The 53,575-nt window shown below is 72.1% G+C and carries 51 protein-coding genes and 1 riboswitch (1 of these 52 cut by a window edge); of the genes, 29 read left to right on the forward strand and 22 right to left on the reverse strand.

Annotation, left to right across the window (positions count from 1 at the left end):
- Window positions 1–32 carry the final stretch of a CBM35 domain-containing protein gene (locus tag ACIRQY_RS31150; RefSeq protein ID WP_403931223.1) on the forward strand. 928 nt of this gene lie to the left of the window's left edge, so the window shows 32 of its 960 coding nt (coding positions 929–960); its start codon lies off the left edge, out of view; the stop codon is at window positions 30–32.
- An 84-nt stretch (window positions 33–116) separates the two neighbouring features.
- Here ACIRQY_RS31150 and ACIRQY_RS31155 read toward each other — a convergent pair whose 3' ends face one another.
- The 3 genes from ACIRQY_RS31155 to ACIRQY_RS31165 all read right to left on the reverse strand — a co-directional run bounded on the left by ACIRQY_RS31155 (window position 117) and on the right by ACIRQY_RS31165 (window position 3,266).
- Complete coding sequence (locus tag ACIRQY_RS31155) at window positions 117–1,037, reverse strand: 1-phosphofructokinase family hexose kinase (RefSeq protein WP_403931224.1); 921 nt, start codon at window positions 1,035–1,037, stop codon at window positions 117–119.
- Window positions 1,038–1,161: 124 nt separating this feature from the next.
- Window positions 1,162–2,316 carry an N-acetylglucosamine-6-phosphate deacetylase gene (gene nagA / locus ACIRQY_RS31160; protein ID WP_403931226.1) on the reverse strand — a complete coding sequence of 385 codons (1,155 nt, stop codon included), beginning with the start codon at window positions 2,314–2,316 and terminating at the stop codon, window positions 1,162–1,164.
- The gene (locus tag ACIRQY_RS31165) at window positions 2,316–3,266 is read right to left on the reverse strand and encodes an ROK family protein (protein ID WP_403931228.1); all 951 of its coding nucleotides are present in this window, start codon (window positions 3,264–3,266) and stop codon (window positions 2,316–2,318) included. Before ACIRQY_RS31165 ends, nagA begins: the two co-directional genes overlap by 1 nt.
- 195 nt (window positions 3,267–3,461) lie before the next feature.
- On the opposite strand from ACIRQY_RS31165, the gene ACIRQY_RS31170 reads away from it, so the two are divergent.
- The 3 genes from ACIRQY_RS31170 to otsB all read left to right on the forward strand — a co-directional run bounded on the left by ACIRQY_RS31170 (window position 3,462) and on the right by otsB (window position 6,296).
- Window positions 3,462–4,769, forward strand: a complete 1,308-nt coding sequence (locus tag ACIRQY_RS31170; protein WP_403931230.1) for an ABC transporter substrate-binding protein — start codon at window positions 3,462–3,464, stop codon at window positions 4,767–4,769.
- A gap of 258 nt (window positions 4,770–5,027) precedes the next feature.
- Window positions 5,028–5,354 carry a DUF3263 domain-containing protein gene (locus ACIRQY_RS31175; RefSeq protein ID WP_403931280.1) on the forward strand — a complete coding sequence of 109 codons (327 nt, stop codon included), beginning with the start codon at window positions 5,028–5,030 and terminating at the stop codon, window positions 5,352–5,354.
- A gap of 96 nt (window positions 5,355–5,450) precedes the next feature.
- Window positions 5,451–6,296 carry a trehalose-phosphatase gene (gene otsB / locus ACIRQY_RS31180; RefSeq protein ID WP_403931232.1) on the forward strand — a complete coding sequence of 282 codons (846 nt, stop codon included), beginning with the start codon at window positions 5,451–5,453 and terminating at the stop codon, window positions 6,294–6,296.
- A gap of 90 nt (window positions 6,297–6,386) precedes the next feature.
- Here otsB and ACIRQY_RS31185 read toward each other — a convergent pair whose 3' ends face one another.
- The 6 genes from ACIRQY_RS31185 to ACIRQY_RS31210 all read right to left on the reverse strand — a co-directional run bounded on the left by ACIRQY_RS31185 (window position 6,387) and on the right by ACIRQY_RS31210 (window position 12,713).
- Entirely contained in the window at window positions 6,387–6,734 is a 348-nt protein-coding gene (locus ACIRQY_RS31185) for a hypothetical protein (RefSeq protein WP_403931234.1), read from the reverse strand.
- Between the two features lie 57 nt (window positions 6,735–6,791).
- Window positions 6,792–7,367: a GNAT family N-acetyltransferase gene (locus tag ACIRQY_RS31190; protein WP_403931236.1), complete on the reverse strand. Its 576-nt coding sequence runs from the start codon at window positions 7,365–7,367 to the stop codon at window positions 6,792–6,794.
- Window positions 7,364–7,879: a hypothetical protein gene (locus ACIRQY_RS31195; protein ID WP_403931237.1), complete on the reverse strand. Its 516-nt coding sequence runs from the start codon at window positions 7,877–7,879 to the stop codon at window positions 7,364–7,366. The genes ACIRQY_RS31190 and ACIRQY_RS31195 overlap by 4 nt, the downstream gene beginning before the upstream one ends.
- Window positions 7,880–7,989: 110 nt before the next feature.
- Window positions 7,990–9,429: a trehalose-6-phosphate synthase gene (locus tag ACIRQY_RS31200; protein ID WP_403931239.1), complete on the reverse strand. Its 1,440-nt coding sequence runs from the start codon at window positions 9,427–9,429 to the stop codon at window positions 7,990–7,992.
- 162 nt (window positions 9,430–9,591) lie between these two features.
- Window positions 9,592–11,139 carry a hypothetical protein gene (locus ACIRQY_RS31205; RefSeq protein WP_403931241.1) on the reverse strand — a complete coding sequence of 516 codons (1,548 nt, stop codon included), beginning with the start codon at window positions 11,137–11,139 and terminating at the stop codon, window positions 9,592–9,594.
- Window positions 11,140–11,771: 632 nt separating this feature from the next.
- Window positions 11,772–12,713, reverse strand: a complete 942-nt coding sequence (locus ACIRQY_RS31210) for a glucosyl-3-phosphoglycerate synthase (protein WP_351794351.1) — start codon at window positions 12,711–12,713, stop codon at window positions 11,772–11,774.
- Between the two features lie 148 nt (window positions 12,714–12,861).
- Window positions 12,862–13,008, forward strand: a riboswitch (SAM riboswitch).
- Here ACIRQY_RS31210 and thrC point away from each other — a divergent pair.
- From thrC to groL, 4 genes are all read left to right on the forward strand, one after another.
- Complete coding sequence (thrC, locus tag ACIRQY_RS31215) at window positions 13,002–14,312, forward strand: threonine synthase (RefSeq protein WP_403931282.1); 1,311 nt, start codon at window positions 13,002–13,004, stop codon at window positions 14,310–14,312. It overlaps the preceding riboswitch by 7 nt.
- 14 nt (window positions 14,313–14,326) lie before the next feature.
- Window positions 14,327–14,605 carry a MoaD/ThiS family protein gene (locus ACIRQY_RS31220; protein WP_351794353.1) on the forward strand — a complete coding sequence of 93 codons (279 nt, stop codon included), beginning with the start codon at window positions 14,327–14,329 and terminating at the stop codon, window positions 14,603–14,605.
- A 385-nt stretch (window positions 14,606–14,990) separates the two neighbouring features.
- Window positions 14,991–15,194, forward strand: a complete 204-nt coding sequence (locus ACIRQY_RS31225; protein ID WP_015035246.1) for a cold-shock protein — start codon at window positions 14,991–14,993, stop codon at window positions 15,192–15,194.
- Window positions 15,195–15,706: 512 nt separating this feature from the next.
- The gene (gene groL, locus ACIRQY_RS31230; protein ID WP_351794356.1) at window positions 15,707–17,329 is read left to right on the forward strand and encodes a chaperonin GroEL; all 1,623 of its coding nucleotides are present in this window, start codon (window positions 15,707–15,709) and stop codon (window positions 17,327–17,329) included.
- 157 nt (window positions 17,330–17,486) lie between these two features.
- Here groL and ACIRQY_RS31235 read toward each other — a convergent pair whose 3' ends face one another.
- The 4 genes from ACIRQY_RS31235 to ACIRQY_RS31250 all read right to left on the reverse strand — a co-directional run bounded on the left by ACIRQY_RS31235 (window position 17,487) and on the right by ACIRQY_RS31250 (window position 22,288).
- Window positions 17,487–19,178, reverse strand: a complete 1,692-nt coding sequence (locus ACIRQY_RS31235; RefSeq protein WP_403931243.1) for a hypothetical protein — start codon at window positions 19,176–19,178, stop codon at window positions 17,487–17,489.
- Entirely contained in the window at window positions 19,168–20,799 is a 1,632-nt protein-coding gene (locus tag ACIRQY_RS31240) for a hypothetical protein (RefSeq protein ID WP_403931245.1), read from the reverse strand. The genes ACIRQY_RS31235 and ACIRQY_RS31240 overlap by 11 nt, the downstream gene beginning before the upstream one ends.
- Before the next feature lie 204 nt (window positions 20,800–21,003).
- On the reverse strand, window positions 21,004–21,327 hold the full coding sequence (locus tag ACIRQY_RS31245) for a deoxyxylulose-5-phosphate synthase (protein ID WP_351794363.1): 324 nt from the start codon (window positions 21,325–21,327) through the stop codon (window positions 21,004–21,006).
- A 166-nt stretch (window positions 21,328–21,493) separates the two neighbouring features.
- Window positions 21,494–22,288, reverse strand: coding sequence for a transporter substrate-binding domain-containing protein (locus ACIRQY_RS31250; RefSeq protein WP_403931247.1), 795 nt, complete (start codon window positions 22,286–22,288; stop codon window positions 21,494–21,496).
- Between the two features lie 267 nt (window positions 22,289–22,555).
- Between ACIRQY_RS31250 and ACIRQY_RS31255 the strand changes: the two genes are divergently transcribed.
- Window positions 22,556–24,055 carry an alpha/beta hydrolase gene (locus ACIRQY_RS31255; protein ID WP_403931248.1) on the forward strand — a complete coding sequence of 500 codons (1,500 nt, stop codon included), beginning with the start codon at window positions 22,556–22,558 and terminating at the stop codon, window positions 24,053–24,055.
- 166 nt (window positions 24,056–24,221) lie between these two features.
- Here the strand turns inward: ACIRQY_RS31255 and ACIRQY_RS31260 are convergent, their stop codons facing one another.
- From ACIRQY_RS31260 to ACIRQY_RS31270, 3 genes are all read right to left on the reverse strand, one after another.
- Window positions 24,222–25,751 (reverse strand): PTS transporter subunit EIIC, encoded by a 1,530-nt coding sequence (locus ACIRQY_RS31260; protein WP_403931250.1) that lies wholly within the window; start codon window positions 25,749–25,751, stop codon window positions 24,222–24,224.
- A 111-nt stretch (window positions 25,752–25,862) separates the two neighbouring features.
- The gene (murQ, locus tag ACIRQY_RS31265) at window positions 25,863–26,801 is read right to left on the reverse strand and encodes an N-acetylmuramic acid 6-phosphate etherase (RefSeq protein WP_351794372.1); all 939 of its coding nucleotides are present in this window, start codon (window positions 26,799–26,801) and stop codon (window positions 25,863–25,865) included.
- A gap of 19 nt (window positions 26,802–26,820) precedes the next feature.
- On the reverse strand, window positions 26,821–27,738 hold the full coding sequence (locus ACIRQY_RS31270) for a MurR/RpiR family transcriptional regulator (protein WP_351794374.1): 918 nt from the start codon (window positions 27,736–27,738) through the stop codon (window positions 26,821–26,823).
- Window positions 27,739–27,946: 208 nt separating this feature from the next.
- Here ACIRQY_RS31270 and ACIRQY_RS31275 point away from each other — a divergent pair, with 208 nt between their 5' ends.
- Window positions 27,947–28,303: a hypothetical protein gene (locus ACIRQY_RS31275; RefSeq protein WP_351794377.1), complete on the forward strand. Its 357-nt coding sequence runs from the start codon at window positions 27,947–27,949 to the stop codon at window positions 28,301–28,303.
- Window positions 28,304–28,672: 369 nt separating this feature from the next.
- A complete protein-coding gene (locus ACIRQY_RS31280; RefSeq protein ID WP_351794380.1) occupies window positions 28,673–28,942 on the forward strand; it encodes a DUF4031 domain-containing protein in 270 nt (89 codons plus the stop codon).
- A 159-nt stretch (window positions 28,943–29,101) separates the two neighbouring features.
- On the opposite strand, the gene cpt is transcribed toward ACIRQY_RS31280, so the two are convergent.
- The gene (gene cpt, locus ACIRQY_RS31285; RefSeq protein ID WP_351794435.1) at window positions 29,102–29,626 is read right to left on the reverse strand and encodes a chloramphenicol phosphotransferase CPT; all 525 of its coding nucleotides are present in this window, start codon (window positions 29,624–29,626) and stop codon (window positions 29,102–29,104) included.
- A gap of 225 nt (window positions 29,627–29,851) precedes the next feature.
- On the opposite strand from cpt, the gene ACIRQY_RS31290 reads away from it, so the two are divergent.
- Genes ACIRQY_RS31290 through ACIRQY_RS31300 form a run of 3 tightly spaced genes read left to right on the forward strand, consistent with a single transcriptional unit; the run spans window position 29,852 to window position 32,438 of the window.
- The gene (locus ACIRQY_RS31290) at window positions 29,852–30,160 is read left to right on the forward strand and encodes a trypco2 family protein (protein ID WP_351794382.1); all 309 of its coding nucleotides are present in this window, start codon (window positions 29,852–29,854) and stop codon (window positions 30,158–30,160) included.
- A gap of 5 nt (window positions 30,161–30,165) precedes the next feature.
- On the forward strand, window positions 30,166–31,713 hold the full coding sequence (locus tag ACIRQY_RS31295) for a hypothetical protein (RefSeq protein WP_403931252.1): 1,548 nt from the start codon (window positions 30,166–30,168) through the stop codon (window positions 31,711–31,713).
- Window positions 31,713–32,438 (forward strand): hypothetical protein, encoded by a 726-nt coding sequence (locus ACIRQY_RS31300; RefSeq protein ID WP_403931253.1) that lies wholly within the window; start codon window positions 31,713–31,715, stop codon window positions 32,436–32,438. Before ACIRQY_RS31295 ends, ACIRQY_RS31300 begins: the two co-directional genes overlap by 1 nt.
- Window positions 32,439–32,477: 39 nt before the next feature.
- Here ACIRQY_RS31300 and ACIRQY_RS31305 read toward each other — a convergent pair whose 3' ends face one another.
- The 4 genes from ACIRQY_RS31305 to tgmA all read right to left on the reverse strand — a co-directional run bounded on the left by ACIRQY_RS31305 (window position 32,478) and on the right by tgmA (window position 36,570).
- The gene (locus ACIRQY_RS31305; RefSeq protein WP_403931284.1) at window positions 32,478–33,740 is read right to left on the reverse strand and encodes a Cmx/CmrA family chloramphenicol efflux MFS transporter; all 1,263 of its coding nucleotides are present in this window, start codon (window positions 33,738–33,740) and stop codon (window positions 32,478–32,480) included.
- Between the two features lie 158 nt (window positions 33,741–33,898).
- Entirely contained in the window at window positions 33,899–35,065 is a 1,167-nt protein-coding gene (gene tgmC / locus ACIRQY_RS31310; protein ID WP_403931255.1) for an ATP-grasp peptide maturase system methyltransferase, read from the reverse strand.
- Window positions 35,058–36,026: an ATP-grasp ribosomal peptide maturase gene (gene tgmB, locus ACIRQY_RS31315; protein WP_403931256.1), complete on the reverse strand. Its 969-nt coding sequence runs from the start codon at window positions 36,024–36,026 to the stop codon at window positions 35,058–35,060. The genes tgmC and tgmB overlap by 8 nt, the downstream gene beginning before the upstream one ends.
- Before the next feature lies 1 nt (window position 36,027).
- On the reverse strand, window positions 36,028–36,570 hold the full coding sequence (gene tgmA / locus ACIRQY_RS31320) for a putative ATP-grasp-modified RiPP (protein WP_403931258.1): 543 nt from the start codon (window positions 36,568–36,570) through the stop codon (window positions 36,028–36,030).
- Between the two features lie 493 nt (window positions 36,571–37,063).
- Between tgmA and ACIRQY_RS31325 the strand changes: the two genes are divergently transcribed.
- From ACIRQY_RS31325 to ACIRQY_RS31335, 3 genes are all read left to right on the forward strand, one after another.
- Window positions 37,064–37,903: an XRE family transcriptional regulator gene (locus ACIRQY_RS31325; RefSeq protein ID WP_403931260.1), complete on the forward strand. Its 840-nt coding sequence runs from the start codon at window positions 37,064–37,066 to the stop codon at window positions 37,901–37,903.
- On the forward strand, window positions 37,890–38,498 hold the full coding sequence (locus ACIRQY_RS31330) for an HD family hydrolase (protein ID WP_403931261.1): 609 nt from the start codon (window positions 37,890–37,892) through the stop codon (window positions 38,496–38,498). Before ACIRQY_RS31325 ends, ACIRQY_RS31330 begins: the two co-directional genes overlap by 14 nt.
- Window positions 38,499–38,834: 336 nt before the next feature.
- On the forward strand, window positions 38,835–39,872 hold the full coding sequence (locus ACIRQY_RS31335; protein WP_403931263.1) for a hypothetical protein: 1,038 nt from the start codon (window positions 38,835–38,837) through the stop codon (window positions 39,870–39,872).
- 45 nt (window positions 39,873–39,917) lie between these two features.
- On the opposite strand, the gene ACIRQY_RS31340 is transcribed toward ACIRQY_RS31335, so the two are convergent.
- Window positions 39,918–40,598, reverse strand: coding sequence for a hypothetical protein (locus ACIRQY_RS31340; protein ID WP_403931265.1), 681 nt, complete (start codon window positions 40,596–40,598; stop codon window positions 39,918–39,920).
- 935 nt (window positions 40,599–41,533) lie between these two features.
- Between ACIRQY_RS31340 and ACIRQY_RS31345 the strand changes: the two genes are divergently transcribed.
- From ACIRQY_RS31345 to ACIRQY_RS31400, 12 genes are all read left to right on the forward strand, one after another.
- Window positions 41,534–42,967 (forward strand): MFS transporter, encoded by a 1,434-nt coding sequence (locus ACIRQY_RS31345; protein WP_403931267.1) that lies wholly within the window; start codon window positions 41,534–41,536, stop codon window positions 42,965–42,967.
- A gap of 181 nt (window positions 42,968–43,148) precedes the next feature.
- Window positions 43,149–44,318: a trans-sulfuration enzyme family protein gene (locus ACIRQY_RS31350; RefSeq protein WP_403931269.1), complete on the forward strand. Its 1,170-nt coding sequence runs from the start codon at window positions 43,149–43,151 to the stop codon at window positions 44,316–44,318.
- A gap of 121 nt (window positions 44,319–44,439) precedes the next feature.
- The gene (locus ACIRQY_RS31355; protein WP_351794405.1) at window positions 44,440–44,979 is read left to right on the forward strand and encodes a MaoC family dehydratase; all 540 of its coding nucleotides are present in this window, start codon (window positions 44,440–44,442) and stop codon (window positions 44,977–44,979) included.
- Between the two features lie 129 nt (window positions 44,980–45,108).
- Window positions 45,109–45,951: an SAM-dependent methyltransferase gene (locus ACIRQY_RS31360; RefSeq protein WP_351794407.1), complete on the forward strand. Its 843-nt coding sequence runs from the start codon at window positions 45,109–45,111 to the stop codon at window positions 45,949–45,951.
- Window positions 45,948–46,991: a class I SAM-dependent methyltransferase gene (locus ACIRQY_RS31365; protein ID WP_351794410.1), complete on the forward strand. Its 1,044-nt coding sequence runs from the start codon at window positions 45,948–45,950 to the stop codon at window positions 46,989–46,991. The genes ACIRQY_RS31360 and ACIRQY_RS31365 overlap by 4 nt, the downstream gene beginning before the upstream one ends.
- Window positions 46,992–47,013: 22 nt before the next feature.
- Window positions 47,014–47,907 (forward strand): diiron oxygenase, encoded by an 894-nt coding sequence (locus ACIRQY_RS31370; RefSeq protein ID WP_403931271.1) that lies wholly within the window; start codon window positions 47,014–47,016, stop codon window positions 47,905–47,907.
- Window positions 47,908–47,946: 39 nt separating this feature from the next.
- Entirely contained in the window at window positions 47,947–48,888 is a 942-nt protein-coding gene (locus ACIRQY_RS31375; RefSeq protein ID WP_351794416.1) for a hypothetical protein, read from the forward strand.
- Between the two features lie 58 nt (window positions 48,889–48,946).
- Complete coding sequence (gene acpS, locus ACIRQY_RS31380) at window positions 48,947–49,339, forward strand: holo-ACP synthase (protein ID WP_366445471.1); 393 nt, start codon at window positions 48,947–48,949, stop codon at window positions 49,337–49,339.
- A 12-nt stretch (window positions 49,340–49,351) separates the two neighbouring features.
- Entirely contained in the window at window positions 49,352–49,603 is a 252-nt protein-coding gene (locus ACIRQY_RS31385) for an acyl carrier protein (protein ID WP_351794422.1), read from the forward strand.
- Window positions 49,600–50,808 carry a methionine adenosyltransferase gene (gene metK, locus ACIRQY_RS31390; protein ID WP_351794424.1) on the forward strand — a complete coding sequence of 403 codons (1,209 nt, stop codon included), beginning with the start codon at window positions 49,600–49,602 and terminating at the stop codon, window positions 50,806–50,808. Before ACIRQY_RS31385 ends, metK begins: the two co-directional genes overlap by 4 nt.
- A gap of 3 nt (window positions 50,809–50,811) precedes the next feature.
- Complete coding sequence (locus ACIRQY_RS31395; RefSeq protein WP_403931274.1) at window positions 50,812–51,795, forward strand: carbohydrate kinase family protein; 984 nt, start codon at window positions 50,812–50,814, stop codon at window positions 51,793–51,795.
- 62 nt (window positions 51,796–51,857) lie between these two features.
- On the forward strand, window positions 51,858–53,575 hold a 1,718-nt coding region (locus tag ACIRQY_RS31400; RefSeq protein WP_403931286.1), incomplete at its 3' end, for a homocysteine S-methyltransferase family protein.

The following is a 53,575-nucleotide window of genomic DNA, read 5'->3' on the forward strand; positions in this document are numbered from 1 at the left end:
ACTGGCTGGAAGTCACCCGCATCCCGGGCTGACCCCCAGGTCCGTGACGGGCACCCCGTGTCCGACCCTGGTGTCCGTGACCGGCACCCGGCCCCGGCACCCGGCCCCGGCGACCGTCAGACCGGCTCGTTCGTGACCGTCACCCGCGCGAGGAGTTCCGTGTAGGCCGGGGCGTCGAATTCGCCTGCCACCGGGGAGAGGACCGTCGCCGCCGACAGGGCCACCGCTCTTCTCAGGCGTTCCGGCCAGGGGGCGCCCTCGGCCAGGGCCGACAGGAGGCCCGCGACCGCCGAGTCGCCCGCGCCGGTGGGATTGCCCTTCACGACGGCGGGCGGGACCGCCCGCCACAGGCCCTCCGGGGTCGCCGCGAGCAGGCCCTCGGGGCCGAGCGAGGCGACGACCGCGCGGGCGCCCCGGCCCCGGGCCTCGTGGGTCGCGCGCAGCGGATCGCGGGAGCCGGTGAGCTGCGCCAGCTCGTCCGCGTTCGGTTTGACCAGGTCGGGGCGGGCCGCGATGCCCCGCCGCAGGGGTTCGCCGCTGGTGTCCAGGAGGACGGGCACCCCGGCGGTGCGGGCCAGCCGGACGAGTTCCGCGTACGCCCCCACGTGGACGCCCGGCGGGAGGCTGCCGCAGAGGGCGACCGCCGCCGCCCCGTCGAGGAGCGCGGTGAAGCGGGTCCGGAAGGCGGCCCATTCGGCGGGGGTGACGGTCGGCCCGGGTTCGTTGAGCTGGGTGGTGTCCCCGGAGGCCGCGTCGACGACGGCGACGGTGCGCCGGGTGGGGCCGCCGGTCTCGACGAGTTCGTCCAGGACCGGGGTCGCGGCGAGCCGGGCCCGCAGGTCGGCGCCGGTGGGGCCGCCCGCGAAACCGGTGGCGACCGTCCGGTGGCCGAGGGCGGCGAGCACCCGGGCCACGTTGAGGCCCTTGCCGCCGGGGCGTTCGATGACCTGGGTGACGCGGTGGGAGGCGTGCGGGGTGAGCGCGGGGACCCGGTACGTCAGGTCCAGCGCCGTGTTGAGGGTGACCGTGAGAATCACCTGACCGACCCCCGTACTCCGTGTGACGTCCTGTGGAACGTACGCTCCGACGGGCACCGATCATGCCAAACGAAAGGCGGCAGGCCCAGACCCCCGGCCCACCGCCCTTCGGTATGACTCCTGATCAGACGGCCGTGGCCGCCGTCGGGTCGACGATCCACTCGCCCTTGCGCATGACGCCCTTGAGCTCGAACTCCGCGTCGAGGACGACGATGTCGGCGTCCTTGCCGGGCTCCAGGGAGCCGACCCGGTCGTACACGCCGAGCAGTCGCGCCGGGTTGGCGGAGATGGCCCGGACGACCGCATCGACGGGGAGCCCGTCGATGGTGGCGGCGCGCTTGAACGCGCGGTCCAGGGTGAGGGTGGACCCGGCGATGGAGCCGCCCTCGACGAGCCGGGCGACGCTGTCCTTGACCTCGACCTCCAGCGGGCCGAGCATGTAGCGGCCGTCGCCGAACCCGGCGGCGTCCATGGCGTCGGTGATGAAGGCGACCCGCCCGGGACCCGCGTGGTGGAAGGCCAGTTCCAGAGCGGCCGGGTGCAGATGGGTGCCGTCGTTGATGAGCTCGACGGTGATCCGCTCGTCCTCCAGGAGGGCGGCGATCGGGCCGGGCGCGCGGTGGCCGAGGGCGGGCATCGCGTTGTAGAGGTGGGTGGCGACGGTGGCGCCCGCGTCGATCGCGGCGACGGTCTGCTCGTAGCTGGCGTCGGTGTGGCCGATCGCGGCGATCACCCCGTGCTCGGCCAGCAGCCGTACGGAGTCCAGGCCGCCGGGAAGCTCGGTGGCGAGGGTGACCATCTTGGCCTGGCCCCGGGCGGCGTCGATCAGCTTGCGGACCTCGGCCGGGTCCGGGTCGCGCAGCAGCGTCTCGTCGTGGGCGCCCTTGCGGCACGGGGAGATGAACGGGCCCTCGAAGTGCAGACCGGCCAGCTCGCCCTGCTCGGCCAGCTCGGAGAGCAGTCCGGCCCGCTGGACGAGGAAGTCCATCTCGCCAGTGACGAAGGAGGCGACGACGGTGGTGGTGCCGTGCAGCCGGTGGGTGTGGATGCCCTTGAGCACCTCGTCGACGGTGCCGGAGGTGAAGGAGGCGCCGCCGCCGCCGTGGTTGTGCATGTCCACGAAGCCGGGGACGAGCCAGTGGCCGCTCAGGTCGACGGTCGGGGCGCCCTCGGGGGAGCTGCCCGCGATGCGGTCGCCGTCGACGATCACGCGTCCGTTCTCGACGATCCCGGTGGGCAGCACGACGTGTGCGCCGGCGAGAACCTTGTGATCGGCCATCAGGCGGAAACCTCCGAGTCGGTGGGGCGCTGTGCGGCGAGAAGGTCCCAGGCGAGGAGGCCCGCGCCCAGACATCCGGCGGTGTCCCCGAGGGCCGCCGGGACGATCGCGGGCAGCTTCTGGAACGTGACTCGCTCCTCCACCGCGGCCCGAAGTGGTGTGAACAAGGTTTCCCCGGCCTCGGCGAGTCCGCCACCGATGATGAGCGTGCGGGGGTCCAGCAGGGTGAGCGCGGTGACCAGACCGTCGGCGAGGGCGTCGACGGCGTCCTGCCAGACCTTGAGGGCCTTGGCGTCGCCGGACTCGACGGCCTTGGCGCAGTCGGCCGCGTCGGCCTCGGGGTCGCCGCTGGCCTTGGCCCACGCCTGGGAGACGGCGGAGGCGGAGGCGTACCGCTCCAGACAGCCGCGCTGGCCGCAGCCGCAGTCGGTGCCGCCGGGGCGGACGACGATGTGGCCGATCTCGCCCGCGTAGCCGTGGGCGCCCGCCTCGATGCGGTCGCCGATCCCGATGGCTCCGGCGATGCCGGTGCCGAGGGGGACGAAGAGGAAGCGGTCGGCGCCGTTGCCCGCGCCGATCCGGCCTTCGGCGAGGCCGCCGGTGCGCACGTCGTGGCCGAGGGCGACGGGGATGCCGTCGAGCCTGCGGCTGAGGAGTTCGCGCATGGGGACGTCGCGCCAGCCGAGGTTGGCGGCGTAGACGGCGACGCCGTTCTCCGCGTCGACGATTCCGGGGACGGCTACTCCGGCGGCTGCGGCGGGCTGTCCGTACCGCTCGGTACCGAGGGCGCGGAGCTCCTCGGCGAAGCCGAGGATCGTCTCCACGACGGCCTCGGGGCCACGGCGGCGGCCGGTGGCGCGGCGGGCTTCGTGGAGCAGCGTGCCGTCCGCCCCGACGAGGGCGGCTTTCATACCGGTGCCGCCCACATCCAGGGCGATGACATGTCTCACGGAGGACAGTTTGGCGCGCGAAGACCCAAAAGGTCTAGTCCACTGCGGAGGATTGTTGCGTACGGATACAAATTCGGGACCGGCCATGGGCTCATGGTCCCGACTGTGTTGCGGAAGTGATACCCGGGTGGTGTAGACCTCATACCCGCTCCAGGGGGAGACTTGCGGCCCTGCTCTGGGCGAACGTGCGGCTCGATGCAGCTCAACGACGAGCAAAAGGTGGACGAATCCGTGCAGCGGCGACGATTCCTTGGACTGACCGCGGCCGCTGCCGCCCTCGGGCTGACCGCCACGGTCGCCGGCTGCGGCGCACTCGGGGGTGGATCCGGCGACGTGACCCTCCGCCTGGTCGCCCCCGAATACGGCTCCGGCGGCAGTGACACCAGCAAGAAGTACTGGGACGGCCTGGTCACCGCCTTCGAGGCCAAGAACCCCGGCGTCAAGGTCGAGGTGCGGATCGAGTCCTGGGACGACATCGACCGCAAGGTCGCCGAGATGGTCAAGGCGGACAAGGCCCCCGACATCGCGCAGATCGGCGCCTACGCCGACTACGCCGCCGCCGGGGAGCTGTACTCCGCCGACGATCTCCTCTCCATCCCCGTCCAGGCCAACTTCCTCCCCCCGCTGGCCGCCGCGGGGGAGTACAAGCGCACCCAGTACGGGCTGCCGTTCGTCGCCTCCACCCGGCCCCTCTTCTACAACAAGGCGCTCTTCGAGGAGGCCGGGGCGAAGCCGCCCACCACCTGGGACGAGCTGGCCGAGGCGGCCGGGAAGCTCAAGGAGAACGGCGTCCGCACCCCCTTCGCGCTGCCCCTCGGACCGGAGGAGGCGCAGCTCGAGGCGATGATGTGGATGGTCAGCGGCGGCGGCGGCTGGACCGACGGCACCGACCACTACGACGTGGACTCCGACGCCAACGTCAAGACCTTTGAATGGCTCAAGAAGGAGCTCGTCGGCAAGGGCCTGACCGGTCCCGTCGCGCCCGGCAAGCTCAACCGCAAGGCCGCGTTCGCCGCGTTCGCGAGCGGCGAGGTCGGGATGCTCAACGGCCACCCCTCGCTCCTGAAGCAGGCGGCCGAGAAGGGCATCGAGGTCGGCCAGGTCGCGCTGCCCGGCAACGACGGCCCGGCGAAGACCGCGATGGGTGTCGCCGACTGGATCATGGGCTTCAAGCAGAACGGGAACCGCAAGGAGATCGGCGACTTCCTCAACTTCGTCTTCAGCGACGAGAACGTGCTGAAGTTCGCCGGGGACCACGGCCTCCTGCCCGTCACCGTCACCGCCTCCACCCGCATGGAGACCGACGCCCAGCACGCCGACCTCCGCGTCTTCCTCAAGACGCTCCCGGGCAGCCAGCTCCCCCCGGTCGGCAAGACCTCCTGGGCGAAGGTCAGCGAGACCGTCAAGCAGAACATCGGCAAGGCGGTGACCCCGTCCGGGAATCCTTCCCAGGTCCTGGCCTCGATCGGCCGGGTGGCGACGGCGGCGGAGAACGCGGAGTAATAGGTTGGTCGTATGACCGAGGAGGAACGGGCCGCGAGGGCGGACGCCACCGGAGACGGGGACGGGCCGCCCGGCGCCGCCGGCGACACGGGCCCGTCGCTCGCCGCCGACGCCGGTACGTGCCCGTCGCCCGCCGACGCGGACGGCGATACGGGCCTGTCAGCCGCCGACCGAGGTGATACGGCTCTGTCGCCCGCCGCTGCCAGGGGCGCGGTCCCGTCGCCCGCCGACCACGCCGGTACGGCTCCGTCGCCCGCCGTGGCGGATGGCGATACGGCACCCTCGCCCGCCGCCGGAGGCGCGGTCCCGACTTCCGCCGCCGCCCGGGGCACGGTCCCGTCGCCCGCCGCCGACGACGCCTCCGGGCTCGGGGCGCGCGAGCGGGCCCTGCTCGCTGTCGAGCGCCGCTCCTGGCCGGGCCCCGGCGCCAAGGAGCGGGCCGTCCGCGAGCGCCTCGGCCTCTCCCCGACCCGCTACTACCAGCTCCTCAACGCCCTCCTCGACGACCCCCGCGCCCTCGCCCACGACCCGGTGACGGTCAACCGGCTGCGCAGGATCAGGGCGGAACGGCAGCAGCGCCGCTGACCGGGTGACCCCCGTGCTCCGGCCGTGCTCCAGCCGTGCTCCGGTCCGGTGGTCCGTCCCGCTGACGCGGACGCCCCGCGTCGGTAGGGTCGGGACATGGTCAGCAGCCTCCCGCACCCGACCACCTCCGCCGGCCGCGACGGTCTGGCCGCGCTCCTCGCGCGGCCCGCGCACGCCGTCGTCGCCCTCGACTTCGACGGCACCCTCGCCGAGATCGTCCCCGACCCGGAACGGGCCCGCGCCCACCCCGGCGCCGTCGCCGCGCTCGCCGCGCTCGCGCCCCGGGTCGCCTCCGTCGCCGTCGTGACCGGCCGCCCCGCCGGGGTCGCCGTCCGGCACGGCGGCTTCGCCGGGGTCCCCGGTCTGGAACACCTCGTCGTCCTCGGCCACTACGGGGCCGAGCGCTGGGACGCGGTCACCGGAACCGTCCACGCCCCCGCCCCGCACCCGGGCGTCGCCTCGGTCCGCGCCGAACTCCCGGGCTTCCTGGACCGGGCCGGTGCCTGGCCGGGGGTCTGGATCGAGGAGAAGGGCCGGGCGGTCGCGGTGCACACCCGGCGCGCCCTCGACCCCGAGAACGCCTTCGAGGCACTCAAGGGACCTCTGGGGGACCTCGCCACCCACCACGGGCTCGTCCTGGAACCGGGCAGGATGGTCCTGGAGCTGCGGCCGCCGGGCATGGACAAGGGGGTCGCGCTCCTGGAGTACGTACGGGAGACCGGCGCCGAGTCGGTGCTCTACGCGGGTGACGACCTGGGGGACCTGCCCGCCTTCGCCGCCGTGGAGAAGCTCCGCTCCGACGGCGTGCCGGGCCTCCTGGTGTGCAGCGGCTCCACGGAAGTAACGGAACTCACCGACCGCGCGGACCTCGCGGTCGAGGGCCCACGGGGGGTGGTGACCCTGCTGGCGTCCCTGGCGGAGGCGATGGGGACGGCGGGGTGACCCCACCGTCGGGCGGGGCGACCGCACGCGCGGCGAGGTGATCGCGCGCGGGGCGGGGTGACCCCACGCGCGGCGAGGTGATCGCGCGCGTCAGGACACCGCGCGGACTCCCGCCTCCGCCAGGGCGACACCGATGGCCGAGCCCAGCAGCAGAGCGGCGACGGCCGCCTTCCTGCTCGTCCCCCGTCCGAGCGGGGTGCCCGGCAGGAGCTTGTGCAGGACGGGCCCTCCGACGAAGATCAGCCCGAAGCCGACGCCGAGGCGCCAGTTCGTCTCGGCCGAGCATGAGGGGTTGGCGCGCGAGCCACAGCCCGCCGGTTCCATGAGGAAGCCCGTGACCAGCAGGAACAGGGCGCTGACATAGAGCGCGCCGTACAGCGCCGTCACACCGGGGCCGACCCGCCGCGTCCTGCCCGTACCATCGCCGCCACTCGCCATGCCGCCCCCGCTGCAACCCGCCGGATCAGGAGGCCGGAGTCTAGGCCACCGGCCGGGTCAGGGGCCTTGGCGGACGCGGACGGGGTGCCCGTCGACGCTCATCGGTCTGATCATCGAGGTGAGGACGGGGGCGCCGGGGGAGGGACGGCTGGTGCCGATCGCCGTGTACCCCCAGGACTCGTAGACCCGCCGGACCTTCCCGTCGCCCGCCGCCGCGTTGACCATGAGGGACACGTACGCCTCACCGCGACCGGCGAGCAGTGCGTCGTGGACGCGCCGGGCGAGTCCGGTGCCCCGGTGGGCAACCGTCACACCGATCTCCTTGAGCGCCAGGACGGGGGAGCCGGTGAACCGGGCGTCGACCTCGCCCGTCCTCGTCCACCACCGGTCGCCCTCCTCCACGGTGTTGCCGTACGCGTAGCCCACCGGCCGGTCCTCGGCGTCGAACGCGAGGACCGCCCCGAACCCCGCCTCCCGGCTGTGCCGCTCCAGGCGCTCGGCGAAGGTCGCCACCGCGTAGTTCGGCAGATGCAGCAGCGGCTCACGCACCCGCGCGTACACCGAGACCAGCGGACCGACGACCTGCCTCACGCCTTCGAACGAGCCGTCGTAGCGGCGGAGTCGGGGGGTCATGCGGGTCCTTCCGGGGGTGTGGAGAGGTGTGTGTCGGACCGGCGGCTCGCTCCCTCCGGCCACAGGACCCGCACCCGGACCCCGGTGCGCTCCGCGTACGCCACCACGTCGGCGGTGCCGCCGAAGCCCCAGGCGGGCATTCCGTCCCACACGGCCAGCAGTTCGTCCGCCAGGCCGACGAGGACCTCGCTGCCCGCCATGTGCGCGGCCGGGTCGGAGTCGGTCATGCCGGTCCGGTGCACCTCCGCCGCCCGGCCCAGCAGCCGGTCGTACACCGGCCAGTGCTCCTCGGGCAGGCTCTCCCGGTACGCGTCGGCCGGGACGACGACCTCCAGCCGTCCGCCGTGCGCGAGCACGTACTCGGCGAACCACGCGTCAGGACCGTCCGCGATACAGGAGACGCCGACCAGCCCGTCAGGCCCGTACGCCCCCACGGCGGCCTCCAGAAGCTCACGGACCCGCCCCTCCACGGAGGCGCTCAGCCCCCGATGCCCGGTGACTCCCACACGCATCGCGTCTCTCCCCCGGCTACCAGCAGGAATGGTGGAACAGCTCGTCTAGGGCGTGTTTCAAAAGTAGCGTCGTCTGCCCGGAGGGCAGGCCTGGCGACGCCTGGTACGTCCTAGCGTTCGGTGAGGGACGTCAGTTGGGAGAGGAACCACTGTTGTGGGGGGAGGGCCGTGGCTGCCGCTCTGAGGTGTTTCGTGTGGGTGGCGCGTTCCTCGGGGGGCATCGTCAGGGCCCGGTGGAGGGCTTCGGCGGTCTCCGTGACGTCGTAGGGGTTCACCGTCAGGGCGTGGTCCCGTAGTTCCTGGTAGGCGCCCGCGCCCGTCGACAGGACCAGGGCGCAGCCCTCCTCCGAGACGAGCGGTATCTCCTTGGCCACCAGGTTCATGCCGTCGCGGACCGGGTTCACCAGGGCCACGTCCGCCAGGCGGTACGCGGCCAGGGAGCGGGTGAAGTCGTCCTCGACGGAGACCAGGACCGGCCGCCAGTCCGCCGTGCCGAACTCCGCGTCGATCTCCTCCGCCAGTTCGGTGACCGAGGCGGTGTAGGCGCGGTAGACCTCCAGGTCCTGCCGTGACGGGTACGCGGACGCCAGGTGGACGACCCGGCCGCGCCACTCGGGGTGGACGGTGAGCAGTTCCCGGTAGGCGAGCAGCCCGCGCAGGATGTTCTTGGACAGCTCCGTGCGGTCGACCCGGACGATGGTCCTGCGGTCGCCGACCTCGGCCCGCAGGGCGGCCAGCCGTTCGTCGACCTCGGGCCGGTGGGCGAGGGCCAGCAGGTCCTCGCCGTCCACGCCCAGCGGGTACGTCCTGATCCAGGTGGTCCGCTTCGGGCCGCCGGTCCTGCGGTGGAGCACCCAGCGGCGGGGGTCGCCGCTCGGGATGAAGGCGTCGGCCGTCCCGGTCTCGTCGTCCATGGAGGCGCACCCCAGGAAGCTGTGCGCCCAGGCCCAGGTGTGGAAGCCGAGTTCGTCGGCGCCGAGCATCCCCCACAGCAGCTCGGCGCGGATGTCGGCGGGCAGCATCCGGAAGTACGAGGGGTCGGCCCACGGCGTGTGGGTGAAGTGGGAGATCCGCAGGTCGGGGCGGAGTTCCCGGAGCAGTCCCGGGACGAGCGCCAGGTGGTAGTCCTGGACGAGGACGGCCGCACCCTCGTCGGCACCGGCCGCCAGGGCTTCCGCGAAGGCGCGGTTGTAGGCGCGGTAGGCGTCCCAGCGGCGGCGGAACCCGGCGTCGAAGACGGGCTCGCGCGGGATGTCGTACAGATGGTGGTGGACGAACCACAGCACCGAGTTCGCGATGCCGTTGTACGCGTCGGTGTAGACGGACGGATCGATGTCCAGCATCCGTACGCCCGGCTCCCCGATCCCCCGCCGGACGGCCTCCCGGTCGCCCTCGCCGAGGGCCGCGCACACCCACAGACTGTCCTGGGCGGACACGGCGCTCAGACCGGAGACCAGGCCGCCGCCGCCCCTGCGGGCGTCGAGTCCGCCGTCCTCGCCGAGCGCGTACGAGACGGGGCCCCGGTTGGATGCCACAAGCACAGTAGCCATGGGGCGAACCTAGCCCGTCCCGTAAACGCTCAAACGTACGGATACGAGACGGGGTGATCCGGCCACGGAGGGTCCTCGGGGGCGGGACGGCCGGACCCGGCTTCCCCGCCCCTCGGCTTCCCCCCTGGGGTTTCCCCCTTCGTCACGTGGGCCCCGGCCTCCTCAGGTGTCGCGTCGGCCGCGCAGGGCCGCCTTCGCCACCAGGCCCGTCGCCGCGAGGGCCAGGCCGAGGGCGCCGAGCAGCCAGAGCCGCTCGCCGTGCCCGCCGGTCGCGGCCATCGAGCCCGTGTTCCCGCGCGGACCCGGGGCCGGGGGCGCCGGGGAGGCGGGTCCGGCCGCCGCCGGGGGCGCCGGGGTGGCGTTCTTGCCGTCCCCGGCGGCCGGCCGGGCCTGGGCCGTCCGGGTGGGGAGCGTCCGTGGCGGGGCCGCCTGGGTGGGGGCCGCCCGTGGCGGGGCCGGGCGGGTCAGCGCCGGGGCCGTCGCGCACGCCGGGTCCACGCTGCCCGGTCCGCAGTTCGAGCGGGGTGTCTCCGACGTGACGCCGGAGCGCAGCCGCCCGTCCCCCTCCGGCCGGTCCTTGATCCGCACCGAGTAGGTGACGGTCGCGGTCCTTCCGGCGGGGAGGGCGCCGGAGAAGGCGGTGCCGTGCTTCGTGTACGTCACCGTGCCCAGGTCCGTACGGGCGTCCCGGCGGTGGTCGGCGTCGTCGAGGACGCCGGTCAGGTCGTCGGAGAACCGGACGGCCGGGAGGTCGGCGGGGCCGGTGTTCCGCGCGGTGACCGTGTAGGTGAGGACGTCCCCGGGCCGGACCTCGCGCGGGCTCGCCGTCCTGGTGATCTCCAGGTCCGGCACCGGTACGGAGAACGCCAGCCCGGCCGGTACGAAGGTGTCGCCCCGGGTGGCGAAGGACAGCTCGGCGGAGGTCGCGCCCTGCGGGACGGCCCCGTCGGGCAGGACGAACTCCTTGGCGTCGACCCCGAGGCTGTCGGCCGGGCGGGGGTCGAGGGCGCCGTCGCTCCCGCCGACGAAGAAGTTGTCGGTGTCCCCGGTACGGCCCTCGGTGACGGTCCGGCCGTCGACGCGGAAGACGTCCCCGGGGGCGTTCCGGTCGCCGCCGAAGGCGACCACGCCCGCCCGCACCGGTCCCGCCCCCCGCCGGAAGCCGTCCACGGTGACCGTGGTGGCGGGGGAGTCGGGCCGCTGGACGACGTGCCCGCCGTACACGGAGACCGTCCGCCGTACGGGGGCGGGTTCCGCGACCGGGCCGGGGAAGCGGTGGACCACGGTCAGGGACCAGCCCGCCGCGCAGCCCTTGCCGCCCGCCGCCCAGACGTTCCCGACCGTCACGCGCGCGTCCGTCCCGGAGACGCCCGCGAAGGCGGCGGTCACGTCCGACTCGCCGGTGTAGAAGTGCGCCCCCGCGCTGTCCGCCGGGTCCGTGACCATGCTGTCGACCCGGACCGGGACCGTCGGGCCCGAGCCGATCCGGAGCACCGGGGCGGTCGTCGCCGGGTCCCCGGGCGAGGGGTCGACGTCCGCGCCCGCGAGGTCGCAGCGCCTCAGGTCGGCCCCGCCGGGACCCCGGTGCGTGCCGTCGTTCCCGCCCCAGAAGAGCCGGGCGTACGCGACCTCCGCGCCCGCCGGGATCCGCACGTGGCCGGAGCTGGAGCCGAAGCCGGGCGAGACTCCCGCCGCGTCGGTCCGCCGCATCACGAAGGCGTTGCCGCCGTCGGGGCCCTGCCCGCGCGCGGCGGCCGCACAGCGGGTCGCGGGGTCGTCGGGGCCGATGGGCTTGATGGGACCAGAACCAGCAGAGGGGGCAGAGGAGGCAGAGGAGGCAGAGAGGGCTGTGGTGGCTGTGGGATTAGTGAGACTCGTGGGGCGGATAGGGCCCGCTGAGGGAGAAGCGTTACGAGTGGCTGGCGAGGCTTCCGGGCCGCCAGAAGCACCCGAGGCCCCAGAAGGGACCAAGACGCCAGAAGCACCCGAGGCCCCAGAAGGGACCAAGACGCCGGAGGCCCCCGTGGCCCCGGAGGTCCCTGTGGCCCCGGAGGCCCCCGAGGCGCCAGGGCCGCCAGGGCCCCCCGGGCCGCCGGGGGCCGCCGCTCCCCCGGACGCGGCCGGGCAGCCCATGACCGTGTTGCCGAGCGTCGTGAAGTCGCCGTACAGCGAGGCCCCGTACCGCTCGCCGAAGGGCTCGACCACATCGGCGGCGGCCCGTCCCGCCGCCGTGGAGGCGAGCGAGCCCGCCGTCAGCCCGATGACCGCGAGCACCCTGCCCAGGTGGTGGTGTCTGAAGCGCATGAAAGCGCAATGTATGCAAAACACATCATCATGGGGCGTTACGCCACGCGACGGCTCGCGTACTCCGTGATTTCCACCATCGGCGGTCGCTCCTCCGTGTCCACCGCGTACGTACGGGGCTCGAAGCCCGCCGCTCCCCGCTCGAACTGCGTCAGCCGGGGCCGCACCAGATGCCCCCGCGAGAGCCGCAGCTGCGCCGTCCGGTAGATCGCCGCCGCCATCCGGCCCAGTGCCTGCCCGTCCTGGTGCCGGTGCTTGCGCACCCCCACGTCCACCTGCGCGAGCGCGTCCAGACCCACCGTGTGCAGGGCGTCCACGAGCAGCCCCAGCTCCACTCCGTAACCGACCGGGAAGGGCAGCCGTTCGAGGAGCGAGCGCCGGGCCGCGTACTCCCCGCCCAGCGGCTGGACGAATCCGGCGAGCGCGGGCCAGTGCAGGTTCAGCAGCGGCCGGGCCACCAGCTCCGTCACCCGGCCGCCCTGCCCGGGGGCGTCGCCCAGCGGGCGGTCGTACATCGCCTTCACGAAGGACACCTCGGGATCGGTGAGCAGCGGGCCCACGATCCCCGTCACGAAGTCCGCCGAGAAGTCCCGCAGGTCCGCGTCCACGAAGCAGACCACGTCCCCGCTCGTCACCATCAGTGACCGCCACAGGACCTCGCCCTTGCCCGGCACGGCCGGTATCCGGGGCAGCACCGCGTCCCGCGCGACGACCCGCGCCCCGGCCGCCGCCGCCACCTCCGCCGTGCGGTCGGTGGAACCCGAGTCGATCACCACCAGCTCGTCCACCAGCGGTACCGCCTCCGACATCAGCTCGCGCCGGATCACGGAGACGATCTCCCCGACCGTCGCCTCCTCGTTCAGCGCGGGCAGCACCACGCTGACCCGTGTCGAGCGCTTGGCGGCGAGGACCTGATCCAGCGGCCGGTCCGCCAGGGACCAGGACCGCCGGTCCAGCCAGCGCTCCACCTCTTCCAGCACGTGATCTCCATCTCGCGGTACGGACGGCCGGTCCAAGCGTCCGGGCCTTCGGTTACAGTCTTGAACAACGCGGATGCCCGATGCACGTCGGGGTGCCGCCCGCGTCGGAGCGCAGGAACGAAGTCCAGCGCGCTTCACAATCGAATACCGCTCATCCAGAGGGGCAGAGGGAAACGGCCCGTTGAAGCCCCGGCAACCCTCCAGTCGGTTCATCTCGTCCTCCATCGAGGTCCCCGGCTCGGGAAGGTGCCAAATCCGTCTCATGGCGAAAAATTCGTCATGGGAAAGATGAGGAGAAAGGGCCTCGCCTCCATGGCTGTACAGACCGTCACCCCCGCGACCACCGTCGATCTCGGTCCCGCTTCAGGGCTCTCCTGTCGGGAATGCGGTGAAGTCTTCGCACTCGGCCCGATCTTCGCCTGCGAGCTGTGTTTCGGACCGCTCGAAGTGGCGTACGACCTGCCTCTCGGTGACCCCGAGGCGCTGCGCAAGCAGATCGAGTCCGGCCCCGCCAACATCTGGCGCTACGCCCCCCTGCTGCCCGTCCCCGCCGACGTCGCCGAGAAGCCCAACCTGAACCCCGGCTGGACCAAGCTCGTCCAGGCCGACAACCTCGCCCGCGAGATCGGCGTCGCCCCCGGCAAGCTCTTCGTCAAGGACGACTCGGGCAACCCGACCCACTCCTTCAAGGACCGGGTCGTCGCCCAGGCCATCGAAGCGGCCCGCGCCTTCGGCTTCACCACCCTCTCCTGCTCCTCCACGGGCAACCTGGCCGGGGCCGTCGGCGCCGCCGCCGCCCGCGCGGGCTTCCGCTCCTGCGTGTTCATCCCGCACGACCTGGAGCAGGGCAAGGTCGTCATGGCCGCCGTGTACGGCGGTGAACTCGTCGCCATCGAGGGCAACTACGACGACGTCAACCGCTTCTGCTCGGAGCTCATCGGCGACCCGCTCGGCGAGGGCTGGGGCTTCGTCAACGTCAACCTCCGCCCGTACTACGGCGAGGGCTCCAAGACGCTGGCGTACGAGATCTGCGAGCAGCTCGGCTGGGTCATCCCCGACCAGCTCGTCATCCCCATCGCCTCCGGCTCCCAGCTCACGAAGATCGACAAGGGTCTCCAGGAGCTGATCAAGCTGGGCCTCGTCGAGGACAGGCCGTACAAGATCTTCGGCGCCCAGGCCGAGGGCTGCTCCCCGGTCTCCGCCGCCTTCAAGGCCGGTCACGACGTGGTCCGCCCGCAGAAGCCGAACACGATCGCCAAGTCGCTCGCCATCGGCAACCCGGCCGACGGCCCCTACGTCCTCGACATCGCCCGCCGCACCGGCGGCGCCGTGGAGGACGTGAACGACGAGCAGGTGGTGGACGCGATCAGGCTCCTCGCCCGCACCGAGGGCGTCTTCGCCGAGACCGCGGGCGGGGTGACCGTCGGCGTCACGCGCAAGCTCGTCGAGAACGGGCTCATCGACCCGAACCTCACCACGGTCGTCCTCAACACCGGTGACGGGCTCAAGACCCTGGACGCGGTGGCCGACACCTCCCAGGCCACCACCACCATCCGCCCGAGCCTGGACGCGTTCCGCGACGCCGGCCTGGCCCTCTGAAAGGCTACGAAGACATGGCTGTGAACGTCCGCATCCCCACCATCCTCCGCACCTACACGGGCGGGCTCTCCGAGGTCCAGGCCGAGGGCGGGACTCTCGCCGAGGTCATCGCGGACCTGGAGAAGAACCACACGGGCATCGCCGCCCGCGTCCTGGACGACCAGGGCAAGCTGCGCCGCTTCGTCAACGTCTACGTGAACGACGACGACGTGCGCTTCGAGCAGGGCCTGGAGACCGCCACCCCGGCGGGCGCGGGCGTCTCGATCATCCCGGCGGTCGCGGGCGGCTGCTGATCCCCATCCCTCTCGAATTGCCCCTTCCGCGACAATAAGCGGAAGGGGCAATTCTATATGGTTGAGCGCGGTAGAGTTGGGGAAGCCCCCTCCGCTGCTCATGCCGGACGCATATGAGAATGCGTCCCTGCGCGACAAGAAGCAGCCAAAGTGTGTGCGCATTGTGTACCTTCTGCGCGCTTTGCCGGGCCCGAGTTGCCCCATAAGCCAGGGGAATATCCCTAATTCTGCTTTCAGTCGCGCCCAGAATTCTCGCTCGAATGACCTGTTGCAGAGGGCAGTTGGACAGATACATTCAGCCGCGGTCGACGCGTTCCGGCGCAGGGTCTGACCCGGGTCCGTGAAGTGCGGGCCCGCGCAAGGGCCAGTAATAGGGGAGTTAGGCATGGCTCAGGGCACCGTCAAGTGGTTCAACGCGGAGAAGGGCTACGGCTTCATCGCGGTCGACGGTGGTGCGGATGTATTCGTCCACTACAGCGCGATCCAGATGGATGGCTACCGCAGTCTCGAAGAAGGACAGCGAGTCGAGTTCGAGATCTCGCAGGGCCAGAAGGGTCCGCAGGCGGACATGGTCAAACTCGCCGTCTGAGCACGGCGCGATCGGCCACTGACGCAACGCCGTCGAGGGGGCCGCATTCCTTCAAGGGATGCGGCCCCCTCGGGCGTTCCCGGGCACCCGCGGGTCCGCGCCGGTCCGCGCCGCCTCCCCGGGTCCGCGCCGGTCCGCGCCGCCTCCCCGGGTCCGCGCCGGTCCGTCCCGCCTCCCCCGGGTCCGTCCCGCTCCCGGGTCCGCGCCGCCTCCCCCGGGTCGGCCGGTTCACCCGCGCGCCCCTTCCGGGTGCCGCGCGCGCACCCCTTCCGCGCCCCTTCCGCACCTCTTCCCCCATGTCCCGATCATCGAGAGTCGCTTGCACTCTCCTAGGTCGAGTGCTAATCATTGGCGTTAGCACTCGGTAGGTGAGAGTGCTTACGAGGATCGGGCAGACGAGGTCGCCGTCCGGGTGGGGCAAGGAACCACGCGGAACCACGGAGGCCGTCCGTCGCGGGCGTCGGCGCGGTCCTGGAGCGTTATCCACCCCATGTCCGGGAGGACCACTTCACATGGCCAAGATCATCGCGTTCGACGAGGAGGCCCGGCGCGGTCTCGAGCGCGGCATGAACCAGCTCGCTGACGCCGTCAAGGTCACCCTCGGCCCCAAGGGCCGCAACGTCGTCCTCGAGAAGAAGTGGGGCGCCCCCACGATCACCAACGATGGTGTCTCCATCGCCAAGGAGATCGAGCTCGAGGACCCGTACGAGAAGATCGGCGCCGAGCTGGTCAAGGAAGTCGCCAAGAAGACGGACGACGTCGCCGGCGACGGTACGACCACCGCCACCGTCCTCGCCCAGGCGCTCGTCCGCGAGGGCCTGCGCAACGTGGCCGCCGGTGCCAACCCGATGGCCCTCAAGCGCGGTATCGAGAAGGCCGTCGAGGCCGTCTCGGGCGCCCTGCTGGAGCAGGCGAAGGATGTCGAGACCAAGGAGCAGATCGCTTCCACGGCCTCCATCTCCGCCGCCGACACCCAGATCGGCGAGCTCATCGCCGAGGCGATGGACAAGGTCGGCAAGGAAGGCGTCATCACCGTCGAGGAGTCCCAGACCTTCGGTCTGGAGCTGGAACTCACCGAGGGCATGCGCTTCGACAAGGGCTACATCTCGGCGTACTTCGCCACCGACATGGAGCGCATGGAGTCGTCCCTCGACGACCCGTACCTCCTGATCGTCAACTCCAAGATCTCCTCCGTGAAGGACCTGCTCCCGCTCCTGGAGAAGGTCATGCAGTCGGGCAAGCCCCTGCTGATCATCGCCGAGGACGTCGAGGGCGAGGCCCTGTCGACCCTGGTCGTCAACAAGATCCGCGGCACCTTCAAGTCCGTCGCGGTCAAGGCTCCGGGCTTCGGCGACCGCCGCAAGGCGATGCTGAACGACATCGCCATCCTCACCGGCGGCACGGTCATCTCCGAGGAGGTCGGCCTCAAGCTGGAGAACGCGGGCCTCGACCTGCTGGGCCGCGCCCGCAAGGTCGTCATCACCAAGGACGAGACCACCATCGTCGACGGTGCCGGTGACAGCGACCAGGTCGCCGGTCGGGTCAACCAGATCCGCGCCGAGATCGAGAACAGCGACTCGGACTACGACCGCGAGAAGCTCCAGGAGCGCCTGGCGAAGCTGGCCGGCGGCGTGGCCGTCATCAAGGCCGGTGCCGCGACCGAGGTCGAGCTCAAGGAGCGCAAGCACCGCATCGAGGACGCCGTTCGCAACGCGAAGGCGGCCGTCGAGGAGGGCATCGTCGCCGGCGGCGGCGTGGCCCTGGTGCAGGCCGATGGCGTCTTCGACAAGCTGGAGCTCTCGGGTGACGAGGCCACCGGTGCCGACATCGTCCGCAAGGCGCTCGACGCCCCGCTGAAGCAGATCGCGGTCAACGCCGGTCTCGAAGGCGGCGTCGTGGCGGAGAAGGTCCGCAACCTGCCCGTCGGTCACGGTCTGAACGCCGCGACCAACGAGTACGTCGACCTCATCGCCGAGGGCATCATCGACCCGGCGAAGGTGACGCGCTCCGCGCTGCAGAACGCCGCGTCGATCGCCGCGCTGTTCCTCACCACCGAGGCCGTCATCGCCGACAAGCCGGAGAAGGCGTCCGCGCCCGCCGGTGGCGGTATGCCGGGCGGCGACATGGACTTCTGATCCTCCGGGATCGGTGGTTCGTCGCTGACGCGAAGAACGGAACGAGGGCGGCACCCCCACTGGGGGTGCCGCCCTCGGGCGTTCCGCCCGCCGCTCGTGGAGCGGCGGGCGTCCGTGTGAGTGGGTGTCAGCGCACCTCAGCGCAGGTCAGCGCAGGTCAGCGCACATCGACGTAGTCGCCGCCGGCGTTCGCCGGGGAGTCGAAGTGCGTGGCGTCGCCGTAGTACCGGATGCGCCAGCTGCCGTCCGCGGTCGCCTTCGCGCGGAGCGAGACCTGGCCGCTGCGGCTGGCCCGGCCGGTGCCGACGGGCTTCCAGGACGTCGAACCCCTGGGCTGGAACTCCAGCTTCACGGTGGCGTTGCCGAGCGTGCGCCAGGCGCCGTCGAGGTAGTGCTGGACGGCCCCGGTGACGGTCACGTCGGCGCCCTTGCGGACGGGCTCGGGTCCGGCGTTCAGACCGACGGTCCGGGTCTCGGCCCGGGCGAGCCGGAACGAGGGGGTGCTGGACTCGGCGAACTCGTCGCTGGTCAGGTGCCGCAGCCGGAACCAGCCGCCACGGCTGTTCAAGGAGATCGTGAACGTGTTCCAGTAGAGGGAGTTCACGCTCGCCGTCGGGCCGACCTTCTTCCAGACCCCGTTGACGGCCTGCTCCAGCTGTACGTACTGCTGGCGGTCTGGGAAGCTGTGCAGCTGGTAGCGGGCGCGGAAGACGCCGGTCACCGTGAGCTTGCCGTTGGCGGTCAGCGAGGTGCTGAGCCGGTCGGTGCGGGATTCCACCGGAACCGCGAGGACCCCGCTGAGCAAGGGGAACATCAGGTACGGGTCAGCGGAGTCGACCCGCCAGTATCCGGCGCCCTCGATGCCCGCCGCAGCGATCAGCCGTACGGAGAACCGGCCGTCCGCGTCGGTGTGCACGGTCTTCCCGTAGGGACGGCCGTACTCGTGGTGGCCGAGGTAGACCCGTACCGGCTGGTTCGCCAGCGGGGCGTTCCCGGTGGCCGGGTCGGTCATCCGGCCGCTGACGGTGACGGGCTCCCCGTTGGCGGCCCGCTTCTTGTCGGCGGTGGCGGTGACCTTCACCTGCCGGGCCTTGAGACTGTCCACCCACCGGTACTCCGAGGTGGTGCCGTGCACCTCGGCGGAGTCCTCGGTGAACGTCGCCGCGAAGCTCTCGTAGGAGCCGCGTGGGATGGGGACCGGAGACCCGGTGAAGGCGCCCGTGCCGTCGGTGACCGCCGTGTGGACGGTGCCGCCGGAGCTTTCCGGGGGCCGGAGGGTGATCGTGCGGCCGCCGAGCGGCACCACGTCGCCGGAGCCGGGCTCCACACCGATCAGGGTGCCCTGGCCGCGCGCGGCGCGGTCCTCCCAGGAGGGGACGCTCACGCCGAACTTCAGTTCCGGGCGCACCCGGAAGTCGAGCCGTCCGGCGTCGGTGCGGGTGATCCTGTTGCCGAGCGAGTCGGTGGCGGTGACATCGATGGCGTACGTGCCGAGCGCGGGCATGACGCCCCCGTCCTCGACCAGCTTGAGCACGGTCCCGGCCGGGGGCGCGTACGCGGCCTCCAGGCTGGGGTCGCTCCACGAGGCCAGTGAGCTCAGGGCGGGGAACTCGGCGAGGACGGTGTCGCCCTGCCGGACGCGGGCCGAGACGGCGGTGATCTTCGCGCCGCGCGCGTCGGTCCACGCGGTCACCTTGAAGGTGCCCCGCTGGGTCTCGTCGGTGACGGCCCGTCCGACGCCGACCGGGGAGCTCACCGGGGTGTCCTCGGCGAGGGCGGGCGCGGTGGTGGCGGCCAGGGCCGCGGCGGTCACCACCGCTGTCAGGGAGAGGCGGAGGTCAGCGCGCATCGATGTACTTCGCCTTCGTCTCGCTGTAGAAGGTGCTGCCGGTGGTCTGGAGGTAGACCGCCCATGAGCCGTCGCCGTAGGCGGTGGCGCGGTAGCTGAACCGGCCGCTGCCGTTGGTCGGGATGTTCTTGGCGACCCAGTACCACTGGTTCTCGCCCTTGGGCTTGAAGACCAGGGTGACCTTCGCGCCGCCGAAGGGCTTCCAGACGCCGCCGGTCTTCTGCTGGAGCGTGCCGGAGACGGTCATCTTGCTGTTCACCGCGGGCCGGGTGGGGCTGATGGCGAAGGCGGAGAACCGGGTGTCGTTGCGGGCGCGCTTCAGGCTCGGTCCGGACTTGGCGACGAGCTGGTTGGTCTCCGCGTGGTGGACGCGGTAGAGGGCGCTCTCGTATCCGGCGTTGGTGATGTCGTAGCTGCAGTACGAGTCGGCGCGCACGGTCCGCAGATTGCGCCAGGTGCGCCCGCTGTCCAGGGACGCCTGGAGCGTCACGTACTGGTAGGCGGGGTCGCAGTAGGAGCCGTTGTTGAGGCGGCCCTTGGCGTTGACGGTCCCGTACTGGTCCAGCGTGATCGTGTACGGGCTGTAGGTGAACTGCTGCGGTACGGCGATGTCGTGGCTGTACGAGGGGCGCCGTCCGCTGCTGTCGGCCCAGTAGGCGGAGGGCCGCAGCGAGGTGTGGACGGCGCGCGTGGCGTACTGGGCGCGGGCGTTGAAGGTGAACGTGCCGGTCGCGGACGAGGTGGCGCCGCCGAGCAGCTGGCTCGCGGGGTCCTGGGGTCCGCCGACCTCGGCGCCGGTGGCGATCACCGGTGCGTTGGCGAAGGGCTTCCAGCCGTCGTCGGTGAGCCGCTCGACGCGGCCGGTGACCCGTACGTCGGTGCCCGCGAGGACGCGGAACTTGTTGATGTTCGTGGTGATGCGGTGGACGAGCTTCTCGACGTCCAGGCCGGGCACGCGGGTCGCCTCGTCCGGGTCGAACGAGCCGGGTGCGGAGAGCACGGTGGCGGTACCGCCCCAGAGCGTGCCGTTGGGTGTGACGGGCAGCGAGAAGGAGCCGTCGGCTCCCACCTGCGCGGTCTTGTCGAAGATGGTGTTGGAGGCGGTGTAGCTGACCCGCACGGTGGTGCCCTCGGGGGCGGTGGAGCGCTCCCCGGTGGACGGGTTCCAGCTGGTGGTGGTGCCGGTGAGGACGACGGTGCGCCGGTCCCACGTGGTGGTGGTGTGGTCGAAGGAGACCTTCCCCACGCCGAGGTGCAGCCGGTGGCCGTAGGTGCCGCCGTTCCACTGCTTGGTGGTCTCGCCGGACAGGCGGTAGTCGACGCGCACCGGGTAGTCGCCGAGGGGCGTGCCCTCCGGCAGGACGAGGGGCGCTTCGGTGGTCCAGCTGTTGCCGGACGCCTTCAGTTCCTCCGTGGAGGCCAGCACCCGGGCGTCGGGTGCGGTGGAGGCCAGCACGCTGACCTTCACCCAGAAGGCGTTGCTGGGCAGGGAGACGGAGTAGCCGCCCTTGTCGGTGGTCGTGCCGACGAGATAGGTCCAGTCCGCGTGCGCGGACGGGGCGTGGACGACGGCGGGCGTGATGACGCCCGCCGAGAGTGCGAAGACGGCTGCGGCACGCACGAAGGCGCGCGGAAGCCTGCGCTGAGAGCGCGGCAAAGGGGACCCCCCACAGGTCGGGATGGCGGCATCGCCGTGAACGGGGCGGCCGCGTGGCAGAACTGTAGCGCTGACGTGTTGAACGTGTTCACTTGGTGGACACGAGTGCCGGAAGTGCCGGAAGAGTCCCCTTGGCGAGGCGGCTCGGGGCGGGACCGGCCGGGCCGCTCACACGGCCCTGAGCAGGGCCTTGGCGATCGGTTCTCCGGTGCGGCGGGCGCGCGCCAGGCCCGCCTTCACCTCGGAGAGGGTACGGGGACGGCGGCCGGGCCCGCCGCAGCAGGACTTGTGGAAGCGGATGCCCGAGTGGAGCACGACCGAGAGGGCCCGCCAGGCGGAGACGTCACGGCGCTTGGGCGCCGCGAAGGCGGAGCCCGCGTGGATCAGGGCACGCGCGCAGCGCGGACACCGCCGCTCGCGCTCCGGACCGTACGTCTGCTTGTACGAGGCACGGCACGGCAGACAGACGTAGGAGGTCTTGGCGTTGCCCATGGGGTCAGAGTAGGAGGTCGGGCCGGGGGAGGCCCGCGATTTTCTGGTGGGGCTGAGCGGGACTGGTGGGACTGGTGGGACTGGTGGGACTGGTGGGGCTGGTGGGCGTGGGGCCCCGGGCCGGGGCGGGCGCGGTCGGGCCGGGGGTGCCGGCAGTGCCGGGAGGTCAGGCCGGGGTGCCGGCAGTGCCCTGCGGCCCGGCCGGGGGTGCCAGCAGTGCGGGGTCCTGGCCCGCGCGCCGGAGGGCCTCCGCCACGAAGCCGTTCGCCTTCAGTTCCTCGACGGTGGCACGGAGGAACGCGACCGTCTCCGGCGCGCGGCCGGTGGTCGTGCCGACCGCCTGCCGGATCTCCATGAACCGGTCCTCGATCATCCGTACCTCGGGGTTCTCCCGTACGTACGCGGTGACCGGCTGGCGGATGCCCGCGCCCGCCTCCAGGCCCTCGGAGCGGAACACGTCCACCCCCTCGTCCCCGCGCACCACCGTGGCGTGCGCCAGCGACCGGGACAGGAACAGGTCGTACGCGGAGCCCCGCTTGACCCCGATCCGTACGCCCGCCGCGTCCACGTCCGCCGCCGAGCCGAGGGCCGAGTCCCGGGGCACGACGTACACCCCTTCGATGACCACGTAGGGGGCGGTGAACGCGACCTCCCGCTCCCGCGCCGGGTCCACCGCGAGGAAGCACAGGTCCGCGCGGCCGTCCGCCATCGCCTCGAACGACTTGCGCGCCGCGTCGAAGCACAGCAGCTCCACCGGCACCCCGAGCCGCGCCCCGATCTCCCGCGCCAGGTCCACGGTGATCCCGGACGGGTCCTCGGGGGTGCCCTGGGCCAGTACGGGGTTCCCCAGGTTGACCGAGGCCCGGAGGATCCCGGTGGGCGCGAGGTCGGCGGCGAGGTCGGCGGCGAGCCCCGTGGCGGGGGCGGTCGGTCGGTCGGCGGTGCGGTCGGCGTTCGTCATGGGGAGGGAGTCTAGGCAACGCCCCGCCGGACCTTCGGGGGTGATGCCCCGGCGTCCGCCGGGGAGCCGAGTTGACGCCACGCCGGGCCGCCGGGGCGACACCACGCCGGGCCGTCGGGGAGCCGGAGCGACACCGCGCCGGGCTATCAGGCTTCGCTCCAACGAGCCTTTTATCGTAAGGGAGTTGTATGTGCGGGGGCTGTCCCCACCTTCCGTCCTCCCGGCTGCCGGATGGGGTGGTGCCGGTCCGTTCGGAAGGGTGAGGGCATGACGATTCGCCGTGGGCGTCGCGCCCTTCTCCTCGGTCTCTCCCTCGCCGTCCTCGGCGGCGGTCTCCTCGCGGGCGGGGGCGCCGCTCCCGCTTCCGCCGCCCTGCTCGACTGGGGCGACTGCGACCCCGCCGTGAAACCCCTGCCCCGGCAGCGGTGCGCGTCCCTCCTCGTCCCCCTCGACCACGCCGACCCCGGCGGGCCGCAGATCCGGCTCGCCGTGTCCCGGCTGGCCGCCGAAGGGCCCCGGGCGCGGCGCGGAACCCTGATGGTCATCCCCGGCGGGCCCGGCGGCTCCGGGGTGCAGCGGCTCGCGCAGAAGGGCGCCGCCCTTGCGGCGGAGACCGGCGGCGCCTATGACCTGGTGGCCTTCGACCCGCGCGGCACCGGCGGTTCCGCGAAGGCGTCCTGCGGGCTCGCCGAGGCCGACCGGTGGCTGGTGACCCTGAGGTCCTGGCCCGCGGCGGACGGGGGCGTCGACGGGAACACCGCCCGGTCGCAGCGGATCGCCGAAGCCTGCGCCCGCCACGGCGGTGTGATGCTGCGCGGGCTGACCACCGCCAACCAGGTCCGTGACCTGGAACGGCTCCGGCAGGCGCTCGGCGAGCGGAAGCTGTCGGCGTGGGGCGTCTCGTACGGGGCGTACGTGGCGGCGGCGTACGCCGAGAAGTACCCCGGGCGCACCGACCGCTGGGTCCTCGACAGCAGTGGGGACCCCGATCCGAGCCGGGTGGCCCGGGGCTGGCTGGAGGGCATGGCGTCGGGCGTCGAGGACCGTTTCCCGGACTTCGCGGCCTGGGCCGCCCACCCCGACCGTGCCACCGACCGTCTGCGGCTCGCCGAACGGGCCGAGGACGTAAAGCCGTTGGTCCTCGCTCTGGCGTCCCGGCTGGACCGGAAGCCGCGCCCCTCGGCCACCCCGGGCGTGTCGCTGACGGGTGCCGGGCTGCGCCAGGCGCTCCAGCAGGCGCTCACCTCCGATGCGGCCTTCCCCGCCTTCGCCCGGCTGGTGGCGGACGCGCTCGACCCGGCGGGCGTACCGGTGCTGCCCCGGGAACTGGCCGCTCCGCTGCCCGACGAGGCCGCCGCGACCACCGTGGGCGTGATCTGCAACGACGTCGACTGGCCCCGGGAGTCCCCGGCGGCGTACGCGCGGGCCGTCGCCGCCGACCGGCTGCGCCACCCGCTGACGGCGGGGATGCCCGTGAACGTCACCCCGTGCGCGTACTGGAAGGGCGGCGCCGTGGAGGAGCCCGTACGGATCACCGACCGGGGGCCGTCGGACATCCTGATGATCCAGAACCTGCGGGACCCCGCCACCCCGCACGCCGCCGGTCTGCGGATGCGGGCCGCCCTCGGGCAGCGGGCGCGGCTGGTCTCCGTCGACCACGGCGGGCACGGGTCCTACCTCGGCAACGGCAACGCGTGCGGCGACCGTGCGGTGACCCGCTTCCTGACCGAGGGCGTACGGCCCCGGACGGACGTCCTCTGCCGGTGACGGGGGAGGGGCGGCCATGACGGGCCCCTGAGGACCGGCCCTTACTGGCCGGCCCTTACGGACTGGCCCTTGAGGGCAGCCCCCTACGGGTCGGGCGTATGCCGAAGGGCCCGGCCGGGGTGTCCTTCCGGCCGGGCCCTTCGGGGAGGTCGCGGGCTGTGCCCGCTCAGACCTTGGCGGGTTCGGGTCGCGCGGTGGGCGCCGGGTCCTCGCCCCCGGACGACGTCACGGCGTCCGGGGCCGGGGCCCCGGCCGTCTCCGCGGCCTTCTCCGTGTCCACGTTGAACTCCTCCAGGAGCTCCCTGCTGAAGCCCCAGAAGTAGGTGGCGACGAATCCGGCCAGGTAGCCGACGAGCAGACCGCCGCCGTAGATCGCGATCGTCGAGCCCAGGCCGTCGTTGCCGTCGAGGAGCGGGAAGAGCGCCCAGCCGGACGGGCCGATCGCGGTCGAGCCGACCTTGTCGCCCAGCATGCTGAACAGTCCGATGAAGCCGCCGCCGAAGGCGCCGCCGACACAGGCCGTGATGAACGGGCGGCCCAGCGGGAGCGAGACGCCGTAGATCAGGGGCTCGCCGACGCCCAGGAACCCGGCCGGGAGCGCGGACTTGATGGTGCGGCGGATGGAGCCGTTGCGGGGGAGCTTGAGGTAGACGGCCATGGCCGCGCCGACCTGGCCCGCGCCCGCCATCGCGAGGATGGGGAGCAGGACCGTGTAGCCCTGCTGCTCGATGAGGGTGGTGTGGATCGGGATGAGCGCCTGGTGCAGGCCCAGCATCACCAGCGGCAGGAAGAGCCCGCCGAGGAGGAATCCGGCCCCGGCGCCCGCGTTCGCGAGGAGCCAGTCGGCCGCCTCGCCGATGGCGGTGGAGATCTCACCGGCCACGAACATCAGGCCGAAGATGGTGACGAGACCGGAGATCAGCACGGTGAGGGTCGGGGTGACCAGGACGTCCAGGGACTCCGGCACCCAGCGGCGGCACCACTTCTCCACGTACACGGCGAGGACCGCCGCGCCGAGCGCGCCGAGGACACCGCCCTGACCGGGCGAGAGCGTCTGCCCGAAGGCGTCGATCTTGGCGACGCCGGGGAAGACGATGATCGCGGCGACCGCGCCGCCGAGGATCGCCGTACCGCCGAACTCCTTCGCCGTGTTGTAGCCGACGAAGACCGCGATGAGCGCCATGAAGCCGCTGGCCATCGCCGCCAGCGCGGGGGTGACGCCGGGCAGCCAGCCGAGGTTGACGAGCAGGCCGTTGAGACCGGCGATGATGCCGCAGCCGATGAGGGCGGGGATCAGCGGGACGAAGATGTTCGCGATCCGGCGCAGGAACAGCTTGAACGGGGTCGCGTTCTTCTGCTTCCGGGCCTCCTTCAGGGCCGCTCCCTGGGCCGCCAGTTCCTCCGCGCCGGGGGCGCCCGAGGGCTCGGGCTTCGGGGCGGCGGCGATCAGGGCCTCGAACTCCGGGGTCACCCGGGCGACGGTCCCCGGGCCCAGGACGATCTGGTACGTGTCGTCCTCCACCACGCCCATCACGGCGGGCAGCGCCTTGAGGGCGTCGTCCTGGACGAGGGAGCGGTCCCGCAGGCCCAGCCGGAGGCGGGTCATGCAGTGGGCCACGGAGATGACGTTCTCGGCGCCGCCGACGAGGGGGAGGATCGCGGCGGCTGTGGCGCGGTTCTTGTCGTCTTTGCTCATGGTGCGGTGGTGCCTTGCTGTGAGGGGGTTCTCGCTGGTCCTGGTGGTGCGGGGGCCTGGTGTGGGGGCAGGCGGAGGGGCAGGCGGAGGGGGCGTGGACTGACCGGACGGTCAGTCGGTCGTGGGGCCGGTCGCGTGCAGCGCCGCGCGCAGGTGGCCCCGGGAGACGGTCAGCCGGTCGGCGGCCGTGGGGGCGTCGACGTCGGCGAGGATCATCAGGATCGCGTTCTTCACCTCCCCGTCGGCGGCGGTGAGGGCGGTCTCGATCTGCTCGTCCGGCGCGCCGGTGGCCAGGGCGACGATCCGCCGCGAGCGGGCCTGGAGCTTCTCGTTGGAGGCGCGGACGTCGACCATGAGGTTCCCGTAGGTCTTGCCGAGCCGGATCATGGTGATCGTCGAGATCATGTTGAGGACGAGCTTCTGGGCGGTGCCCGCCTTCAGCCGGGTGGAGCCGGTGAGCAGTTCGGGACCGGGGACGACCTCGATGCCGTGCTCGGCGGCGGCGGCGAGCGCGCTGTCCGCGTTGCAGGAGAGGCCGATGGTGAGCGCCCCGGCGGCGCGGGCGTGCTCGACGGCGCCGATGGCGTACGGGGTGCGGCCGGAGGCGGAGATGCCGACGACGGTGTCGTCGGGGGTGAGGCCGAGGGCGGTGAGGTCGGCGGCGGCGAGCTCCTTGGAGTCCTCGGCGCCTTCGACGGCCTTGACCATCGCGGACGGGCCGCCCGCGATGAGGCCGACGACCTGGGCGGGGTCGGTGTTGAAGGTGGGCGGGCATTCGCTGGCGTCGAGGACGCCGAGGCGGCCCGCGGTGCCCGCGCCCATGTAGACGAGCCGGCCGCCCCGGGCCATCCGCTCGGCGGTGGCGTCGATCGCGGCGGCGATGGCGGGCAGCTGCCGGGCGACGGCGGCGGGGACGGTGGCGTCCTCGCCGTTCATGATCGCGGCGATCTCGGCGGTGGGCAGCTGGTCGATCTCGGCGAGTTCCGGGCGGAAGGCCTCGGTGGTGAGGGTGGCGAGCTGGGCGCGCAGTTCGGAGTACGTGGTGGACATGGGGCGGCTCTTTCGGGTTTCAGCGGGTGCGGGGTGAGTGCCGGTGGGCGAGGGCTTCGTACGAGGCGGCGAGGGCAGGGGCCGCCGTCTCGTACGTACGCTGGGTGACGCAGGTGAACAGGCAGTCCACGACCAGGAGTTGACTGGTGCGGGACGACATGGCCGCAGGGCGGAGTTCGCTCTCGCGGGCGGTCGAGGTGGTCAGTACGTGGTCGGCGTACTGGGTGACGGGGCCGTCGGGGCGGCCGGTGACGGCGACGGTGGTGGCGCCGTGGTCGAAGGCCACCCGGAGCGGTTCTATGACGTCGCCGGTCGAACCGGAGTGGGTGATGGCGATGGCCACGTCCCCGGAGCGCAGCTGCACGGCGTTGGTGACGGCGAGGTGCGGGTCGCTGTGGGCGTGGGCGACGAGCCCGATGCGCAGGAGCTTCTGGGCGAGGTCCTGGGCGACGAGGCCGGAGGCGCCGACGCCGTAGACGTCGACGCGGCGGGCGGCGGCGAGGGCGGTGACGGCGGCGCCGAGCTGGACGGTGTCGAGTCCGGCGGCGGTGTCGGCGAGGGTCTGCTGCTCGTCGTAGGCGAGCTTGGCGACGACGTCGGCGATCGGGTCGTCGACGGCGATGTCGGCGGTGACGGCGGGCGCGCGGCCGGACTGCTGCTGGGCGGCGAGTCCGGCGAGGGCGAGCCGCAGGTCGCGGTAGCCGGGGTAGCCGAGGAGGCGGGCGGTGCGGACGACGGTCGCCTCGCTGGTGCCGGTCAGTTCGGCGAGGCCGGTGACCGTGAGCGCGGCGCAGCCCGCCGGGTCTCCGGCGACGGCCTCGGCCACCCGCTGCATGGAGCGGGTCATGGAGGGCGCGAGGGTCCGCACCTTGGCCGCGAGGGCGGCGGGAGCGGGCGGCGCGTCGCTCGTGAAACTTTCCTTCACGTCATTGGTCACACCTGAAAGATACTTTCGGCCGGGTGGCGCGGACAAGACCCGGACGGTCCCGGATGAGAAGGGGACCTTGGTCCTTCCCCGACCCTTCTTCCCCGGCCCTTCCCCGGTCCCTTCCCGGCCCTTCCCCGGTCCTTCTCCCCCGGTTCTTCCTTGGCCCTTCCCCGGTCCCTCTCCGTACGGATTCCCGGCGGCGGGTGACAATGAACCCATGGACGACATCGACACCGTGGAGCAGGCGCTCCACGCCGCCCGCGCACTGGTACTGGCCGATCTGGCGGCCCGGGACGTTGCCGAGGCCGAGGTGGTGTCGATGGTGGAGGACGCCGTGACCCACCGGCGCTGGTGGGTCGAGCAGTGGCCGGAGGGGGTCGAGTACGTTGCCGGGCTGGTCGCGCAGGACGTCCAGGACGCCCTCCTCGAACGGTACGGACGCTGGCCGCTCTGCCCGGTCTGTGACTCCGACGACCCGCACGCCCTGGACGTGGAACCCGAACTGGGCCCGGACCCGCACTGGGTCTGCGCGAAGCAGGGCGTGGCGGTGGCCCCGGTCGGCGGGCTGAAGTGACGGGGCCGGGCCGGGCGCCGTGCGCTACGAGAAGGGGCGGCCGGGCCGGAAGGCGGACCCGGGTGACCGGGACCGGAGGCGGACCGGCGTGACGAGTGGGACGGTGGGCGGACCTGGACGACGGCCGGGTCCGAAGCCGGAAGACGGTCCGGTGTGACGTCTGGACCGGGAGACGGTCCGGTGTGACGGCCGGGATGGAAGGCGGTCCGGGCCGGAGGTGGTCCGGGGCCGGAGACGGACCGGGACTGAAGGTGGTCCGGGTCCGGAGGCGACCCGGGGCTGAAGCTGGCCCGGAGGTGGTCCGGGGCCGGAGACGGCCCGGGTCCTGAGGTGGTCCGGAATGACGAGCGGCGCGGAAGGCGGCTCCGTATGACCCTCTACATCGACCCGCCGACCTGGCCGGGCCACGGACGCATGTGGTCGCACCTGGTCAGCGACGTCTCCTTCGAGGAGCTGCACGCCTTCGCCGCCCTGATCGGCGCCCCGCCCCGCGCCTTCGAGCGGGACCACTACGACATCCCGTCCGACCGGTACGCGGACGCGGTGACGGCGGGGGCGGTGGAGGTCGGCTCCAAGGAGCTGCTCCACCACCTGACGACGGCGGGCCTGCGCAGGCCGAAGGGGCGCCCGGCGGGGTGAGGCCGGGATCCGGGGGGGGCGTGAGGGTCCGGCCGTGGGGGACGGGCGGGAGGGCGTGGCCGCCCGTACGGGTTCACCCGTAGGAGTCAGGCCCGTAGGGATCCGGCCGTAGGGATCCGGCCTTAGGGATCGGCCCGTAGGGGATCGTCCCCGTACGGGTCAGCCGAGCCGGGCGGCGATGGCGCGGGCGCAGTCGAGGGCTTCGGTGCGGGTGGTGTCGACCTCGACGTCGTAGTGGACGCCCCGGTGGACGAGGTCGGCCTGTCGGACGGCCATGCCCGCGACCCGGTCGCCCCGGGCGGTCTCGCGTCCGGCGGCGACGGCGGGGTCGCAGTGGACCCCGGCCCAGAGGACGTCCAGGTCGCCGAGGACGGCCCGCCACCGCTTCTGGGAGTCGGCGCCGCCCAGGAACACGTCGTCGACGACGACCCGGGCCCCGGCCCGGACGGTCGAGGCGATCCCGTGCGCCCAGGCGGCTTCGAGTTCCCGGAAGGCCGCTCCGACCGCGATGCCGCCGTCCGCGCCGAAGACGATCCCCGAGTCGTCGGCGTCCCGTATCGACGCGGGCAGGGCGTCGACGAACGCGTCGATCCCGAACACCAGCCACGGCTCGGGGAGCACGGCCTGGAGGCACCGCGCGATCCCGGACTTCCCGGAGCTGGAACCGCCGTTGAGAATGATCATCCGCTTCGTCACCCGGGTCACCCTAGGCAGTCCGGCCGGCTTCCGCACCGTCGTTCCGTCGCCCGGTGAGGGCTCCCGTACGGGTCCGTGCCTGCCCCGGGAGGAGAGTCACGCGGCACGTGCCCTCCTGAACTCCCCTGTGCAGAAAGGCTATTCGACTGCCGTGGCGCGAAGGTGACCGTAGCATCGGCCGGAGGTGGCGGGTCTGGGGAGACGGGGGATTCCGTGAACGGCAGGATCGGGCTGACCGAGGTCGTGGCGGCGCTGCAGGAGGAGCTCGCGGAGGCAGCGCGGGCCGGTGCCGGACGGGACGTCCGGTTTCCCGTGGAGGGCGTGACCCTGGAGTTCCAGGTGGCCGTCACCGTGGACGCGCAGGCTGGTGGCAAGGCCAGGTTCTGGGTGCTCGAACTGGGGGCCGAAGCCGGGTACGGCAGGGAGACGGTGCAGACCGTGACCCTGCAACTGGGCGCTCCTGTAGGGCGGGACGGGGAGTCCGTGCGCATCGCCTCGCGGCCCAGCCGCGAGAGGCCCTGACCACGGTGCCCGAGAGCCGGTACGCGGTCGAGGTGCTCCATCTGAGGGGAAGCGGAGCCACGGCGGAGTGGACGGTGGCGTCCGGGTACTGCGTCGGCGGACGGTACGTGCTGACCGCGGGCCACGCGGTGGGCCCGGGGAGCGTGTCCGTACGGTTCTGGGGCGGTGTGGTCCTCCCGGCCGAGGTCGTGGCCGAAGGGGGCGGCGCGGCGGACCTCGCGCTCGTGAGACTGCTCGCCCCGGTCAGCCCCGAGCCGCCGAGGGTGCGGGTGGCCCGGGTGGACACGAGCCGGGCGGCGCTCCTGTACTGCCAGGGAGTCGGGTACCCCTGGTGGAAGGAGGGCGACAGACCGGCGGACGGCCCGAGGCCCCGGGGGCGGGCCCAGCTGTTCGGGGAGGTGCCCACGGCCGAGGGGCCGGTCGGCGGACAGCTGACCTTCCACATGCGTGCGGCGCCCGGCGAGCGCGCGGGAGGCTCCGGCCGGTCGGCGTGGGACAGCGCCTCGGGCACGGTCGTGTTCGCGGGGGACGGCGGGGGCGGGGAGTTCGCGATCGGCGTGGTCATCGAGCACCGGTCACGGGACGGGGCGAGTGCGGTCACGCTGGAGCCGCTGACGGTGGTCGACCGCATGGACCCGGTGAACCGGGCGAGGTTCCGGGGCGTGCTGTGGCCCCGGGGCGGCGGCGACGCTCCGGGTCACGGCGGAACCGGCGACCTCCCCGTGCTCGTCGGCACCGCCTATCCCCACCCGGGCCCTCCGCGTCACCCCGAGCGGATGTCCGTCCGCCGGATCCTCGCCGCGGTCGTCGCCGCGGTCGTCCTCGTCACCGGGGCGCTGTGGTGGAGCGTCCGCCAGGACTCCGTGATCGACGGTCTCACCCCGGGCGAAGCCGTCAAGGTCACCCTCGCCGGAAGCACGGAACCCGGTGAGGAGGGCCGGTGGTGGGTCCTGAAGGACCCCATGCCGAGACCGGGACCGGACACCAGGATCCCCCGGCTGGCCGAGGCGTACGGGGGCGCGCCCCTGATGGGGCAGGACATCAGGCTCACCCTGGAGGGCAACCGGCGGAGCACGGTGGTGATCACCGACATCGGCGCGCGGATCTACGGCCGCGAGGCCCCCTACGGGGGCACCGCCTACCAGGAGGCGTCGGCGGGAAGCACCACGGCCCTGAGCATCGGGCTGGATCTGGAGGAGGGCAGTCCCCGGGCCCGTACGCTCGACAGCGGGAACGGGAACGGCGCGACCCTCGGCAAGCACCACTTCGACGGCAGCGGTCTCACGCTGGTGCGCAAGGAGGTCGCGTCGGTGACGGTCAGCGCCTACGCGAAGCGCAGCCTGGTGCGCTTCGCGCTCGTGGTGTCCTACGCGGTGGACGGCCGGATGGAGTCCGTCGAGATCAAGGACGAGAACGGCAGGCCGTTCGTGGTGTCCGGGGTTCCGGCGCGGCTGGCGGGCGCCTACTCCCGGGCCCCCGGTGCCCGCGGCTGGACGGCGTCCACCACGGCCGGGTCGGACTTCCTCGAGTACGCGGTGGAGACGCGGCCCTGATGCGCCGGGACACCAAGGTCGTCGTCGGCATCCTCGTGCTGGCCCTGGCGGCGGTCGCTGCGATCGTCTGGCGCACCTACGGGCCGGCATCCGGACGGTCGGCCCAGGACGGCCCCCTTCCGAGTTTTCCCCGAGATCCGTGCCAGGCACTGACGATCGAGGACGTGAACGCCGTCGCCGCCGTCCCCGAGGACTCGTACTACCGCACGATCCCCGTTCTGGCCTGGAACACCACGGGAGGCGTGGGCCCCCTGCACGAGATGGGTCTCGCCTTCCAGACGGACCCCAGGTCCTGCCAGTACGAGCAGGACACCACCGACACCCCCGCCGATCCGGTGATCCGGGGCATCGAGACGCGATGGGCGGCCGAGTGGAGCTACGCGCACGTCGCCGCGCGGCACTGGACGGCAGCCAGGCGCGCGTGGCTCGCCGACGGCATGTGCCGGTCCGCGGAAGGGATCGCGGGATCCCAGGACGTCCTGTGGTGCGAGGACCACGGGCTGGTCCTCCGGCGGGAAGGAAGGGTCTTCGGCTTCCGGGTGAGCGATGCCGTGGTGCCGACCGGCACGGGCCTTCCGGTCACCACCACGCGGTCGGAGCCGGGCGCGCGGCGGATGGCGGAGCGGATCCTCGGCCGCATCGCGAGCGGCGACTTCCCCCCGCTCCCGCCGACGGCCGGGCCGGACTCCGGCGGGAACACGATCGTCCTGGGGGTGTCCGGTTGAGTGGTGCCCTCCGTACGGGGGCGGGAGCGGCCTCCCCGGCTACGGGAGGGTGGTGGTCTCCACGGCCTCCGGGGCCGCCCCCTTTTTCGCCGTCTTCCGTGCCGGGCCGCGTTCTTCGCCGGGTGCGGCCGTGCCCCGGGCCACCACCGGGCTGGACGTGTCGCGGTTGAGCCGCAGGGAGAGGACGACGGCGGCCAGGCCCACGGCGGTCATCGCGGCGCCCGCCCAGGCGGTGGAGGCGTAGCCGAGGTCCGCGTCGATGACGGTGCCGCCGAGCCAGGGGCCGCCGGTGTTGCCGAGGTTGAAGGCGGCGGTGGTGGTGGCGCCCGCGAGGGTGGGGGCGGCCCCGGCGACGTTGAACATACGGGCGTTGAGGGCGGGCGCGGTGTAGAAGGCGGAGACGCCGAGGAGGAAGGTCAGCACGATGGTGGCGACCGGGCTGGACGCGAGGAGGGCCAGCGCGGCCAGGAAGACGGTGGAGGCGGTGATGCCGGTGAGGAGGACGCCGAAGAGGTGGGCGTCGGCGACCCGGCCGCCGATCGTGGTGCCGATGACGGCGCCGATGCCGAAGAGGCCGAGGACCCCGGAGACCCAGCCGTCGTCGAGTCCGGAGACGTCGGTGAGCAGCGGGGCGAGGTAGGAGAAGGCGCAGAAGACACCGCCCGCGGCGAGCGCGGTGATCACGATCGACAGCAGGACCTGCCGGTCGCGGTAGATGGCGACCTCCTGCCTGAGGCGGGGCCTGGTCTCGGGCAGCGGGATGTGCGGGATGCGGGTGGCCACGCCGACGAGGGCGACGGCGGAGGCCAGGCCGACGGCCCAGAAGGCGGAGCGCCAGCCGAGGTGCTCGCCGAGGAAGGCGCCGGCGGGGACGCCGAGGACGTTCGCGATGGAGAGTCCGCCGATCATGACGGCCATGGCGCGGGCGCGGGAGCCGACCGGCACCATGGCGATGGCGACGGCGGCGCCGAGCGCCCAGAATCCGGCGCAGGCGAGGGCGCTCACGATCCGGGAGGCGAAGAGGACGGCGTAGTTGGGGGCGAGCGCGCCCGCGACCTGGCCGAGCCCGAAGACCGCGATGAGGGCGATCAGGGTGGCCTTGCGGGGGAGCCGGAGGGTGGCGACGGCGAGCAGCGGCGCGCCGACGACCATGCCGATCGCGAAGGCCGATATGAGGAGCCCGGCGCGGGGGATGGAGACGTTCATGTCCTCCGCGATGGGCGGGAGGAGCCCGGAGAGCATGAACTCGCTCGTACCGAGCGCGAACACGGAGAGCCCGAGGACGTAGACGGCGAGGGGCATGCGGGCGGCGGCGGACGAGGACGTCGTGGACCCGGCGGAGGTTGACGGCATGACATGCGTCAACCTGTGTTTTGTCCCTGTCATTCCACGAACACGGAACTTCTCGGGATACGAGACGGCGGCGCGGCCGTACGCATTCCTGTTCCCGAGGAATCTCCTCAGACGGGCAGGTCCCAGCCCGGACCGCCGGGGCCGCCGAGCCGTACTCGCTGTGCACCCGGTGTGATCGAGACCTGGAACGCGGAAAGGTCCGGCGAACCGTGTTCCTCCCAGCTGTCGACGGCGTCCTCGACCGCGTCCCACAGTCGCAGTGGGCCCCGCTGCACCACTGTCCACGCACCGCTGCTGTCTGTCCGTGTCCACGCTTGCGAGCCCGTGGCGACGTCGAGCAGGATCTGTCTGTCGCCCAGCCCCAGCCGCTCGGCCGACGGCGCGGCGAGTTGGGCGACGAACCGTCCGGTCCAGTCGTCGAGCAGGGACGGGTCGATCCGGCTCGGCCGCTCCTCACCGGGAAGGAGTTCGACGGGTCCGTGCGGGGGCCGATCGTGTGGCCGGGCTGTCATGAAGGACGTGTACCCGGGCAGGAACCGCCCCTCGGCCCCGCCTGAGGCGTCGACTTTCAGGAGCGTGAGGCCGTGGCCGGAGCCCCATCCGGCGAGGGTGACCAGGAGGGTCCCCCCAGGCTTGACCTGCCGGAGCAGGCCGTACGGGACGTATCGCATCGAGCAGAAGGCGACCACGACGTCGTACGGTGCCCGCTCTGCGTGGCCGTGCAGCCCGTCACCGGTGACGAGTGTGGGAAAGTGACCCGCTTCGGCGAGCGCCCTGCGGGCCCGCACTGCGGCGTTCGGATCGGTCTCGATCGCGGTGGTGTTCGCGGCACCGGCGATCTCGCAGACGCAGGCGGTCGAGTATCCGGTACCCGCTCCGATGATGAGCACCTGATGCCCGCGCCGGACACCCGCCTGCTCGATCATCCACAGGACGAGGCCGGGCAAGGTGGAGGACGACGTCGGTGTCCCCCCGGTGACGGGGCCGGTGGCGTGTTCGGCGAGGATTCCGTCTAGCTGGGTGACCCACGTGGTGTCCTCGTATGCGAGACGCAGCCATTCCTCGGTCGCTGTGCCATCCCGCCGTACCGGCGTCCACACGGTGACGCCCGGGGGCACGCTCGCCCGGTAGACAGCGGGTCCGAGGAAGACCTCACGAGGTACGGTTCCTCCCGCTCGCCGCACGTCGGTGTCGCGCAGTCTGCCGTCGGCGACGAGTTGTTCGATGAGCCGACGTCGGGGGAGTGCCGCGAGGTCGGGGGTGTCATCAGTCATGAGGAGTGCCTTTCCGGAGCGTGTCGGCGAGCGTGCGTGCGATGGCGCGACTCGTGGCGTCGTCGACGAAGGCCCATTGACCGTTCGGGTTGCATTCGAGGAACCACCATCGGCCGTCGGCGTCGAGGGCGAAGTCGAAAGCGCCGAATGTGAGCCCGAACGCGTGCAGGTACGACCGGACGGCCGTCCTCACGGCGTCCGGCACGGCGATGGGAGAGCACTTGATGTGGCGCTGGTCCCGTCTCCAGTCGAGGTGGTCGCCCTCGTTGTCGATCCGGGTCGCGAAGAGTTCGTCACCGACCGCGGCGACCCGGATGTCCGCGGTCTTCGGGACACATGCCTGGAAGAGGTGGGGGCAGAGTGCGATCGAGGGACCGAGCTCGTCGGCTTCCACGGTGTGGACCCAGATGGTCATGTTCCTGCCGTCCGTGCCGGGCAGGTGTACGCCGTGGACGGGCTTGTAGATCACACGCTTGTGCTCGTGTGCGAACCCCTTCGCTTCCTCAAGGCTGTTGGTGACCAGGCTGTCGGGAACGGTGAAGCCGACGTGGACGGCGGTGGCGAGTTGCGAGGTCTTGTGCTCGGCGGCGCGGTTGCGCAGGGGATGGTTGAGGTGCAGGGCGCCCGGGAGCGTGGTCAGGATGCCGGTGTACCCGGCACGGGACTGCTCGATCCCGAACCGCTGCTCCGCAGTCACTGTTCGTTGTGAGTCCCCGTAAGGGGTAGGGCGCCGCCAGTAGACGGAGCGGACAGCTGCCAGATCGATACGGCGCGTCGAAGTGGCCAGGATGCCGGTGAGGCCGTCGGCCCCGACCCGGGCACTCATCCGGGCGCCGCCGCGCAGGTCCACGGCGGGGTCGAGCCGTACGACCGGGACGCCCCGGTCGTACAGCTCACGCAGCACCAGATCGGCTGTTACGTCGCCGAGCGCGGTGATGACGAGGACTGGTGCGTCGGGCATGTCAGTCCGACGCGTGGTCTTCGAGGGCGTCCGTGTCGGCGGGTTGCGGCGGTCGGGTTCCCCCGCCGTCGGCGCCCGTTGCGGTCGCGGTCGCGGTGGCCGTGTTCGTACCGTGCTCACCCATGTCGATGCTCCGCCCGTCGGCGCCGAGATAGCACGTCGTCTGTGTGACGGGGTCGATCTCGATCCGGGCGTACGGCACTGGGACTGTGAGGGCGTAGGGGGCCAGCCGTTCCAGGCCCCAGGGCTTTTCCGCAGTGGTCAGGAGGTTTCCCTTCCTGACCGTGAGCGGCCTGCGACTGGTACGGAGGGACTCATGCGCTGCCTGGATGTTGTCAGCCGAGACGGTCCACTCGATGCCGGTCTCGGGCCGGATGTGCGCGATGCGCACGACCCGTCCGTCATCGCGCAACTCTTGGGTCACGGCGGTGAGCACGCCTTCGCCATGACTGGCGGTGTCGCGGACTCGCCTGTGAAGCAGCAGATGGTTCTCGTGTCCGTCGGATCCAGTGGAGTACGCGGTCTGATCCTCGACGTGACTCATTGGCCTCTCCCATCCGTCCGTCGCTGTGACCCGAAGTGCTCTGCTCGGTGTGCCTGTGATCGAGTCGGCCATGAGGGAAACTCCTCTCTGGAGGCAGTCAGCTGGATTCCCAACGTCCGTAACCTGTGGGGTCGCTGGTCGTTCTCGCCTCTTGAACGTACGGTCGGCGCGGGCCCGGCAGGACTGACTGGCAGTACGTGTTCAGGAGCATGGAGCTCTCAGGGGGCTGCTCATGATGGCGAAACCGCCTGCGGCAGGACGTGCGGCCCATGGGGCCGTCGCGGGGTTCGTGCTCCGCTTGGCCCGGGAGAGCATCCCGTACACACAGGTACGCATGGCCGAGGTCCTGGAGGTGGACCTGGGCACACTCCAAGGGTGGGAAACGGGGCGTAGGCCCTTGGCAAATGTGAAGGCCGGAACACTGCTGCGACTCAGGCGTCGGCTGGGGGCGCTGGGGGCGGACTCCGCAGTCGTCGCCTTATTGGATCCGGCCATGGACGCCGACCAGATCATCGGTGCGGCCCTGGATCCGCAAGGAGACATCGGATCGCATCCGCTCGCGGCCTGGGTGCACACACAGGATACGGCCCACATGCTGGCCTGGGCTTTGACGGGCGTGGTGCCACCAGTTCTGCGGGATCGCGTTCCTCTTCCGAGGCGAGGGCCTGTCGCTGAGGCCCCGCTGCTGGGAGCGGTGGACAAGGCGCAGTTCTTCGACCACTTGAGGGAGACGGCCGAAGCAGCCCGGAGCCCTCGTGGCGGCGCGTTGCTGCACCGTCAGGCTCTCTACCTGGCCTCGTACGACCGTGGACCTGAGGCCGCCGCATGGACAGCCCACACTCTGCACGCCCGTCGCGGGGTACTCATGCGTCAAGGGTGGTCGGAACACTGGGCTGAAGCACGATCCACCGCGACCGCGCTGGCCCGGTTGGGAGATCCCCAGACTTTACTGGACTTCATCGAACGCTCGCTGGCCGACGACGACATCGCGGAAGCGGCGAACCTGAACTACTGGGCGTACTGGCTGGGTAGTGTCCGGCTGCCCCAGCCTGACGATCGGTTCATGCGTGACCAGCGGCTTTCCGACTGGGACCCCGTCACGCTTCTACGCGGGCTGGCGCGAGGTCTGAACGACGCCCCAGGCTATGTCGACCTGCACATCCACACCCTGTGGGCCCTCCTGGACGAACACCCTTGGTTACCCAAGGCGTCGCCGGCGCTCGCAACTGTTCTGGCCGAGAGAATCAGCCAGTTGCTCGACGGGAGCGGTACCTCCGGAAGGACCCGGCGTGAGCTTCGTGCCGTGCACTACGTTCTGGATGATCGCATCTGACACCGGAGGTCACGGCATGACGGACGAGACGGCGAGCGCCGAGGGTACGGCCGGGTTCATCTTCGAGATGGGGGTGCTGAAGAACGCCAGGCGCACCGGGTGGTGGTTCACCGGGAACAACCAGCCCGAGTCGATCGCCGAGCATTCGTTCCGGGTGGGCGTCATCGGCGCGGTGCTGGCGATGATGGAGGGCGTGGACCCCGCCAGGGTCGCGCTGATGTGTCTGTTCCACGACACCCAGGAGACCCGTATCGGGGACATCCCCCACATCGGCCGCCGGTATCTCGACGCGGCCACGAACCAGACGGTCACCGCCGACCAGGTCTCCGCCGCGCACCCCGCCGTGCGGGACGGTGTGCAGGGGGTCGTCGAGGAGTACGAGGCCAAGGAGACGCCGGAGGCGGTCGTCGCCCGCGACGCCGACAAGCTGGAGTGTCTCGTCCAGGCCGTGGAGTACCGGGCGCAGGGGAACACCCTCGTCCAGGACTGGATCGACACCTCCCTGAGCAGTCTCAGGACCGACTCCGCGCGGGTGCTCGCCGGGGCCGCGCTGAGCATGTCCCCGCTCCAGTGGCGCAAGACGTTCCTGGGCTGAGCGGCCGGTGCTCTCCGGGGTGTGGCCCCGCGCGTTCCGGTGGGGCACGACTCCCTTGAAAAGACCAGGGAAAGAACCCTTCCTTCCCACCCCTCCCTCCCCCAACTGCCGTGCTCACACGAACGGGTGACAGATTGTCCGCTCAGCGGACGAGTGGGGTACGGTCGGCTCGTCCGACTGGCATATGCAAGTCGGCCCCCGTCGGGACTGGCATCCCGACGAGGGCCTGACCGATCAGGAAGCAGAACCTTCCCAATGGCTTGTACGCAGTTTAACGCGACCCCTCCCCTCGCTTCCCTTCTCTCCGGGATCACCGCCGCGAGGCCATGCTCAGGAGTGATTCATCTGTCGAACGGACACGAGGAACGCTTCACCGTGGTGGGCAACCACCTCGCCCAGCACCCCGACCTCTCCGCCGCCGCCATCGGGCTCGGCGTCTACATCCAGTCGCTCAGGGCCGGTGACGACGTCAGCGTCAAGGCGCTCTCCCGGCGGTTCCGCGAAGGTGAGATCACCATCCGGCGGGCCCTCAACGAGCTTGTCGCGTCCGGGTACTTGGAGCGCAGGCGGGTGCCGCTCGGGGGCGGTCGGTTCGCCACGAGGATCATCTCGTACAGCAAGCCCGGCTGCGGCACGGTGACCTTCGGCCCCGACGGCGAGCACTTCCTCCACGAGGCGCGTCCCGAGCCCCGGCGAGGGGCGAAGCGCCAGGTCAAGGGTGCGCCCGAGCCCGAACCGGAGCCCGAACCAGCCCCCGTACCCGAACCAGCCCCCGTACCCGAACCAGCCCCCGTACCCGAGTCGGTGTCCGTTCCTGGTCCAGAACCGGTCCTCGGGGCCGCTCGCGAACCGGTCCTCGGGCCCGTGCCCCGGTCCGTGCCCCGGCTCGCGCCGCGCTTCCCGTCCGGGGGTGAGCCGGAGCCCGGCTCCGGTGTGTCACCCGCCCCCGTCAAGGCGTCCGTCCCCGCGCTCGGGGTGCTCGCCGGGCTGCGGGCCGTCGATCCCCGGCTGCTGCTGTCCGCCCGGGACGTCGACCGCCTCGCGCCCCTGGTGGACGTGTGGCTGGATCGCGCGCTGTCCGGCACCCAGGTCGCCCAGGCCCTCACCGCCGGACTGCCGCCCGCCTCCGTGCCCGTCCACCACCCCGCCGCGTTCCTCGCGTACCGCCTCCGGGTCTTCCTCCCACCGCCGCTGCCGGAGGTGCCGGGGCCCGGGGAATCCCCCGCGCTCCTGCCTCTGATCACCTGCGACGGCTGCGAACGGGCCTTCCGGAGCCACGATCCCGAGGCCGTCTGCGCCGCATGCCGAAGAGACGCCGGCGGGGGCGCCGAGGGCGCCGCACACGGTGGCGCCGACGGCCGGAGCGTCGCCTGACGGGCGGTGGTCCACCTCTCCCGGCGGCCCGCCGGGCGATGGATCTCAGCCGTTCGTCCCCGCCGCACCCCCGGAGAGTTCCGCGATCTCCCGCGCCAGGTTCTCCCGTGCCCGCGCCTCCCACACCGCCGCCCCGTACGGGGTGCGGAAGAGGCGCGGGAGGGACAGGAGTTGGCGGAGGACGGCCGTGCGGCCCTCCCGGTAGGCGTCCGGGGGGACGAAGGCGTACTCCTCGCGGATCGCCGCCGCGTACCCCCCGTACGCGTCCGGGTCACCCGCGAGGACCGCGAGGTCCGCGTCGCACAGGGTCTCGCCGTTCAGGTCGCCCTCGGCCGGGTCGTGGGTGGTCGTCAGGCGGACCAGGCGGGCGACCTCCGCCACCTCGCGCGGGGTGAGCCCCGCCTCGGCGAGGGCCCGTTCGGCGAGCGCCGCCGAGCGCTCCTCGTTCTCCGAGCGGTCGGGGCGGTAGACCACGTCGTGGAACCAGGCGGCGAGCCGCACCAGCTCCAACTCCCCTCCCTCGCCGCCCTGGTCGGCGAGTTCGTCCACCCGGTCGAGGACCGCGCGGAGGTGCTCGACCGTGTGGTAGCGGCGCTGCGGCTCGGCCCAGCGGGCGAGGAGGTCGAGCCCGTAGGGGGCGGGGTCGGGGCCCTCGCGCCCCGCGCGGGCGGCGAGCAGGGTGGCGTTCCAGCGCCGGAGGAGCGCGGGGTCCTGGTCTGCGGTCATGGGGGCATTGTGCCCGCCGGGCCGCCCCCGCTCGCGCGCTGTCCCCGCCGGGGCGGTGCCGGGTCGCCGGGCCCGCCGGAGCGTGCGGGGCCGGTGTTCCCCCGCTCGTGCGCCGTGTCCGCCGGGCCCCGCCCCCGCCGTGCCGCCATGCCCGCCGGGCGTATGGGGCGAGGGCGTCTCCACCCAGGTGAGGTCCCTGCCGGGGGCGCTTTCCGGCCGGGCCCCGTACCCGCCGTGCCCGCCGGGGGTGTGGGGCGAGGGTGTCCCCGCCCAGGTGCGATCTCTGCCGGGGGCGCTTTCCCGCCGGGCCCCGCCCACGCCGGGGCGCCGTGTCCACGGGGAAGTGTGGGGCGAGGGTGTCCCCGCCCGGGCGCGGGTCCCTGCCGGGGGCGCTTTCCGGCCGAGCCCCGCCCACGCCGGGCTCCGTACCCGCCAAGGGCGCTGCGCCTGCCCGGAGGCGTGGGGCGTAGGTGTTCCCGCCCGGGGCTCGTCCCCGCCCGGGGCCCGTCCCCGCCGGGGGCGCCTCCCGCCGGGCCGCCGCCCCCGCCCCGGGTGCCGTCCTCGTCGGGGGCGCTCTCCACCCGGGCCCGTGCCCGCCGAGGGCCGCACCCCGACCGGTCCCGTCCCCGCCGAGGCGGCCCCACCCGAGCCCCGTCCGTCCCCGTGCCCCCGCCCAAGGGGCCCGCCGGGAGGCCTGAGGCGCGTGTTCCTCGCGGGGGTTCCGGCGGTCGTCGGGGCGGGCGGAGCGGGTGGTTCCCCGGGGCGCCGTCGCGCCTTCGGCGCGGTCCGGTCACCGTCTCCCGTAGGCCTTCTGACGCCTCCTCACCTCACTCTTACATACCCCCCATGGGTATGCTACGGTGCTCCGCGAAGGTACCCCCTAGGGGTATACCCCGGCGGTGTCCGGGGGTCGTCGCGAGTGAAGGGTCAGGGCAATGTCAACCGTCAATCCCCGGCGCTGGTGGGCACTTGTCGTGCTCGCCGCCGCACAGTTCATGGTCATCATGGACACGTCGATCATCGGGGTCGCGCTCCCCGAGATGCAGAAGGACCTGGGCTTCTCGCAGGGCGAGCTCCAGTGGGTCTTCAACGCGTACGTGATCGTCTTCGGCGGCCTCCTGCTCCTCGGCGGACGCCTCTCCGACCTCATCGGAGCCCGCAAGATCTTCGTCACCGGCTGGGCGATCATGATCGTGGGCTCGATCCTCGCCGCCGCCGCCCAGACCGCCTGGGTCGAGATCGCGGGCCGCGCCGTCCAGGGCGTCGGCGGTGCCCTCATCGCGCCCGCCGCGATGACCCTGCTGATGATGCTCTTCATGCACGACCCGAAGGAGCTCGGCAAGGCGATGGCGCTCTACGGCGCCGCCGCTCCCGCCGGTGGCACCGCGGGTGTCTTCCTCGGCGGTGTCTTCACCGAGTGGGCCGCCTGGCAGTGGGTCTTCATCATCTACATCCCGATCGGTCTCGCGACCCTCGCCGCCACCAAGCTCCTCCCGAGCGTCGCGTCCCGCCGCGGCTCCGTCGACGTCCTCGGCGCCGTCGCCGTCACCGCCGGTCTCGCCCTGGCCGTCTTCGCCGTCGTCCGCGCCCCCGAGGTCGGCTGGGGTTCCACCGGCACCGTCCTGCAGCTCATCGGTGCCGCCGCCCTCCTGATCGTCTTCTTCCTCATCCAGAAGAGCATCCGCGAGCCGCTCATGCCGCTCAGCGTCTGGCGCGTCCCGCGCCTCGGCTCCGCCAACCTGGCGATGACGCTGCTCGGTGCCGCCTGGATCCCCATGTGGTACTTCCTCAACCTCTACCTCCAGCAGGTCCTGGGCTACGGCGCCTTCGCGTCCGGCGCCGCCCTGCTCCCGATGACCGTGCTCCTCATGATCTTCATGACGGCCATCACCGCCCGGCTCATGGGCAAGTTCGGGGCCAAGCCGCTCATCGGCATCGGTCTGCTGGTCCTCGCCGCCGGTCTGATCTGGCTCGCGGCCGTCCCGCCCACGGGCACCTTCCTGATCGACGTCCTGCCCGCCTCGCTGGTCGCCGCGCTCGGCATGTCCCTCGCCTACATCCCGGCGATGATCGCCGCGATGTCCGGCGCCCCGCAGGAGCAGGCCGGTCTCGCCTCCGGCATCGTCAACACCACCTACAACGTGGGCTCCGCCCTCGGTCTCGCCGCGCTGACCGCCGTCGCCATGTCCCAGGGCGCCGACAAGCTCGGTGACCTGCCCGCCCTCACCGACGGGTTCTCGTCCGCCTTCATCGGAGCCGCGATCATCGCCGCCGTCGGTGGTGTGATCACCCTCCTCGTGATGAAGAGCGACAAGGCCGCCGCCGGTGCTCCCGCCCCCGCTCCCGAGGGCGAGAAGGTCTCCGCTTGACACACCGGGCGCGCGTGACCGCGTGCCGCCCACAGGGGTCGCCCGACGTCCACCCCAGGACGTCGGGCGGCCCCTTTCCCGTACCCGCGCCGCACCCGGCATCCGGCGCTCCCGCCCCCGCCCGTAAAGCCTCCCGCATACCCCCACCCCGTATCTGGTCCACCGCGAGAAGGAGCACGTCATGGAGTTGAACACCCGGGCCGTCCACGTCGTCAACGAGCCGTTCCCGGAGGGCAGTCGGCCGCTCTCCGTGCCGCTGGTGCAGTCCTCCGCCTTCGCCTTCGAGTCGGCCGACGAGCTGGCCGGGGCCATGGCCGGCCCGGACGGCCCGTACGTCTACGGCCGCCGGGGCAATCCGACCGTGCGGTCCCTGGAGAAGACCCTCGCCGGACTGGAGGGCGGCGCCGGGGCCCTCGCCTTCGCCTCCGGGATGGGGGCGATCAGCGGGGTGCTGCTCGCGCTGCTGCGGCCCGGCGACCGGGTGGTCGCCCAGCACACCCTGTACGGCGGGACGCACGCCGTCCTCGGCGACCTCGCCGAGCGGTACGGGATCGAGACCGTGCGGATATCCGGCGACGACCCGGCCGAGCTGGAGGCCGCCGCCGTGCACCCCGCGACCCGGCTGCTCGTCCTGGAGACGATCGCCAACCCCACGGGCCGGGTGCCCGACCTGCCGGGGCTGCTCACGGCGGCCCGCGCGCTCGGGGTGACGAGCGTCGTCGACAACTCGCTGGCCTCGCCGGTGCTGTGCAGGCCCCTGGAGCACGGCGCCGACATCGTCGTGCACTCCACGACCAAGTACCTCTCCGGCCATTCCGACGTGCTCGGCGGCGCCGCCGTCTTCGCCGACGACGCGCTGCGCCGCGCGGTGTGGCCCCGGACGGTCGAACTCGGCGCCTGCGCCGACCCGTTCGCGGCCTGGCTGACCCTGCGCGGGATACCCACCCTGCCGCTGCGGATGCGGGCGCACTGCGCCGGGGCGGCGGTCCTCGCGGAGCGCCTCGAAGGGCGCCCGGGGGTCACGGCCGTGCACTATCCGGGGCTGCCCGGCCACCCCTCGTACGAGCGGGCCGGGAAGCTGCTGTCCGGCGGCGGCGGGCTGCTGTCGTTCGAGCTGGCGGGGGGCCGGGAGGCGGGCCGGGCGTTCATCGAGCGCGTACGGCTGGCCAAGCTGGCGCTCTCCCTCGGCGGGGTGGAGACCCTCGTGACGCACCCGGCGTCCACCTCGCACCGGGAGCTGGACGCGGCCTCCCTCGCGGCGGCCGGAATCGGCCCCGGACTCGTCCGGATGTCGGTGGGCATCGAGGACGTCGAGGACCTGTGGGCGGATATCGAACAGGCCTTCCGATAGGGGATCTTCGTGCGGGTTTCCGCGCCTCGGGGTCCTTCTTTTGGGTTGACAAAATAAATGGTCGATTCGTATATTGGGGTGTGCCAGGGAAATACCACTCCTAGGTCAAGGGGGGCGCGAGATGCGCTACTTCGAGGACTTCCGGCCCGGCGACGTCCACGAGCTGGGCACCGTCACCGTCACGGCGGAGGAGGTGCTGGAGTTCGGCAGGCGCTTCGACCCGCAGCCCTTCCACACGGACCCCGAGCGCGCCGCGGACTCGCAGTTCCGCGGTCTGATCGCCAGCGGGTTCCACACCCAGGCGATGTTCATGCGCCGCTACGTCGACGGCATGCTCGCCTACAGCGCCTGTATGGGCTCGCCCGGCATCGACGAGGTCCGCTACCTGCGGCCCGTCCGCCCGGGTGACACCCTCACCGCGCGCGTCGAGATCCTCGGCATCACTCCGTCGCCGTTCAATCCCGCCACCGGCACCGTCAAGCCGAGGTGCACCCTGGTGGCCTCCGACGGGACGGCCGTGTTCAGCATGATCCTGCACAGCATCTTCCGCCGGCGCCCCGCCGAGTCCGACGCCGACCATCTGTCGTCGATGCCCTCGGCCCAGGACCCCGTCGGCTGCGTGCGACCGGCCAAGACCTGTGTCCCGGTCATGAGTGCCTGACGGACCCCGTCCGGCAGGCCCCTGAACACGGCCGTCCGTTATCCGTTCCGCACCACGTCGGGGCACCTCCGTGCCCCGGCGTGGCTCCGCACCTCCCCGTACACCCGCCCAAGTGAAGGGAGACCTCCTGTGGAGGCCGTATCCCGCACCGCCCAGTGGACCGCCGCCGCGCGCGCCCTGGAGACCGAGCGCGAGGACCGGCTGTTCGCCGATCCCTACGCGCGCACCGTCGCCGACCGGATCGGCTTCGAACTGCTCGATCGCTACGCCGGCGGCGGCACCGTGCCGTTCCTCGCCATCCGCACCACCTACCTCGACCGGGCCGTCGTCCGGACCGTGCGGGAGCGCGGCATCCGCCAGGTGGTGTTCCTCGCCGCCGGCATGGACACCCGCTTCTTCCGGCTGCCCTGGCCCGACGGCGTCACCGTCTACGAGCTCGACCGCCCCGCCCTCCTGGAGGCCAAGGCGGACATGCTCAAGGACGAGCCGCAGCCCGCCGGGCGCACCCGGATCACCGTCCCGGTCGACCTGACCCAGGACTGGACCGGCCCCCTCAAGGAGGCGGGCTGGAAGAGCGAGGAGCCCGTCCTGTGGGTGGTCGAGGGACTGCTGTTCTTCCTGCCGGAGCAGGCCGTACGGACCCTCATCTCCACGCTCTCCGCGCACGCCGCACCCGGCTCCGTGCTGCTCGGCGACGTCATCTCCAAGGCCGCCCTGGACAATCCGCTGGCCCGCTCCTTCATGAACGCGCTGGAGGAGGACGGCAACCCGTGGCTCTTCGGCACCGAGGAGCCCGAGGCGCTGCTCGACGACTGCGGCTGGGCCGTGCGGGAGGTCCGGCAGCCCGGTGAGGACGGCGCCGACTTCGGCCGCTGGCCCTACCCGGTCCCGGCCCGCACCGTCCCCCGCGTGCCCCGCTCCTTCCTGTTCACCTGCGATCTCCCCACGTACGAGGAGGAGAAGGCCGCATGAGCGCCCACGACTTCCACCAGAGAGTCATCAGCGACGCCGGTGCCGCCGTGCGCGGCCTGACGGTCTCCCTCGGCCAGCGCCTCGGGCTCTACCGCGCGCTCGCCGAGCAGGGCCCGCTCACCGCGGCCCGGCTCGCCGAGGTCACCGGCACGGACGGGCGGTACATCGAGGAGTGGCTGCACGCGCAGCTGTCCGCCGGATACGTCGAACGGCACCCCAGCTCCCTCACGTACACCCTGCCCGCCGACCACGTCGAGGTCCTCGCCGACCCGAAGGCCGTCACCTACGCCGCCGGGTTCTTCACCGCCCTCAAGGCGCTGTACGCCACCGAGGACCTGCTCGTCGACGCGTACCGCACCGGCGAGGGCGTCGGCTGGGCCGAGCACGACGCGGCCCTCGACACCGGCATGGGCTCCTTCTTCCAGCCGACGTACGAGCACAAGCTCGTCTCCGAGTGGCTGCCCGCCCTGCACGAGGTCACCGGCAAGCTCGACGCGGGCGGCACGGTCGTCGACGTCGGCTGCGGCGTCGGCCACACCACCCTCCTCATCGCACGGGCCTTCCCGAACGCCACCGTCCACGGCTTCGACTACTCGGAGGAGGCCATCGCCATCGCGCGGGAGCTCGCCGAGGAGGCCGGGCTCTCCGACCGGGTCGTCTTCGAGGTGGCCTCCGCCGACGACTACCCCGGCTCCGGCTACGACCTGGTGTGCTTCTTCAACGCCCTGCACGACATGGGCGACCCGGTCGCCGCCGCCCAGCACGTCCACAAGTCGCTGGACGCGGACGGCACCTGGATGCTCGTCGAGTCGAACGTGTCCCCGCAGGACGTGGACGTCCAGACCCCCGCCGCCCGCATGTTCATGGCCCTGTCCGCCGTCATGTGCCTGCCCGTCGCGGTCGCCCAGCGCGGCCCGCACGCGCTCGGCAACCACTCCGGGGAGAAGGCGTTCCGGGGCATCGCGGAGGAGGCCGGCTTCACCCGCTGGCGCCGCGCGACGGAGACCCCCGTCAACGCGGTCTACGAAGTCCGGCCGTAACCCGATCCCGAGGAGCGATGTCATGGGCGTCACCGCCCCCCTGCCGGTCACCGACCGGTTCATGGAGGTCCTGGAGCGGCTCAGCGAGCGCTCCGTGGAGGACTACTACAACCCGTACCAGACCTTCCAGTGGCCCGAGACGCTGGAGGAGAACCGTTTCTGGATGACGCCGGAGCTGCTCACCGTCTACGGCACCGAGCACTACGACACCCTCGGTGAGGAAACGCTTCAGCGCCTGTCGAAGTGGGAGTCCATCAACTTCTACAGCCTCAACGTGCACGGCATCCGCGAACTCCTCATCGAGGTCGTCGGCCGCATCCACATGCCGGGCTTCGAGGTCCCCTCGGACTTCTTCCACCACTTCATCGGTGAGGAGAACGAACACATGTGGTTCTTCTCCGAGTTCTGCCGCCGCTACGGCAACAAGATCTACGGCTCCACCGGGATGCGCGCCGACGCCGCCTGGGAGCCCGAGGTCGAGAACTTCCTGGTCTTCACCCGCATCCTCTTCTTCGAGGAGCTGGTCGACCACTACAACTCCCGCATGGCGAAGGACACCTCGCTCTGCCACACCATCCGCGAGGTCAACCGCATCCACCACCAGGACGAGTCCCGGCACATCGCCTTCGGGCGCGAGCTGGTCTCCCTCCTGTACGGCCGGATGTGTCAGTCCGTCGGCGCCGAGCGGGTCCGCGAGGTGGAGGCGTACCTCAAGCGGTACGTCGTCTACAGCATCAACTCCCTCTACAACCCGCACGTCTACCGCGACGCCGGGATCTCCGACCCGCTGGCCCTGCGCAACGCGCTGGTCGCCGACCAGAACCGCCGCCCGCACGAGCGCAAGGCGATCCGCAAGCCGCTCGCCTTCTTCCTGAAGACCGGGATCTTCTCCGACGACACGCTGCCCGTCGTCTGAGGCAACCGCGAGACCTCCCACCCGAGAGGTGAAGAGATCATGACCGTGACGACCCCCGCACCCGTCGGGGCCCCCGTGACCGGCGGGGAGACCAAGGCCGAGACGAGGGGTGAGCGGCCCGGCACCAGCCGCGGCCTGCCCTCGCTCGGCCCGGAGGGGACCCGCCTGCTGCGGCTCCTCGACGACACCTTCGAGAGCTGGGGGGTGACCGCGGGCGCCCGCCCGATGACCATGCCCCCGCTGCTCCCGGCCGCCGACCTGGCCCGACTCGACTACTACGACAACTTCCCGCACCAGGCCGTCGTCGCCACCCCGCTCGACCTGGACCGGCGGGCCGCCGAACCCTTCTCCGCCGACACCGGGCACTTCCCCAGCGCGGCGCTCCAGCCGGCCTCGCTGGGACTGCCCTCGGCGTCCTGCTACGCCGTCTACCTCGACCACCAGGGCACCCGGGTCGCCGACGACACCCTCGTCACGGTCTGTTCCTGGTGCTTCCGCAAGGAGACCCACTACGAGGGGATGCGGCGCCAGCTCGGCTTCCGCATGCGGGAGATCGTCGCCATCGGCGCGCGCGACCACGCCGAATCCCACCTCGCGGACTTCACCACCCGCATACAGGCCTTCGCCGCGGCGCTCGACCTGCCGCTGCGCAAGGAGGCCGCCTGCGACCCCTTCTTCGACAAGGGCAGCTCGAAGGCGCTCCTGCAGCGGCTCACCCCGGTGAAGTACGAGTTCCTGTACGAGGACCTGGCCATCGCCTCGGTCAACACGCACCGGAACTTCTTCGGGGACCGCTGCGACATCACCCTGGCGTCGACCGGCGGACCGGCCTTCACCAGCTGTGTCGCCTTCGGCCTGGAGCGCTGGCTGTCCGCACTCACCCGGCGCCACGGCAGCTGGGAGGCCGCCCGCAGGGCGGTCCTCGACGCGAACGCCCGCCTGCGGGCCGGTGCGAGTGGCGCGGCCGGGCCGGTGATCTGACGTGCCGGCCCGTCCCGCCGCCCCGCCGGCGGGCGGCCTGGGGTGGGCGAACCTCGGCATGGACATCGTGTCCGTCAACCGTGTCCGCAGGCTCCTCGCCCAGTACGGCGAGCAGTTCTTCGAGCGGATGCTCACCCCCGGCGAGCTCGCCGACTGCCGCACCTCCTCCGGGCTCGACGTACTGAGCCTGTGCGGGCGGATCGCGGCCAAGGAAGCGGCCTTCAAGACCTTACGGGTCAGGGGCAGGTTCCTGCCCTGGCCGGAAATCGTCGTGCGGCGTTCCGAGGGCGGCTGGCCGCTCGTGGAACTGCACGCCTCGGCGGCCGAGATGGCCGCCGAGTCCGGCATCACCGAGATCACCGTGTCCATCAGCCACGACGTGGACTACGCGGTGGCGGTGGCCGCTCCGATCATCGCCCCCACCCCTTACGTGTCCAGCAGCAGCAGCTAAAGGAGAGCAACCATGGCCGACGGCCTGCAGACGGTGAAGAACTGGATCCTGGAGCGTCACCCCGAGCGCGACGACATCGCGCCCGACCTGGACCTGATCGAGAACCGGCTCATCGACTCCCTGTCCTTCGTCGAGTTCGTCTTCCTGCTGGAGCAGGAGAGCGGCACCGCCATCCAGATGGAGACCCTGGAGGTCGAGTCCATCCGCACCCTCGGCGCCATCGCCCAGCACTTCTTCAAGGCCCCGGTGGAGGTCCAGGCATGAGCCGCCGCCTGTTCACCTCGGAGTCCGTGACCGAGGGACACCCCGACAAGATCGCCGACCGGATCAGCGACACCATCCTCGACGCCCTCCTCTCCGAGGACCCGGGCTCCCGCGTCGCCGTCGAGACCCTCATCACCACGGGTCTCGTGCACATCGCGGGCGAGGTCACCACCACCGCGTACGCGCCGATAGCGAAGCTGGTCCGCGAGGCCGTCCTCGACATCGGCTACGACTCCTCCGCGAAGGGCTTCGACGGCGCCTCCTGCGGCGTGTCGGTGTCCATCGGCGCGCAGTCCCCGGACATCGCACAGGGCGTCGACACCGCCTACGAGTCCCGCGTCGAGGGCACCGGCGACGAACTGGCCGCGCAGGGCGCCGGCGACCAGGGCCTGATGTTCGGCTACGCCTGCGACGACACGGCCGAACTGATGCCGCTGCCGATCGCGCTCGCCCACCGGCTCGCCCGCCGCCTCACCGAGGTCCGCAAGAACGGGACCGTGCCCTACCTGCGGCCCGACGGCAAGACCCAGGTCACCATCGAGTACGACGGCGACCGCCCGGTGCGCCTGGACACCGTCGTCGTCTCCTCGCAGCACGCCGCCGACATCTCCGTCGAGGGCCTGCTCGCCCCGGACGTGCGCGAGTACGTCGTCGAGCACGTCCTGAAGGAGCTGGTGGAGGAGGGCGTCAGCCTGGAGTCCGACGGCTACCGCCTCCTGGTCAACCCGACCGGACGCTTCGAGGTCGGCGGCCCGATGGGCGACGCCGGACTCACCGGCCGCAAGATCATCATCGACACCTATGGCGGCATGGCCCGGCACGGCGGCGGCGCCTTCTCCGGCAAGGACCCCTCGAAGGTCGACCGCTCCGCCGCGTACGCCATGCGCTGGGTCGCCAAGAACGTCGTCGCCGCCGGACTCGCCCGCCGCTGCGAGGTGCAGGTGGCGTACGCGATCGGCAAGGCCGAGCCCGTCGGTCTCTTCGTCGAGACCTTCGGCACCGGCACCCTGCCCGACGAGCGGATCCAGGAAGCCGTCAGCGAGGTCTTCGACCTGCGCCCGGCCGCCATCATCCGCGACCTCGACCTCAAGCGGCCCATCTACGCGAAGACCTCGGCGTACGGCCACTTCGGCCGCGAGCTCCCCGAGTTCACCTGGGAGCGCACGGACCGCGTGGAGGCCCTCAAGAAGGCGACGGAGGCGTAGTCCATGCGCATCGCTGTCACGGGATCCATCGCGACCGACCATCTGATGACCTTCCCCGGCTGGTTCAGCGAGCAGCTGCTCGCCGACCGGCTCGACCGGGTCTCCCTGTCGTTCCTCGCCGACAACCTGGAGGTCAGGCGCGGTGGAGTGGCAGCGAACATCTCCTTCGGACTCGGCGTGCTCGGTCTGCGCCCCACCCTCGTGGGCGCGGTCGGAGCCGACTTCGAGCCCTACCGGGTATGGCTGAAGGACCACGGTGTGGACACCGACTCGGTGCGCGTCAGCGAGTCGCTCCACACCGCCCGGTTCGTCTGTACGACCGACCGGGCGCAGAACCAGATCGCCACCTTCTACGCGGGGGCGATGGCCGAGGCACGCGAGATCGACCTGCGGGAGGTCGTGGCGCGCACCGGCCGCCTGGAGCTGGTCCTGGTCTCACCGGACGACCCCGAGGCCATGCTGCGGCACACCCGCACCTGCCGTGACCTGGGGATCCCCTTCGCCGCCGACCCCTCGCAGCAACTGGCGAGGCTCGACGGCGAGCAGGTGCGGGAGCTGGTGGACGGGGCCCGGTTCCTGTTCACCAACGAGTACGAGACGGCGCTCCTCCTGGACAAGTCGGGCTGGACCGAGGACGAGGTGCTGCGCCGGGTCGGCACCTGGGTGACCACCCACGGCGAGGCGGGCGTCCGCGTCCGGGGCGTCGGCCGGGAGCCGCTGGCGGTGCCCGCGGTGGAGGTCGCCGGCGTCGTCGATCCGACCGGGGTCGGGGACGCGTTCCGCGCCGGGTTCCTCGCCGGGACGCTGTGGGGCGTGCCGGAGCGGTGCGCGGCGCAGCTGGGCTGCGCGGTGGCCGCGACCGTCCTCGACTACGTGGGGACGCAGGAGTACCGGCTGCACCGCGAGCCGCTGCTCGACCGGATCAGGACGACGTACGGGACCGGCTGCACGGCCACTCTCGTCACACATCTCAGGGGGCTGACGTGAGTACCGCGCGACGCTCGCTGCGGGAGGAGTTCGCCACCAGGGTCGTGGTCGCCGACGGGGCGATGGGCACGATGCTCCAGGAAGCCGACCCGACGATGGAGGACTTCCGGGACCTGGAGGGCTGCAACGAGATCCTCAACCTGACCCGCCCGGACATCGTGGCCTCCGTCCACGACGCCTACTTCTCGGTGGGCGTGGACTGCGTCGAGACCAACACCTTCGGGGCGAACCTGGCCGCGCTCGCCGAGTACGGCATCGAGCACCAGGTGTACGAGCTGTCCGAGGCGGGCGCCCGGATCGCCCGCACCACGGCCGACGCGCACACGGCCGTCGACGGGCGGCCCCGCTGGGTCCTCGGCTCGATGGGCCCCGGCACGAAGCTGCCGACGCTCGGGCACGTCACGTACGAGCCGCTGCGGGACGCCTTCCAGCAGAACGCGGAGGGCCTGATCCGGGGCGGCTCGGACGCCCTGCTCATCGAGACCTCGCAGGACCTGCTCCAGACGAAGGCGGCCGTCATCGGCGCCCGCCGGGCCCTGGACCGGGCGGGCGTGGACCTGCCGGTCATCGTGCAGGTCACGGTGGAGACCACCGGCACGATGCTCCTCGGCTCGGAGATCGGGGCCGCGCTGACGGCGCTGGAGCCGCTGGGCATCGACATGATCGGGCTGAACTGCGCCACCGGCCCGGCGGAGATGACCGAGCACCTGCGGCACCTGTCCCGGCACGCCCGCATCCCGATCTCCGTCATGCCGAACGCGGGCCTGCCGGTGCTCACCTCCGACGGCGCGCACTATCCGCTGTCGCCCGCCGAACTGGCGGACGCGCAGGAGGCGTTCGTCCGCGAGTACGGTCCGGCGCTGGTCGGCGGCTGCTGCGGGACGACCCCGGAGCACCTGCGGGAGATCGTGGACCGGGTGCGGGGCGCGGCGGTCCTGGACCGGCGGCCGGTGTCGGAGCCGGGTGCCTCGTCGCTGTACAGCCATGTGCCGTTCCGGCAGGACACGGCGTACATGGCGATCGGTGAGCGGACCAACGCCAACGGTTCGAAGAAGTTCCGCGAGGCGATGCTCGACGGGCGCTGGGACGACTGTGTCGAGATGGCGCGGGACCAGATCCACGAGGGCGCGCACATGCTGGACCTGTGCGTGGACTACGTGGGCCGCGACGGCGTGGCCGACATGGCGGAGCTGGCCGGCCGGTTCGCGACGGCGTCGACGCTGCCGATCGTCCTGGACTCCACGGAGATCGGGGTGCTGCGGGCGGGTCTGGAGAAGCTGGGTGGCCGGGCGGTCATCAACTCGGTGAACTACGAGGACGGCGACGGCCCCGAGTCGCGGTTCGCGCAGGTGACCCAGCTGGCGCGGGAGCACGGCGCCGCGCTGATCGCGCTGACGATCGACGAGGAGGGCCAGGCCCGCAGCGTCGAGCACAAGGTCGCCATCGCCGAGCGGCTGATCGACGACCTGACGGGCAACTGGGGTGTCCGTGAGTCCGACATCCTCATCGACACCCTGACGTTCACGATCTGCACGGGTCAGGAGGAGTCCCGCAAGGACGGCATCGCCACGATCGAGTCGATCCGCGAGCTGAAGCGGCGCCACCCGGACGTGCAGACGACGCTGGGTCTGTCGAACATCTCGTTCGGTCTGAACCCGGCGGCCCGCATCCTGCTGAACTCGGTCTTCCTGGACGAGTGCGTGAAGGCGGGTCTGGACTCGGCGATCGTGCACGCCTCGAAGATCCTGCCGATCGCCCGGTTCGACGAGGAGCAGGTCAC

Origin of the sequence: Streptomyces sp. NPDC101490 (assembly GCF_044767145.1) — a bacterium.
Lineage (GTDB): Bacteria > Actinomycetota > Actinomycetes > Streptomycetales > Streptomycetaceae > Streptomyces.

Excerpts from the sequence above, each read along its gene's own strand:
- nagA (WP_403931226.1), bottom strand. The coding sequence starts at position 2,316 with ATGGCCGATCACAAGGTTCTCGCCGGCGCACACGTCGTGCTGCCCACC.
- ACIRQY_RS31170 (WP_403931230.1), top strand. The coding sequence starts at position 3,462 with ATGCAGCTCAACGACGAGCAAAAGGTGGACGAATCCGTGCAGCGGCGA.
- otsB (WP_403931232.1), top strand. The coding sequence starts at position 5,451 with ATGGTCAGCAGCCTCCCGCACCCGACCACCTCCGCCGGCCGCGACGGT.
- ACIRQY_RS31185 (WP_403931234.1), bottom strand. The coding sequence starts at position 6,734 with ATGGCGAGTGGCGGCGATGGTACGGGCAGGACGCGGCGGGTCGGCCCC.
- ACIRQY_RS31190 (WP_403931236.1), bottom strand. The coding sequence starts at position 7,367 with ATGACCCCCCGACTCCGCCGCTACGACGGCTCGTTCGAAGGCGTGAGG.
- ACIRQY_RS31195 (WP_403931237.1), bottom strand. The coding sequence starts at position 7,879 with ATGCGTGTGGGAGTCACCGGGCATCGGGGGCTGAGCGCCTCCGTGGAG.
- ACIRQY_RS31200 (WP_403931239.1), bottom strand. The coding sequence starts at position 9,429 with ATGGCTACTGTGCTTGTGGCATCCAACCGGGGCCCCGTCTCGTACGCG.
- ACIRQY_RS31205 (WP_403931241.1), bottom strand. The coding sequence starts at position 11,139 with ATGCGGCGGACCGACGCGGCGGGAGTCTCGCCCGGCTTCGGCTCCAGC.
- thrC (WP_403931282.1), top strand. The coding sequence starts at position 13,002 with ATGAGGAGAAAGGGCCTCGCCTCCATGGCTGTACAGACCGTCACCCCC.
- ACIRQY_RS31220 (WP_351794353.1), top strand. The coding sequence starts at position 14,327 with ATGGCTGTGAACGTCCGCATCCCCACCATCCTCCGCACCTACACGGGC.
- ACIRQY_RS31225 (WP_015035246.1), top strand. The coding sequence starts at position 14,991 with ATGGCTCAGGGCACCGTCAAGTGGTTCAACGCGGAGAAGGGCTACGGC.
- groL (WP_351794356.1), top strand. The coding sequence starts at position 15,707 with ATGGCCAAGATCATCGCGTTCGACGAGGAGGCCCGGCGCGGTCTCGAG.
- ACIRQY_RS31235 (WP_403931243.1), bottom strand. The coding sequence starts at position 19,178 with ATGCGCGCTGACCTCCGCCTCTCCCTGACAGCGGTGGTGACCGCCGCG.
- ACIRQY_RS31245 (WP_351794363.1), bottom strand. The coding sequence starts at position 21,327 with ATGGGCAACGCCAAGACCTCCTACGTCTGTCTGCCGTGCCGTGCCTCG.
- ACIRQY_RS31250 (WP_403931247.1), bottom strand. The coding sequence starts at position 22,288 with ATGACGAACGCCGACCGCACCGCCGACCGACCGACCGCCCCCGCCACG.
- ACIRQY_RS31255 (WP_403931248.1), top strand. The coding sequence starts at position 22,556 with ATGACGATTCGCCGTGGGCGTCGCGCCCTTCTCCTCGGTCTCTCCCTC.
- ACIRQY_RS31260 (WP_403931250.1), bottom strand. The coding sequence starts at position 25,751 with ATGAGCAAAGACGACAAGAACCGCGCCACAGCCGCCGCGATCCTCCCC.
- murQ (WP_351794372.1), bottom strand. The coding sequence starts at position 26,801 with ATGTCCACCACGTACTCCGAACTGCGCGCCCAGCTCGCCACCCTCACC.
- ACIRQY_RS31275 (WP_351794377.1), top strand. The coding sequence starts at position 27,947 with ATGGACGACATCGACACCGTGGAGCAGGCGCTCCACGCCGCCCGCGCA.
- ACIRQY_RS31280 (WP_351794380.1), top strand. The coding sequence starts at position 28,673 with ATGACCCTCTACATCGACCCGCCGACCTGGCCGGGCCACGGACGCATG.
- cpt (WP_351794435.1), bottom strand. The coding sequence starts at position 29,626 with ATGATCATTCTCAACGGCGGTTCCAGCTCCGGGAAGTCCGGGATCGCG.
- ACIRQY_RS31300 (WP_403931253.1), top strand. The coding sequence starts at position 31,713 with ATGCGCCGGGACACCAAGGTCGTCGTCGGCATCCTCGTGCTGGCCCTG.
- ACIRQY_RS31305 (WP_403931284.1), bottom strand. The coding sequence starts at position 33,740 with ATGCCCCTCGCCGTCTACGTCCTCGGGCTCTCCGTGTTCGCGCTCGGT.
- tgmC (WP_403931255.1), bottom strand. The coding sequence starts at position 35,065 with ATGACTGATGACACCCCCGACCTCGCGGCACTCCCCCGACGTCGGCTC.
- tgmB (WP_403931256.1), bottom strand. The coding sequence starts at position 36,026 with ATGCCCGACGCACCAGTCCTCGTCATCACCGCGCTCGGCGACGTAACA.
- tgmA (WP_403931258.1), bottom strand. The coding sequence starts at position 36,570 with ATGAGTCACGTCGAGGATCAGACCGCGTACTCCACTGGATCCGACGGA.
- ACIRQY_RS31325 (WP_403931260.1), top strand. The coding sequence starts at position 37,064 with ATGGACGCCGACCAGATCATCGGTGCGGCCCTGGATCCGCAAGGAGAC.
- ACIRQY_RS31330 (WP_403931261.1), top strand. The coding sequence starts at position 37,890 with ATGATCGCATCTGACACCGGAGGTCACGGCATGACGGACGAGACGGCG.
- ACIRQY_RS31340 (WP_403931265.1), bottom strand. The coding sequence starts at position 40,598 with ATGACCGCAGACCAGGACCCCGCGCTCCTCCGGCGCTGGAACGCCACC.
- ACIRQY_RS31345 (WP_403931267.1), top strand. The coding sequence starts at position 41,534 with ATGTCAACCGTCAATCCCCGGCGCTGGTGGGCACTTGTCGTGCTCGCC.
- ACIRQY_RS31350 (WP_403931269.1), top strand. The coding sequence starts at position 43,149 with ATGGAGTTGAACACCCGGGCCGTCCACGTCGTCAACGAGCCGTTCCCG.
- ACIRQY_RS31355 (WP_351794405.1), top strand. The coding sequence starts at position 44,440 with ATGCGCTACTTCGAGGACTTCCGGCCCGGCGACGTCCACGAGCTGGGC.
- ACIRQY_RS31365 (WP_351794410.1), top strand. The coding sequence starts at position 45,948 with ATGAGCGCCCACGACTTCCACCAGAGAGTCATCAGCGACGCCGGTGCC.
- ACIRQY_RS31370 (WP_403931271.1), top strand. The coding sequence starts at position 47,014 with ATGGGCGTCACCGCCCCCCTGCCGGTCACCGACCGGTTCATGGAGGTC.
- ACIRQY_RS31375 (WP_351794416.1), top strand. The coding sequence starts at position 47,947 with ATGACCGTGACGACCCCCGCACCCGTCGGGGCCCCCGTGACCGGCGGG.
- acpS (WP_366445471.1), top strand. The coding sequence starts at position 48,947 with ATGGACATCGTGTCCGTCAACCGTGTCCGCAGGCTCCTCGCCCAGTAC.
- ACIRQY_RS31385 (WP_351794422.1), top strand. The coding sequence starts at position 49,352 with ATGGCCGACGGCCTGCAGACGGTGAAGAACTGGATCCTGGAGCGTCAC.
- metK (WP_351794424.1), top strand. The coding sequence starts at position 49,600 with ATGAGCCGCCGCCTGTTCACCTCGGAGTCCGTGACCGAGGGACACCCC.
- ACIRQY_RS31395 (WP_403931274.1), top strand. The coding sequence starts at position 50,812 with ATGCGCATCGCTGTCACGGGATCCATCGCGACCGACCATCTGATGACC.